This window comes from Paenibacillus sp. YIM B09110, from assembly GCF_037167145.1.
GTDB lineage: Bacteria > Bacillota > Bacilli > Paenibacillales > Paenibacillaceae > Pristimantibacillus.
This window is the reverse complement of the sequence record NZ_JBANSP010000011.1, coordinates 115,343-172,381: the sequence shown is the minus strand read 5'-3', so window position 1 is coordinate 172,381 and position 57,039 is coordinate 115,343. Positions and strand designations below refer to the sequence as shown.

The 57,039-nt window shown below is 49.5% G+C and carries 66 protein-coding genes (2 of these 66 only partly in view); 18 read left to right on the top strand and 48 right to left on the bottom strand.

All coding sequences use genetic code 11. The features are described from left to right. The 20 genes from dxs to V8F51_RS17795 all read right to left on the bottom strand — a co-directional run. On the bottom strand, positions 1-1,477 hold the 5' portion of the coding sequence (dxs, locus tag V8F51_RS17890) for a 1-deoxy-D-xylulose-5-phosphate synthase (RefSeq protein ID WP_337101692.1). It extends 422 nt beyond the left edge of the window; only the first 1,477 of its 1,899 coding nucleotides appear in the window; its start codon is at positions 1,475-1,477; the stop codon falls past the left edge of the window. 160 nt (positions 1,478-1,637) lie between these two features. Continuing rightward, the gene (locus V8F51_RS17885) at positions 1,638-2,552 is read right to left on the bottom strand and encodes a polyprenyl synthetase family protein (protein ID WP_337101691.1); all 915 of its coding nucleotides are present in this window, start codon (positions 2,550-2,552) and stop codon (positions 1,638-1,640) included. A gap of 2 nt (positions 2,553-2,554) precedes the next feature. Next, positions 2,555-2,809, bottom strand: a complete 255-nt coding sequence (xseB, locus tag V8F51_RS17880; protein ID WP_337101690.1) for an exodeoxyribonuclease VII small subunit — start codon at positions 2,807-2,809, stop codon at positions 2,555-2,557. After that, positions 2,781-4,163 (bottom strand): exodeoxyribonuclease VII large subunit, encoded by a 1,383-nt coding sequence (xseA, locus tag V8F51_RS17875; RefSeq protein ID WP_337101689.1) that lies wholly within the window; start codon positions 4,161-4,163, stop codon positions 2,781-2,783. The genes xseB and xseA overlap by 29 nt, the downstream gene beginning before the upstream one ends. An 8-nt stretch (positions 4,164-4,171) precedes the next feature. Continuing rightward, complete coding sequence (folD, locus tag V8F51_RS17870; RefSeq protein WP_337101688.1) at positions 4,172-5,032, bottom strand: bifunctional methylenetetrahydrofolate dehydrogenase/methenyltetrahydrofolate cyclohydrolase FolD; 861 nt, start codon at positions 5,030-5,032, stop codon at positions 4,172-4,174. A gap of 63 nt (positions 5,033-5,095) precedes the next feature. After that, the gene (nusB, locus tag V8F51_RS17865) at positions 5,096-5,539 is read right to left on the bottom strand and encodes a transcription antitermination factor NusB (protein WP_337101687.1); all 444 of its coding nucleotides are present in this window, start codon (positions 5,537-5,539) and stop codon (positions 5,096-5,098) included. Between the two features lie 377 nt (positions 5,540-5,916). Further along, the gene (locus tag V8F51_RS17860) at positions 5,917-6,150 is read right to left on the bottom strand and encodes a DUF2273 domain-containing protein (protein ID WP_337101686.1); all 234 of its coding nucleotides are present in this window, start codon (positions 6,148-6,150) and stop codon (positions 5,917-5,919) included. Between the two features lie 14 nt (positions 6,151-6,164). Further along, positions 6,165-6,722, bottom strand: a complete 558-nt coding sequence (gene amaP, locus V8F51_RS17855) for an alkaline shock response membrane anchor protein AmaP (RefSeq protein WP_337101685.1) — start codon at positions 6,720-6,722, stop codon at positions 6,165-6,167. Between the two features lie 99 nt (positions 6,723-6,821). Continuing rightward, positions 6,822-7,229 carry an Asp23/Gls24 family envelope stress response protein gene (locus V8F51_RS17850; protein ID WP_337101684.1) on the bottom strand — a complete coding sequence of 136 codons (408 nt, stop codon included), beginning with the start codon at positions 7,227-7,229 and terminating at the stop codon, positions 6,822-6,824. 232 nt (positions 7,230-7,461) lie between these two features. After that, positions 7,462-8,820, bottom strand: a complete 1,359-nt coding sequence (gene accC / locus V8F51_RS17845) for an acetyl-CoA carboxylase biotin carboxylase subunit (protein WP_337101683.1) — start codon at positions 8,818-8,820, stop codon at positions 7,462-7,464. A gap of 45 nt (positions 8,821-8,865) precedes the next feature. Then, a complete protein-coding gene (gene accB, locus V8F51_RS17840; RefSeq protein ID WP_337101682.1) occupies positions 8,866-9,369 on the bottom strand; it encodes an acetyl-CoA carboxylase biotin carboxyl carrier protein in 504 nt (167 codons plus the stop codon). A gap of 250 nt (positions 9,370-9,619) precedes the next feature. Further along, positions 9,620-10,243 (bottom strand): SpoIIIAH-like family protein, encoded by a 624-nt coding sequence (locus tag V8F51_RS17835; RefSeq protein ID WP_337101681.1) that lies wholly within the window; start codon positions 10,241-10,243, stop codon positions 9,620-9,622. Positions 10,244-10,272: 29 nt separating this feature from the next. Beyond that, entirely contained in the window at positions 10,273-10,905 is a 633-nt protein-coding gene (locus V8F51_RS17830; RefSeq protein WP_337101680.1) for a stage III sporulation protein AG, read from the bottom strand. 44 nt (positions 10,906-10,949) lie between these two features. Then, positions 10,950-11,690: a stage III sporulation protein AF gene (spoIIIAF, locus tag V8F51_RS17825; RefSeq protein ID WP_337101679.1), complete on the bottom strand. Its 741-nt coding sequence runs from the start codon at positions 11,688-11,690 to the stop codon at positions 10,950-10,952. A gap of 17 nt (positions 11,691-11,707) precedes the next feature. After that, positions 11,708-12,955, bottom strand: coding sequence for a stage III sporulation protein AE (gene spoIIIAE / locus V8F51_RS17820; RefSeq protein ID WP_337101678.1), 1,248 nt, complete (start codon positions 12,953-12,955; stop codon positions 11,708-11,710). A gap of 5 nt (positions 12,956-12,960) precedes the next feature. Continuing rightward, positions 12,961-13,356 (bottom strand): stage III sporulation protein AD, encoded by a 396-nt coding sequence (gene spoIIIAD, locus V8F51_RS17815; RefSeq protein WP_307467306.1) that lies wholly within the window; start codon positions 13,354-13,356, stop codon positions 12,961-12,963. 37 nt (positions 13,357-13,393) lie between these two features. After that, positions 13,394-13,597: a stage III sporulation protein AC gene (gene spoIIIAC, locus V8F51_RS17810; RefSeq protein ID WP_337101677.1), complete on the bottom strand. Its 204-nt coding sequence runs from the start codon at positions 13,595-13,597 to the stop codon at positions 13,394-13,396. A 15-nt stretch (positions 13,598-13,612) separates the two neighbouring features. Next, positions 13,613-14,131: a stage III sporulation protein SpoIIIAB gene (spoIIIAB, locus tag V8F51_RS17805; protein WP_337101676.1), complete on the bottom strand. Its 519-nt coding sequence runs from the start codon at positions 14,129-14,131 to the stop codon at positions 13,613-13,615. Then, positions 14,128-15,165, bottom strand: a complete 1,038-nt coding sequence (gene spoIIIAA, locus V8F51_RS17800) for a stage III sporulation protein AA (protein WP_337101675.1) — start codon at positions 15,163-15,165, stop codon at positions 14,128-14,130. Before spoIIIAA ends, spoIIIAB begins: the two co-directional genes overlap by 4 nt. 92 nt (positions 15,166-15,257) lie before the next feature. Then, positions 15,258-15,524, bottom strand: a complete 267-nt coding sequence (locus V8F51_RS17795) for a YqhV family protein (protein WP_337101674.1) — start codon at positions 15,522-15,524, stop codon at positions 15,258-15,260. A 157-nt stretch (positions 15,525-15,681) separates the two neighbouring features. On the opposite strand from V8F51_RS17795, the gene V8F51_RS17790 reads away from it, so the two are divergent. The 3 genes from V8F51_RS17790 to V8F51_RS17780 all read left to right on the top strand — a co-directional run bounded on the left by V8F51_RS17790 (position 15,682) and on the right by V8F51_RS17780 (position 17,832). Further along, the gene (locus V8F51_RS17790; RefSeq protein WP_337101673.1) at positions 15,682-16,506 is read left to right on the top strand and encodes a phosphosulfolactate synthase; all 825 of its coding nucleotides are present in this window, start codon (positions 15,682-15,684) and stop codon (positions 16,504-16,506) included. Between the two features lie 60 nt (positions 16,507-16,566). After that, complete coding sequence (locus tag V8F51_RS17785; RefSeq protein ID WP_337101672.1) at positions 16,567-17,277, top strand: 2-phosphosulfolactate phosphatase; 711 nt, start codon at positions 16,567-16,569, stop codon at positions 17,275-17,277. A 99-nt stretch (positions 17,278-17,376) separates the two neighbouring features. Beyond that, a complete protein-coding gene (locus V8F51_RS17780) occupies positions 17,377-17,832 on the top strand; it encodes a DUF441 domain-containing protein (RefSeq protein WP_337101671.1) in 456 nt (151 codons plus the stop codon). 79 nt (positions 17,833-17,911) lie between these two features. Here V8F51_RS17780 and V8F51_RS17775 read toward each other — a convergent pair whose 3' ends face one another. The 5 genes from V8F51_RS17775 to V8F51_RS17755 all read right to left on the bottom strand — a co-directional run bounded on the left by V8F51_RS17775 (position 17,912) and on the right by V8F51_RS17755 (position 22,120). Continuing rightward, the gene (locus V8F51_RS17775) at positions 17,912-19,165 is read right to left on the bottom strand and encodes an aspartate kinase (protein ID WP_337101670.1); all 1,254 of its coding nucleotides are present in this window, start codon (positions 19,163-19,165) and stop codon (positions 17,912-17,914) included. 144 nt (positions 19,166-19,309) lie between these two features. Further along, positions 19,310-19,867, bottom strand: coding sequence for an elongation factor P (gene efp, locus V8F51_RS17770; RefSeq protein WP_337101669.1), 558 nt, complete (start codon positions 19,865-19,867; stop codon positions 19,310-19,312). A 27-nt stretch (positions 19,868-19,894) separates the two neighbouring features. Continuing rightward, the gene (locus V8F51_RS17765; protein WP_337101668.1) at positions 19,895-20,968 is read right to left on the bottom strand and encodes a M24 family metallopeptidase; all 1,074 of its coding nucleotides are present in this window, start codon (positions 20,966-20,968) and stop codon (positions 19,895-19,897) included. Between the two features lie 19 nt (positions 20,969-20,987). Then, positions 20,988-21,428, bottom strand: a complete 441-nt coding sequence (aroQ, locus tag V8F51_RS17760) for a type II 3-dehydroquinate dehydratase (protein ID WP_337101667.1) — start codon at positions 21,426-21,428, stop codon at positions 20,988-20,990. Positions 21,429-21,601: 173 nt separating this feature from the next. Further along, complete coding sequence (locus V8F51_RS17755) at positions 21,602-22,120, bottom strand: YqhR family membrane protein (protein WP_337101666.1); 519 nt, start codon at positions 22,118-22,120, stop codon at positions 21,602-21,604. A 208-nt stretch (positions 22,121-22,328) separates the two neighbouring features. On the opposite strand from V8F51_RS17755, the gene V8F51_RS17750 reads away from it, so the two are divergent. Further along, on the top strand, positions 22,329-23,360 hold the full coding sequence (locus V8F51_RS17750; RefSeq protein WP_337101665.1) for a DUF1385 domain-containing protein: 1,032 nt from the start codon (positions 22,329-22,331) through the stop codon (positions 23,358-23,360). 26 nt (positions 23,361-23,386) lie between these two features. Then, complete coding sequence (locus V8F51_RS17745; RefSeq protein WP_337101664.1) at positions 23,387-23,710, top strand: hypothetical protein; 324 nt, start codon at positions 23,387-23,389, stop codon at positions 23,708-23,710. 68 nt (positions 23,711-23,778) lie between these two features. Here V8F51_RS17745 and mntR read toward each other — a convergent pair whose 3' ends face one another. Next, positions 23,779-24,201: a transcriptional regulator MntR gene (gene mntR, locus V8F51_RS17740; protein WP_337101663.1), complete on the bottom strand. Its 423-nt coding sequence runs from the start codon at positions 24,199-24,201 to the stop codon at positions 23,779-23,781. Positions 24,202-24,400: 199 nt separating this feature from the next. On the opposite strand from mntR, the gene splB reads away from it, so the two are divergent. After that, complete coding sequence (gene splB / locus V8F51_RS17735) at positions 24,401-25,468, top strand: spore photoproduct lyase (protein WP_337101662.1); 1,068 nt, start codon at positions 24,401-24,403, stop codon at positions 25,466-25,468. On the opposite strand, the gene V8F51_RS17730 is transcribed toward splB, so the two are convergent. The 11 genes from V8F51_RS17730 to V8F51_RS17680 all read right to left on the bottom strand — a co-directional run bounded on the left by V8F51_RS17730 (position 25,465) and on the right by V8F51_RS17680 (position 33,602). Then, positions 25,465-26,178 (bottom strand): cytochrome c biogenesis CcdA family protein, encoded by a 714-nt coding sequence (locus V8F51_RS17730; protein WP_337101661.1) that lies wholly within the window; start codon positions 26,176-26,178, stop codon positions 25,465-25,467. The two genes, splB and V8F51_RS17730, sit on opposite strands and share 4 nt — an antisense overlap. Positions 26,179-26,208: 30 nt before the next feature. Continuing rightward, a complete protein-coding gene (locus V8F51_RS17725; protein ID WP_337101660.1) occupies positions 26,209-27,018 on the bottom strand; it encodes a metal ABC transporter permease in 810 nt (269 codons plus the stop codon). After that, positions 27,002-27,826, bottom strand: a complete 825-nt coding sequence (locus tag V8F51_RS17720) for a metal ABC transporter ATP-binding protein (RefSeq protein ID WP_337101659.1) — start codon at positions 27,824-27,826, stop codon at positions 27,002-27,004. Before V8F51_RS17720 ends, V8F51_RS17725 begins: the two co-directional genes overlap by 17 nt. A 74-nt stretch (positions 27,827-27,900) precedes the next feature. Continuing rightward, the gene (locus V8F51_RS17715; RefSeq protein ID WP_337101658.1) at positions 27,901-28,887 is read right to left on the bottom strand and encodes a metal ABC transporter solute-binding protein, Zn/Mn family; all 987 of its coding nucleotides are present in this window, start codon (positions 28,885-28,887) and stop codon (positions 27,901-27,903) included. Between the two features lie 272 nt (positions 28,888-29,159). Beyond that, entirely contained in the window at positions 29,160-31,157 is a 1,998-nt protein-coding gene (gene metG, locus V8F51_RS17710) for a methionine--tRNA ligase (RefSeq protein ID WP_337101657.1), read from the bottom strand. Positions 31,158-31,570: 413 nt separating this feature from the next. Then, positions 31,571-31,828 (bottom strand): membrane protein insertion efficiency factor YidD, encoded by a 258-nt coding sequence (gene yidD / locus V8F51_RS17705; RefSeq protein ID WP_337101775.1) that lies wholly within the window; start codon positions 31,826-31,828, stop codon positions 31,571-31,573. Continuing rightward, on the bottom strand, positions 31,828-32,265 hold the full coding sequence (locus tag V8F51_RS17700; RefSeq protein ID WP_337101656.1) for a Fur family transcriptional regulator: 438 nt from the start codon (positions 32,263-32,265) through the stop codon (positions 31,828-31,830). The genes yidD and V8F51_RS17700 overlap by 1 nt, the downstream gene beginning before the upstream one ends. Positions 32,266-32,380: 115 nt before the next feature. Further along, on the bottom strand, positions 32,381-32,602 hold the full coding sequence (locus tag V8F51_RS17695) for a hypothetical protein (RefSeq protein ID WP_337101655.1): 222 nt from the start codon (positions 32,600-32,602) through the stop codon (positions 32,381-32,383). A gap of 33 nt (positions 32,603-32,635) precedes the next feature. Then, positions 32,636-32,836, bottom strand: a complete 201-nt coding sequence (locus tag V8F51_RS17690; protein WP_337101654.1) for a hypothetical protein — start codon at positions 32,834-32,836, stop codon at positions 32,636-32,638. A 164-nt stretch (positions 32,837-33,000) separates the two neighbouring features. Further along, entirely contained in the window at positions 33,001-33,426 is a 426-nt protein-coding gene (locus V8F51_RS17685; protein ID WP_337101653.1) for an Hsp20/alpha crystallin family protein, read from the bottom strand. 44 nt (positions 33,427-33,470) lie between these two features. Beyond that, on the bottom strand, positions 33,471-33,602 hold the full coding sequence (locus tag V8F51_RS17680; protein WP_337101652.1) for a hypothetical protein: 132 nt from the start codon (positions 33,600-33,602) through the stop codon (positions 33,471-33,473). On the opposite strand from V8F51_RS17680, the gene V8F51_RS17675 reads away from it, so the two are divergent. The 7 genes from V8F51_RS17675 to V8F51_RS17645 all read left to right on the top strand — a co-directional run bounded on the left by V8F51_RS17675 (position 33,601) and on the right by V8F51_RS17645 (position 37,751). Continuing rightward, positions 33,601-33,840, top strand: a complete 240-nt coding sequence (locus V8F51_RS17675) for a spore germination protein (protein ID WP_337101651.1) — start codon at positions 33,601-33,603, stop codon at positions 33,838-33,840. The genes V8F51_RS17680 and V8F51_RS17675 overlap by 2 nt on opposite strands. After that, positions 33,837-34,040 (top strand): spore germination protein GerPB, encoded by a 204-nt coding sequence (locus V8F51_RS17670; protein ID WP_337101650.1) that lies wholly within the window; start codon positions 33,837-33,839, stop codon positions 34,038-34,040. The genes V8F51_RS17675 and V8F51_RS17670 overlap by 4 nt, the downstream gene beginning before the upstream one ends. A 39-nt stretch (positions 34,041-34,079) precedes the next feature. After that, positions 34,080-34,757, top strand: a complete 678-nt coding sequence (gerPC, locus tag V8F51_RS17665; protein WP_337101649.1) for a spore germination protein GerPC — start codon at positions 34,080-34,082, stop codon at positions 34,755-34,757. Next, positions 34,758-34,973 (top strand): hypothetical protein, encoded by a 216-nt coding sequence (locus tag V8F51_RS17660; RefSeq protein ID WP_442956448.1) that lies wholly within the window; start codon positions 34,758-34,760, stop codon positions 34,971-34,973. Beyond that, positions 34,963-35,400, top strand: coding sequence for a spore germination protein GerPE (locus tag V8F51_RS17655; protein ID WP_337101648.1), 438 nt, complete (start codon positions 34,963-34,965; stop codon positions 35,398-35,400). The genes V8F51_RS17660 and V8F51_RS17655 overlap by 11 nt, the downstream gene beginning before the upstream one ends. A gap of 181 nt (positions 35,401-35,581) precedes the next feature. Next, a complete protein-coding gene (locus V8F51_RS17650; protein ID WP_337101647.1) occupies positions 35,582-35,701 on the top strand; it encodes a sporulation protein YjcZ in 120 nt (39 codons plus the stop codon). Positions 35,702-35,846: 145 nt separating this feature from the next. Beyond that, a complete protein-coding gene (locus V8F51_RS17645; protein WP_337101646.1) occupies positions 35,847-37,751 on the top strand; it encodes a prenyltransferase/squalene oxidase repeat-containing protein in 1,905 nt (634 codons plus the stop codon). 24 nt (positions 37,752-37,775) lie between these two features. On the opposite strand, the gene gntK is transcribed toward V8F51_RS17645, so the two are convergent. After that, on the bottom strand, positions 37,776-39,314 hold the full coding sequence (gene gntK, locus V8F51_RS17640; protein WP_337101645.1) for a gluconokinase: 1,539 nt from the start codon (positions 39,312-39,314) through the stop codon (positions 37,776-37,778). A 181-nt stretch (positions 39,315-39,495) separates the two neighbouring features. Here gntK and V8F51_RS17635 point away from each other — a divergent pair, with 181 nt between their 5' ends. Continuing rightward, positions 39,496-40,341, top strand: coding sequence for a MurR/RpiR family transcriptional regulator (locus V8F51_RS17635; RefSeq protein WP_337101644.1), 846 nt, complete (start codon positions 39,496-39,498; stop codon positions 40,339-40,341). 62 nt (positions 40,342-40,403) lie between these two features. On the opposite strand, the gene V8F51_RS17630 is transcribed toward V8F51_RS17635, so the two are convergent. Genes V8F51_RS17630 through glgB form a run of 5 tightly spaced genes read right to left on the bottom strand, consistent with a single transcriptional unit; the run spans position 40,404 to position 48,065 of the window. Next, positions 40,404-42,374 (bottom strand): glycoside hydrolase family 15 protein, encoded by a 1,971-nt coding sequence (locus tag V8F51_RS17630; protein WP_337101643.1) that lies wholly within the window; start codon positions 42,372-42,374, stop codon positions 40,404-40,406. Continuing rightward, positions 42,356-43,819: a glycogen synthase GlgA gene (glgA, locus tag V8F51_RS17625; protein WP_337101642.1), complete on the bottom strand. Its 1,464-nt coding sequence runs from the start codon at positions 43,817-43,819 to the stop codon at positions 42,356-42,358. Before glgA ends, V8F51_RS17630 begins: the two co-directional genes overlap by 19 nt. A 46-nt stretch (positions 43,820-43,865) precedes the next feature. Continuing rightward, entirely contained in the window at positions 43,866-44,978 is a 1,113-nt protein-coding gene (glgD, locus tag V8F51_RS17620; protein ID WP_337101641.1) for a glucose-1-phosphate adenylyltransferase subunit GlgD, read from the bottom strand. After that, a complete protein-coding gene (locus tag V8F51_RS17615; protein ID WP_337101640.1) occupies positions 44,975-46,141 on the bottom strand; it encodes a glucose-1-phosphate adenylyltransferase in 1,167 nt (388 codons plus the stop codon). Before V8F51_RS17615 ends, glgD begins: the two co-directional genes overlap by 4 nt. A gap of 16 nt (positions 46,142-46,157) precedes the next feature. Next, positions 46,158-48,065, bottom strand: coding sequence for a 1,4-alpha-glucan branching protein GlgB (gene glgB / locus V8F51_RS17610; protein ID WP_337101639.1), 1,908 nt, complete (start codon positions 48,063-48,065; stop codon positions 46,158-46,160). 769 nt (positions 48,066-48,834) lie between these two features. Between glgB and V8F51_RS17605 the strand changes: the two genes are divergently transcribed. Both V8F51_RS17605 and V8F51_RS17600 read left to right on the top strand, forming a co-directional pair. Then, positions 48,835-49,728: a helix-turn-helix domain-containing protein gene (locus V8F51_RS17605; RefSeq protein WP_337101638.1), complete on the top strand. Its 894-nt coding sequence runs from the start codon at positions 48,835-48,837 to the stop codon at positions 49,726-49,728. 178 nt (positions 49,729-49,906) lie between these two features. Then, the gene (locus V8F51_RS17600; RefSeq protein ID WP_337101637.1) at positions 49,907-50,605 is read left to right on the top strand and encodes a queuosine precursor transporter; all 699 of its coding nucleotides are present in this window, start codon (positions 49,907-49,909) and stop codon (positions 50,603-50,605) included. Between the two features lie 58 nt (positions 50,606-50,663). On the opposite strand, the gene V8F51_RS17595 is transcribed toward V8F51_RS17600, so the two are convergent. Further along, positions 50,664-53,009, bottom strand: a complete 2,346-nt coding sequence (locus V8F51_RS17595) for an alpha/beta hydrolase family protein (RefSeq protein ID WP_337101635.1) — start codon at positions 53,007-53,009, stop codon at positions 50,664-50,666. Beyond that, positions 53,000-53,788: an ABC transporter ATP-binding protein gene (locus V8F51_RS17590; RefSeq protein ID WP_337101634.1), complete on the bottom strand. Its 789-nt coding sequence runs from the start codon at positions 53,786-53,788 to the stop codon at positions 53,000-53,002. Before V8F51_RS17590 ends, V8F51_RS17595 begins: the two co-directional genes overlap by 10 nt. Positions 53,789-53,965: 177 nt before the next feature. Here V8F51_RS17590 and V8F51_RS17585 point away from each other — a divergent pair, with 177 nt between their 5' ends. Next, entirely contained in the window at positions 53,966-54,595 is a 630-nt protein-coding gene (locus V8F51_RS17585; RefSeq protein ID WP_337101633.1) for a GTP pyrophosphokinase, read from the top strand. A 59-nt stretch (positions 54,596-54,654) separates the two neighbouring features. Here the strand turns inward: V8F51_RS17585 and V8F51_RS17580 are convergent, their stop codons facing one another. The 3 genes from V8F51_RS17580 to V8F51_RS17570 are packed head-to-tail and all read right to left on the bottom strand — an operon-like array spanning position 54,655 to position 55,852. After that, entirely contained in the window at positions 54,655-55,077 is a 423-nt protein-coding gene (locus tag V8F51_RS17580) for a DUF4190 domain-containing protein (RefSeq protein ID WP_337101632.1), read from the bottom strand. Between the two features lie 6 nt (positions 55,078-55,083). Further along, positions 55,084-55,296: a DUF1540 domain-containing protein gene (locus V8F51_RS17575; protein WP_337101631.1), complete on the bottom strand. Its 213-nt coding sequence runs from the start codon at positions 55,294-55,296 to the stop codon at positions 55,084-55,086. A gap of 55 nt (positions 55,297-55,351) precedes the next feature. Beyond that, the gene (locus V8F51_RS17570) at positions 55,352-55,852 is read right to left on the bottom strand and encodes a YpuI family protein (RefSeq protein ID WP_337101629.1); all 501 of its coding nucleotides are present in this window, start codon (positions 55,850-55,852) and stop codon (positions 55,352-55,354) included. 182 nt (positions 55,853-56,034) lie between these two features. On the opposite strand from V8F51_RS17570, the gene V8F51_RS17565 reads away from it, so the two are divergent. Then, positions 56,035-57,039: the 5' portion of a S8 family peptidase gene (locus V8F51_RS17565; protein ID WP_337101628.1), read on the top strand. The gene runs 852 nt beyond the window's last position; 1,005 of the gene's 1,857 nt are visible here — the first part of the coding sequence; the start codon lies at positions 56,035-56,037; its stop codon lies beyond the right edge, outside the window.

The following is a 57,039-nucleotide window of genomic DNA, read 5'->3' as shown; positions in this document are numbered from 1 at the left end:
ACTTGCCGATCTCAAGCGGCTGCGGATTAGGATCAAGAGTTACGCCTACGCCATTAATGCGAGGATAGCGCACAGCTATCGGCCCATCATTATACTCAACTGCAGTGACAAGCATACGTCTGAGCTCATTCTCATCCTTAGGCATCATAAGCACCAAATTCGGCACATGCCTCAAGAACGCAATGTCGTATACGCCATGATGCGTTTCGCCATCCGGGCCTACGAAGCCGGCACGGTCAATCGCAAAGATAACGTTAAGGTTTTGGCGGCAAATATCATGAACAACCTGATCGTATGCCCGCTGTAAAAACGTCGAATAGACAGCATATACCGGCTTAAGACCTTCCATAGCTATTGCTGCGCACATCGTAGCGGCATGCTGCTCGGCAATACCGACGTCGATCATGCGTGTCGGGAATTGACTCGCAAAGCGCAACAGCCCCGAACCGCCTGGCATAGCCGGTGTAACGGCAACAATTCGCTCATCCTTCTCGGCAAGCTCAATAATCATATCGCTGAACACATCCGTATAGACCGGAGGTCCAACTGCCTTCATGACTTGACCCGATTCAATCTTATAAGGCGTAATGCCATGCCACTTGAACGAATCGGCTTCCGCAGGGGAGTAACCTTTGCCTTTCACAGTAAGAACATGAACAAGCACAGGGCCTTGGATATTATCTGCTTGACGCAGTATATCGAGCATCTGTTCCATGTCATGACCGTCGACAGGACCCAAATAGGTTAATCCGAATTGCTCGAACAAAATACCGCTAACGAGCAAATATTTCAAGCTGTCCTTGAATCGCTCCGCTGTCTTAGCCAGTTTTCCGCCGATTGCAGGAATTTTGTTAAGCAGTTGTTGAAGCTCATCCTTAGCTTTCTGGTAATGCCGATCCGTCCGGATTTTGCCCAAGTAGTGATGAAGCGCTCCGACATTCGGCGCAATAGACATCTCGTTATCATTCAAAATAACGATCATTTTTTTCTTCTCATGTCCGATATGGTTGATCGCCTCTAGCGCCATGCCGCCTGTTAACGCACCATCGCCGATAACAGCAACGACGCGGTTGTCCTCGCCCTTCAGATCGCGGGCAAGCGCCATACCCATTGCAGCTGACAATGACGTGCTGCTATGCCCGGCTTCCCATACGTCATGCTCGCTCTCCGCGCGCTTTACGAAGCCGCACAAGCCCTTGTACTTCCGCAACGTATCGAATTGATCTTTGCGTCCGGTCAATATTTTGTGGACATAGGATTGATGTCCGACATCATAAATAAACTTATCTTCTGGACTATTAAATAAATAATGCATGGCAAGGGTCAGTTCAACGACTCCCAAATTGGGAGCGAGATGACCACCCGTAACGGATAGCTTCTCAATTAGAAATTGCCGTATATCGCTCGCCAGCTCATTAAGCTGCGACACTGACAAAGCTTTCAAATCTTGAGGCCCGTTAATATGGTCAAGCAGCAATTTACTTTCCTCGCTTTCGCGGACAGCAGAGTTACTGTCCCATGAACGTCTACATCTGAATACTAGCAAGCTCGAATGGGAGCCCCGTTCGATGCGTATACTGTACAGTTTAACATACAGTAAAAGTATTTCCCAATACTAACAATACTTGAACCCGCGATTAGTGGTCGCGCTGCACAAGATAATCGGCTATTTCGAGCAATCGGTCTGGTGAAGCAAACTCCGCTTCAAGTATGGCTGACTTCGCTGCTTGCGTGAGTCGCTCGACTTGCGCCTTGCTCTCTTCCATTCCGATTAGAAACGGATAGGTTACCTTGTTCTGCGCAACATCGCTGTTCGTTTTCTTGCCAAGCTTCTTTTCGTCGCCAATCAAATCAAGAATATCATCTTGAATTTGGAAGGCCAATCCGATGTTCCGGCCATAAACCGATAGAAGCTCAAGCTGCTTCGGCGTTGCACCGCCGATACGCCCGCCTGCCGTGACACAGAATACGATCAAATCGCTCGTCTTATGAAGGTGGATATACTCAAGCTCACTAATTGACGTAATCCCTTGCTCACCGAGCATATCGGCTACTTGACCGCCGACCATGCCTGGCGCTCCGGCAAGTCTCGCCAAATCTCCAACGATGGCAAGCGCAATATCGGCAGATACTCCGCCTTCATTAGCCGCTTGCGTAACCAAATAGAAAGCATGGGTCAGAAGTGCATCGCCGGCAAGAATCGCCATCGCTTCTCCGAACACTTTGTGGTTCGTCGGCTTGCCGCGGCGGAAATCATCATTATCCATCGCTGGCAGATCATCATGAATGAGCGAATACGTATGAATAAATTCAATCGCGCTTGCAACAGGCATCGTCTGTTCACGCTTCGCGCCATCGCCGCCAGCGGCTTCCGCCGCAGCGAGTACGAGTGCCGGACGAAGACGTTTGCCGCCCGCTTCCAGCGAATATTGCATCGCATCGCGAAGCTTTTGCGGCACATCCCACTGAGCGGGAAGCGAATGCGTCAGCGCAGCTTCTGTCTCTGAAGCGCATTGTGCCAAATAGGCTTTAATTCCGTCTCTCTGACTCAAGCTTATTCTCCTTTATCGTCGTTTGAAGGCGCAAACGATTTTTTCTGAAAGCCCTGCTCCGACTCCATTAGCAGTTCGATCTTGCTTTCGACCTGTTCAAGCTTGCCACCGCAAAGCTGCGACAGCTTCATCCCTTCTTGGAACAACTCAATAGCCGCTTCTAACGGAACATCGCCATTCTCAAGCTTAGCTACGATTGATTCCAGCCGTTCCATCGCCTGTTCGAAGCTAATTTCCTCGTTTTTCGCTGCTTTCACTGCTTCGTTCTCCTTCCGTCGACCTAACTTCACAGTCCAACTGACCGTCAGCTAGCTTTACTTTAATCAGGGCTCCTGTCTCCACATCGCTTATCGATTTGATCAGCTTCCGTTCATTCTCGTCATACACGAGACTATAGCCTCTCGACATCACTTTAAGGGGACTTAAAGCGTCTAATTGCTTCATCATATTATATAGCTGCATCTTGTTGTCCTTAACATAAGCCGCCATCGCTTGTTCCAGCCCTTTGGAAACGCTCTGCAACTGCTTAGCTGCGAATGCAAACCGTTCACCAGGATGATATGCTGCAAGCGCTGTCTGTTGCCTCGCAAGTCGCGTATGACCTCGATCTGTTATGCGCTTCATACGAGCTTCAAGCCTTTCCCGCAGACGATCCAGCCGCTGTGCTTGATCCAGCATATATTTCTTAGGATGAACAAAAAAAGGAGAACGCCGCGCTCGCGCCAATCTCTCTCTTCGTTCCTGCAAAGCATAACGCATCGCCTGTTCCATACGTTGCTGCTTCCGAACGAGCTGCTGCTTGAGCTCTGCCACGTGAGGCACAGCCAGTTCAGCCGCAGCAGTAGGCGTCGCAGCTCGCAGATCGGCAACAAAGTCGGCTATCGTGAAATCCGTCTCATGTCCGACTGCACTTATGACGGGGATTCGAGAAGAGGCAATGCTGCGGGCAACGCTCTCTTCATTGAACGCCCACAGCTCCTCTAACGACCCGCCGCCACGGCCAATAATTAATACGTCCGTCTCGCCGAAACGATTCATTGCTTCTATCGCTTTCACAATTGAAGGCGCAGCCTGCGTACCTTGAACAAGAACTGGATATATGTATACCGGAATAGAAGGAAATCTTCGTTCCAGCGTTGTGATAATATCGCGTACAGCAGCACCGGTAGGCGAAGTAATGACTCCTATCGCACGCGGCAGGAGAGGAAGCGCCCGTTTGCGCGATTCCGCGAACAAGCCTTCCCCTTCCAGCTTCGCTTTCAACTGCTCGTAAGCGAGATATAGGCTGCCGATGCCATCTGGCTGCATCGCAGTGACATAAAATTGATAGTTGCCGTCCCGTTCATAGACGGATACATTGCCTCGTGCTAACACCTTCGAGCCTTCACGAGGGATGAACGGCAGACGCTGATTATGCGAAGCGAACATGACAGACTTAAGTCTGCTGTCGCTATCTTTAAGCGTGAAGTACATATGACCGCTTGAATGATGCGTGAAATTCGAAATTTCGCCTCTAAGCCATACATCGCTTAACAGCGTATCCGAATCCATTTTCATCCGGATATAACGATTTAATTCTTTAACGGAGTAGACACGAGGCTGATTCGCCACTGTTCTGTTCACTCCCCGATTCCATTAGCTCGCTTAGCTGAAGTAATCGTATTTTGCATGAGCATTGTAATCGTCATAGGGCCAACTCCGCCGGGAACCGGCGTTATGTATCCTGCAGTCTCCAGGCAATCATCATAATCAACATCGCCAGCCAGCTTGCCGTCAGCTAAGCGGTTAATGCCGACATCAATAACAATGGCGCCCGGTTTCACAAACTTGCTGTCGATTGCCTTTGCTTTGCCGATGGCCACTACCAAAATGTCCGCTTGCTTCGCCAGCTCTTCCATGTTCGCTGTTTTCGAATGGCATACCGTAACGGTTGCATTCTCGCGAAGAAGAAGCATCGCTACCGGCTTGCCTACAATATTGCTTCGACCGATGACAACGGCATGCTTGCCCGCAATATCGACGCCGCTGCGCTTAATAAGCTCGATAACGCCAGCAGGAGTACATGGAAGCAAGCTATCATCGCCAATTACGAGATTGCCTACGCTCTCGGGATGGAAGCCGTCAACGTCTTTTTCGACGCGAATCGAATCAATTACAGCTTTCTCATTAATATGCTTCGGCAGCGGAAGCTGCACGAGAATACCATTAATCGACTCCTGATTATTAAGCTTGTCGATCACCGCGAGCAGATCAGCTTCGCTCGTATCTGCCGGCAGTCGATGAACCTCGGAATAAAACCCGAGCTGCTGACAAGCCTTCTCCTTCGAACCGACATATACTTTCGAAGCCGGATCTTCTCCAACCAAAACAACGGCTAACCCAGGAACGATACCTTTTTCCTTAAGGGTAGCCGCTTCTACGACCATTTCCGAACGGATAAGATCCGATATTTTTTTGCCTTCAATAATATGTGCGCTCATTGCATTCGTCCCCTTCAAATGTCATTAGAGTACTCAATCATTCGTTAAACTGCTGTCAGGCAACTAAGACTTAAGCTCGTCCAGTTCGGATAGAAGCTTGCCAAGCACGCCATTGACGAACTTGCCCGATTCTTCCGTGCCGAAGTGCTTCGCCAGCTCAATCGCTTCGTTGATAGCCGCTTTAGGAGGCACATCGTCGCGGAATACCATTTCGTAGCACGCTACGCGCAGTACCTGACGGTCAACACGTGACAGCCTGTCCACTTGCCATCCCGTCAAAAATTGCTGGAGCATGCCGTCGATTGCCTGCTTCCGTTCAACAACGCCGAATACAAGCTCGCGGACGAATTCATCGGTGCTTCCCACTTCAGACGGATTTGCGCCGATCTCATTTTCTTGACGCAGCTCGTCCATCAGCATGTCAATGGCGTCTGAGGCTGTTACTTCATTCATTTCCAGTTGGTATAGGCTGGACACTGCTAACTCTCTTGCTAATCTTCGTTTCATATGACCTCCGCGGCAGCTTAAATGCCGATTTAATTTCTAACATGACTATCTAGAATCTAAGAAGAAACGACTTACGACGTCCTTTTTATAGACGCCAGCGTTTCGTCGAAACGTATAGAGAAAGTATGAGCAAACTCATATACTTTCCTATACGTCAAGCGCAAACGGCTGTCGCTACGCACGAACCGTTAGCTGCGACTTCTCGCAGCTCGGTTCTGTGCCTTCCTTTGGCGGCAAAAGCTAACGTTTCGCGATGAAATTTAGGCGTAAGTATAAGAATGAAACTTATACTCCTAAATTTGAAAAAACCTATGATCTCCTCCCTGCCCGTAAACGAGCATTGGTCCGGTTTGCGGAGTAAGGAGGAGACCACAGGATCATCTGTACGGCCGGAATCTGTCAAGTAGCGAATCCCAAAGCTTCTGCCAAGGCAATAAAGGTCCATCGCTTGATTCTTTGTGCTTGCCAATCCAATATCCGATCGATACGAGAAACCCGACAACGAGCATATCCCAGAAGCCGCTTATTAAATATATAATGCCCAATAACAATCCTGTTGCCGCACCGATTATCCGTTTCCAATAGGCTGCCCACAATTGTTTCCATACCACTTGGAAGCCCACCTCTATTCCACGCGACTCTTGAACGTGCCGGATTGAATGACATTAGCGACGTATACAGCCACATTCATAACCGGGATACCGGCTATTTCTTCAATATGCTCCTTAACGGAACGTTGTATGTCTTCTGTTAATGTCGGAATCGAGCTTTCCCCGTCAACGACTGCTCTTAGAACAATGTCAAGACCTGCATCCGTCGCACGTATGCGGGAGCGCAAATCCTTCACCCCGCGATGACGTGAAGCGGCCTTAAGCGACAGATTCTCAATCGTTTCGAGCGAGATGCGAATATCGCCAAACTCCGTACGTTGATCAATAGATGGAGGTAGCGCAGAGCCTCGTTTAACCGATACGACAAAAAATCGCAAGCTTAATACGAATAAAACGATCCCGAGTACTGCCGTTGTAATTTGAAGCGAATCGTAACGGTATAGATCGGAGATGAAATCGTTCATTGAATCTCTTGTTACAGCGCCGAATCCAACGCACAGCAGGATGACGGAAATTAATCCAACCACGATGCTGTACAGAAATAGAAGCAGCTTGTCCATGACTTTGACCATGCGCACCGACTCCTCCCGCCAAACCGAATGAAAACCCCCTTGCGCCGAGCGGCATGCCCATACACGAGGGGGTTGTACGGAATTCAATTAAAAAAATTACTATTTTACGCGTTGTTGCTGATCTTCTTCAACCGGTTTTTCCGCCTGTTTGAAATGTACATCGTGAATATGTACGTTCACTTCAACGACGTGCAGACCTGTCATCATCTCGATCGAACGTTTCACATTACGTTGAATTTCCGAAGCGATCTCCGGAATACGATTGCCGTATTCAACGATAATGGACACATCGACAGCTGCCTCGCGCTGGCCTACTTCAACCTTTACACCTTTGGACAAGTTTTTGCGGCCAAGCAATTCGGCGATACCGCCTGCAAGTCCACCGCTCATTCCCGCAACGCCTTCAACCTCAATCGTCGCAAGTCCTGCAACAACCTCAATAACCTCTGGTGCAATTTGAATCGTGCCAATATCCGTTTTCTCATATTCAGCAGCAATAATACTCATGATGGTTGTACACCTCCCTAAAGTTGCGCGTACCCGGTAAAGCCGAGCATTTGACCGCATCTTATTTCTATACTATAACATTCGCTTCGTTTTATGACAAACGTAACGACTTGTTCACAAGTAAGGTGAAACGGTTAGCACCGTCTTCTGGAGGCGGACGCGTTTCATTCCGGAAAAATATAAGCTTAGTATAAGTATAAAGCTTATAAAGTCTTATATTTTCAGAAAAAGTTTAGGCCTCTGGGGAATTAATATCATGCTCTTCAAGGAACTTGATATCAAAGTCGCCTTTGACAAACTTCGGATGATTCAGCAGCTTCAGATGGAAAGGAATCGTCGTGCGAATGCCGTCAATGGCAAACTCGGATAATGCCCGTTTCATTCTCGCAATTGCTTCTTCACGCGTCGATCCCCACACGATCAGCTTCGCAATCATAGAATCATAATGCGGCGAAATCGTGTAGCCAGGATATACGGCGCTGTCAATCCGAACGCCCGCTCCGCCTGGAGGCAGATAAAACGGAATGTTGCCCGGCGACGGCATGAAGTTCCGCTCGGAATCTTCCGCATTGATACGGCACTCGATCGACCAGCCGTTAATATGCAGATCCTCTTGACTGAAGCTGAGCGGGTTGCCCTCTGCAACCGAGATCATTTCCTTTATTAAATCAACGTTCGTGATCATTTCCGTAACGGGATGCTCAACCTGGATACGAGTGTTCATCTCCATGAAGTAGAAGTTGTCGTCTGTACCAAGCAGGAACTCGAGCGTGCCTGCGCCGGAATAATTAACGGCTAGCGCGGCGCGGACTGCGGCCATCCCCATTCTCTCGCGCAAGCCTTCCGAGAGCACCGAGCAAGGCGCTTCTTCTACAAGCTTCTGACGTCTGCGCTGCACGGAGCAATCACGTTCGAACAAGTGGACGGCATTGCCGTGCTTATCCGCCATAATCTGAATCTCAACGTGCTTCATGCCCGTCAAATATTTCTCTAGATATACGCCGGCATTGCCGAACGCTTTCTGTGCTTCTTGCTGGGCAGTCGTAATTTGCTGAATAAGCGATTCCTCATTCTCCGCAATACGAATGCCTTTGCCTCCGCCGCCGGCTGTCGCTTTGATGATAACCGGATAGCCGATTTCACGCGCAATCGTAATCGCTTCATCCATGTTCTCGATCAAGCCGTCCGAGCCAGGAATAATCGGCACGTCAGCTGTTTTCATTGTCAGCTTGGCAACCGCTTTGTCGCCCATCTTGCTAATGGCTTGCGGTGAAGGTCCAATGAACGTAATGTTGCATGATTCGCAGATTTCAGCGAAGTCGGCGTTTTCAGCCAAGAAGCCGTAACCCGGGTGAATCGCATCACATTCCGTAATGGTTGCCACGCTCATAATATTTGTTAGGTTCAAGTAGCTATCCTTCGACGCTGTCGGCCCGATGCAATAAGCTTCGTCAGCCAAACGAACGTGTAGCGAATCGCGATCCGCTTCTGAGTAGACGGCAACCGTGCTTATTCCGAGCTCTCTGCAAGCCCGGATGATTCGAACGGCGATTTCGCCGCGATTTGCGATTAATATTTTTTGGAATTTCACAAAGGAACCCCTTTCAACAACAGTTTCCCTATAAGGTATTACAGCTTATTCCGGTTTAACAAGGAACAGCGGTTGTCCATACTCGACTAGCTGACCGTTCGTTACGAGCACCTCTACGATCTCGCCTTTCACTTCTGCTTCAAGCTCATTCATCAGCTTCATCGCTTCGATAATGCAGACGATGCTCTTATCTTGCACGCGATCTCCTACGTTCACGAATACGGCTGCATCCGGTGACGGGGAGCTGTAGAAAGTACCGACCATAGGCGACACGATCTTGTGAAGGTTGTCAGTAATAGGTTTGCTTGGCGCTGCTTCCTGTGCTGGAACGGCTGCCGGGGCTGCGGCTTGAGCTGCAGGCTGCTGAATGCCTTGCGGCGGCAATTGCGCATATGTATACGTACTTGGAGCCGCTTGCACATTCACCACTTCTGTTTTGCCAGGCTTGCGGATTAGCAGGCGCGCCCCTTCGTTTTCAATTTCCAGCTCATGAACGGAAGTTTGATCAACCAGTTTGATCAATTCTTTAATCTCGCTCAATTTGAACATGAATAGATTCACTCCTTAAGTTTGCGGGTAGCAAGCAGCGATAATTCGCCAGCCTCTACGGCTTATTGTTGCCACACGTTCCCAATGTTCACATAACGTTAAACATTATATCATAAACCTTCCTGAACACGAATCATTTTTTCTGACAAGCCTTTATTTAGCGATCCTGCAAGACACAAATGCCCCGTTCTCCGACGGCAATTTGGCCGTTCGAAGCGCGGGGCTAACATCATTTCAAGCGCTTATTCAATTATGCCTGCGGCTCGTATTGTACCGAGATTTGATCGGCCTTCAACTCCAGCTTCGTCATCACGAGCTCCATGATGGCGGCCGCTTCGCTGCGCTCCAGCTTCTCGCTTGACACGACAACGTTATACTTGTCGTTCTCTTCATCGATAATAACCATTTCGTATTGCTTCTGCAGCTCTTCCTGCAATTCAGAAATCTTCGCGTATTTAAGTTCTACGCTATCCAGCTGACTTGCAGCCGCTACGCCTTCATCCGGGTTAGTGGCAACATTCCCAATAGCTGCATATGCCTTATCTGTCTCATCCAGCTTCTGTTGATCCTGCTTGGCAGCAAGCTCGCTGAAGATACCGCCGTCCGTGTAGCCTTGTTTTTCCACCTGCTCAAGAGCTGCCTTCTCCGCATCCGTTAACAGCGAGTCATCCGAAGGCTGTTGCACATCGTCAATGACCAGTGCGTTTCCGTCTGTCGATACCTCGGTTGCGTTTTTGCCGACTTGCTCCGTTTGCGTGTTGTCCGTTACGAGATCAGGCGATTCAACGTCTTGCGTGAATAAATAATACGCCGACAATACCACCATTAAACTTAACATCGAAACGAGCCACACCGTTTGTCTTTTTGTGTTCATGAGAACACCCTCCCCAACTGATCAATTTTTTAACGCTTGCTAGGCACTACGGATATGCGGTTAACGGACACGCTCACGCCTTTTTCTACGGCATGAATGATGAGCTTCCTCACCGTCTCGTTCTCCGCACCCTCAGCTACGATAAGAATGCCGCGAATGCGCGGGTTAATCGTCTTCGTAATAATTGGTTTCTGGTCGCCGGATACCTCGTAGAGAACGACTTGCCCGTCCTTATTGATGGAAGTAATATGTCTTCGTCCGCCGTTCTTATCGTTCTCATCTTGGATTTGCTGCGATTCCTGCTCGTTGCGACCAACAACAATCTCTTCAGTTGCATCAATCGTTACGAGAACATTGACCGTTCCCACCCCGACGATTTTCTCCAAGATATCTTTCAGCCGAATTTCAAGCGGCTGCTCGATAGCGCCAAACTTGGAATCGATCGAGGAGGCTCCGTTGCTCCAAGCTGCTTCTTCTTGGGGCGGCGGATTCGCATCCGGCGTCTGCGGATCGACCCTGTTAAACGTCAGAAATGAATTCAAGATCATCAGCGCCGCTCCAATTCCGCCGACGATCAGCAATATTCGCAGCGTCTTCACTCGCTTCGGGCCGCTTGGGCCGCCGCCGACCGCCGATTCTATGCCTTCCAGCCATTTGGCCACCGCGCTGTTCCTCCTCATTCGCTTCTATGTCCAGGGGGTCAATATTACTGCTCATTAACTCGCTGTCTTACGATAATAGCTCTAGCCGCTATTCCCCAACCTTCCGCCAGCAAGCCTCGTATCGCTTGCTCCTCAGCAGGAGCAGCCGATGTCCAGCCTTCTTCCTCCGAAATACGAGAGGCCGGTGCCGTGTGATCTTCCTTCTCCCCGTCAGCTCCAATGTCGTTCTCTATATGGATGTCTATCGCAATCGCCTGCACCTCCTTGACAGAGTTCGAATCCTCATCTCCTGCCTTCGCGGCGTCTTTCTCTTTTGTTGCAGCCTCTAAGGAAACCGTTACTTTGTCCAGACGAGGCGTTCGAACGCCTGCATCCGAAACCCAACTCAGTTCCGCATCAACTTCTGAAACAGGAGCATTCAACTGCTTTACCAGTTCACTCTTAATCGTGTTTTCCAACGTGATTTCGGTCAGCTTAGCCGCTTCTTGATCACGTTTCTCGGTAAGCTTCCGCGCATTCTGATTAATATCGTTCAACCCCTGCATGTTCAAGCTTTGTTCGGCTGCTGATTGCGTCCAAGCAGAGAGCCCTTCATCCAGCATCGAGTTCATATCCGTCTGCAGCACCTTCATAATCGGAGACATAATCGTCAGCAAAATAAAAAGTCCGACAACGAGCCGCACATACCGCAGCATCGCTTTGTTTGGCAACAGCAGTTCAACGAAAACGGCGATTAGGATGACCGCTATGATGTCTCTAAGCCAATCGCTAAGCCAAGCAACCATCGCCTGCTCGCTCCCTCCTATCTGACCATCATTGCGGCGTTGCCGGCTGTCAGGATAATCGTCACCGCCAGGAAAAACATCAGACTCACGGCCGCAAGCGCTGCGAACACATATATCATCGTTTTCCCAATCGTCTGCAAGCAGTTTACGATAGGCGAATCGCCAAGCGGCTGCATGATCGCTCCGGCCAAATTGTAGATGAGCGCAAGCGTCATTATTTTGATCGCTGGGAATGAGCTGATGAATAACAGAATAATAACCCCTGCTAATCCGATTGCATTCTTCGCCAGCATTGAAGCCGATATGACGGTATCTGCAGCTCCCGAGAACATCGGACCGACGACGGGAACGAAGTTGCCGGCTACGAATTTGGCGGTCCTGAGCGTAACGCCGTCCGTAACCGCCCCGGTTGCGCCCTGAACGGATATGACGCCAAGGAAGATGGTGAGCATCGCTCCAAGTACGCCAACGCTTAAGTTGCGAAGCAAGTTCGCAAGCTGCGTCACCTTGAACTTGTCGGTTAAGGCGCTCGTAATATGAAGCACGGCCGAGAAGAACAGCAGTGGAAATACGACCGTGTAGATCAGCGTGCCGACTGCGTGAATCATGAAAATAATAAGCGGATGAAGCACCGACACCGACACAACGTTGCCCATTGAAGCCAATAGCGTCAGGAGCAGCGGTACCATCGCTAGCATGAATTGAATCATGCTCTCGATCGCTTCCCTCGCATAGCCGATTGCGACGTGGAAGCTATTGACCGCAATAATAATCATGACCATGTACGTAATGGAGTAAGCGACCTTGCTGACGGCATTTCTTTCGAAAGCGTTCTGCAGCGTTTCCAGCACCATGCTGAACACCGTCAATAGCACAATCGTGACGAGCAGCCGCCCATTATAGAGCACTTCATGCAGGAAGTACTTCATGATGCCCTTCAGCACATCGGTTAGCTTTAGCCCTCCGCCGCCAGGCATAATCATTTCCATGAAGCTCGGCACGCGCTGTTCGGGAAAGTAACCGCCATATTCGCTGCGCAGCTTATTCCAATAGCTCTCTACCGCGTCCGTATCGAGCCCGCCGATCTGATCAGAGGCCAGTTCGTTCGTCAACTGCTCCGACTGGCTCGTCCCTACCGCAGCAGGCTCTTCGGCATAGATACCGGCTTCACCCGACACTGAAGGCACGAAGGAGAACAGCAGTACGGCCGCCATCACGGCGAGCAGCAGCTTGGCACGATCTAAGGTGTTTGATACAGTCAGCATAGGCATCAACTCCCTGCCGGCAGTAAGCCGATCACTGTCTCGACGATGACGCTTATGATCGGTACGGCCATGACAAGGATGAACACCTTGCCGGCGAATTCTATTTTTGACGCGATGCTTTCCTGCCCTGCATCTCTCACAATCTGCGCTCCGAACTCGGCGATATAGGCAATCCCGATAATTTTCAAAATCGTCTTCAGGTAAATGGACGGAATGCCCGACCGATTGGCCAGATCCTCAAGCACCGTGATGACGATGTCGATCTTGCCGATCAAATACAGGAAAATGAACAATCCCGTAAATGCCGCAAGCAGGAAGGCGAACATCGGCTTCTGCTCCCGTACGACAAGAATGAGGACGGTTGACATCAGGCCGAGGCCGACGACTTGAATGATTTCCACTTCGTTCACCTACTCGAATGCGTCTAGCTGCAGACGTCTACTGGAACAGAAATATCGTCTTAATCTCTTGAAAAAGGTCGTTCAACAGTCTTACAACCATCAGTAAGACGACAACAAACCCGATGAGCGTTACCCATTGCGCCATATCTTCCTTTCCCATTTGCTTCAGAACCGAATGGATCATTGCAATGACGATCCCGATGCCGGCAATTTGGAAAATCGCGCTCACATCCATGTTCATCCGTACGGCACCCCATTACACCATCAATATGACGATCAGCACTGCGATCAATACGCCAAGGCTTTTCCACATTTTCTCGTAGCGACCTTGATCGTCTCTGGCTGCATCCTCTTCCGATTTCAATTGCAATAAAGCTAGCCGCAAATGCTTCATCTGATCCTCTTTGTCGCTTATGCCCAGCGTTGAGCCAAGACGCAGCATAACGGCTTGCTCGCCTGAACGCATCGAGGTGTATGGCCATTGCTCGTTAACGGCTTGCTCCCAGCTTTCGCGGAATGATTTCTCATCGCCTTGCCACACCCCGCCCGCTGCACTGCGGAACAGATCGGACAACGGTGCTGGCGAGGCTTCCGCCGTTCGTTCGAGCGCCTCAGGAAGCGGCGTATGTCCGTAACCTATCTCCGTCTCCAACCGTTGCAGCGCATGAGCGAGCTGCCTAAGCTGCTTCGGCCGATCCGCAAATCTAGCGGCCTGCTGGAAGCCGATCATCGTGCCCGCGATCAGGATGAGAACTGCTCCAAGCAGCTTAATCACGGCTCACCAGCTCTTAACCGGCTGCTAACGCTCGCCTCGCGTCGTGATGAAGCTACGACTGGGTCAAAGGTGTCATATCGCTTGCCGCCCGAAGCAACGACACGATGCATAATTCCATCTGCCGTTCGCTTCAGTTCAACGACATTAGCGAAGGTCCCTTCGTCTAAGAGCTTCTGCAGCACCGGCCTTCCGCGCGCATCCTGCAAATCGTACGCGTGTGCGGTCGCTACGACACTGACACCCGCATGACTCGCCTCCCGAATCGCTTCGCCATCCTCTGGACGGCCAATCTCATCGGCGATGATAACCTCAGGAGACATCGACCGAAGCAGCATCATCATTCCCTCTGCCTTCGGGCAAGCATCCATGACGTCGGTGCGAGGCCCAATGTCGAATGTCGGGATGCCCCTCATGCATGCGGCAATCTCCGAACGTTCATCGACGATGCCAACCTTGCGACCTTGCCAGCCCTCCAGATCACCTTGCTGCCAATAACCGTAGCTTACCGATCTGGCGATATCGCGAATGAGCGTTGTCTTGCCTTGCTGCGGCGGTGCCAGAATGAGCGTCGACAGCAGCGTCTTGCGCGTCTTATCCAGCAGCTTAGGCAGCAAGTGTGTCGAGGCTCCGACTACTTCTCTTGCGATTCGGATGTTGAATGCCCCGATATCCCGAATTCCTCTCACCGTCCCGCCGTCCAATATCGTTCTGCCAGCAAGTCCAATTCGATGGCCGCCCGTAACGGTAATAAAACCTCTTCGCAGCTCTTCTTCCATTGCATACAAGGAATAGTTCGTAATTCTCTCAAGCAGCTTTCGGCATAGGTCACTGCTCGACTTATACGTATCGTCCGTAGTCGATTGCCGGAGCGATCCGTCGTTTGCAACAAAGCGGGATTGACCGCGAAAACCAACTTCGAGCGGGCGTCCCTCCCGGATTCGTATTTCCTCTAGCTGCTCTTTAACCTGAGCGGGAAGACGCTCTAGCAACGACTTTAATTCAAGCGGCAGCAAATGTATGACTCGCGACAGCATGCTCATCACTCCTGGATGTTTGTCCTCTCGTAGTTCCAATTGTATGCAGATAGGGCGAAAATATGACTCGTTAGCGCGATTGCTAGAATCTATTATTTTTTCAAAATACCGATCATTAAGCAGATGATTCCAATCGCAACCCAGGTGAACTTCGCTGGCGAGAGCTTGTCTGCCATACCGATTAGTCCGATTGTCGTCGTGGCGAGCAGGATGACAGGCCCGACAAAAGCGAGCGATGAATTGATAATTAGCGCCTTGTCGATTTGGTTCAGCTTCAGCATGAGCAGGGCGGCGCAAATCTCGATCGTACCGGACATTAACCGAAGCGATGCCATCGACAATACGATTTTGTTCAACACGTGAAATCAGCCTCCTTTCCAATAAGATGCTACTATCTATGCTTATGCTTGCTTGTCTCTATTTCATGCAGGGCACATGCCTAACAAATGACGCATATAGTAAACCATTGGATTACACTACTGTCCCAAGCACAGCGCGGGCGAGGAGACGATCGTCATGACTATTGCATCAGCCACGGGCTGGAATCGACTATTGCAAGATCCTAGCGGCAAACGGGCAGCTAGCCGAATGAACCGATTCGGACAAACGATGGTGATCGACAAAGGGATGGGTTTTCATCAGTTCGCTGATTTCGTGCAGCTAGCCGGTCCGCATGTCGACATCGTTAAGCTGGCATTCGGCACTTCCGTTCTCTATACGCCTGAGCTGCTTCAGCAGAAGCTTACGCTGGCTAGAGAGCAAGGACTTATTGTTATGCCTGGAGGTACGCTGCTTGAGGCCGCAGTTGCTCAGCAAGAAATCGGTTCTTTCATGGATACGGTTTGTCAGATGGGCTTCAACGGCATTGAAGTATCGGACGGTACGATCGAGCTTGACCGCAAACGAAGAACAGGCCTTATTAAAGAAGGCATTTCTAGAGGACTGCGCGTCATTACGGAATACGGCAAAAAAGCAGCAGGCTCATTAATCGATCCCGAGGAGCTAGCCTTCACCGCAGAATGCGACTGGGATGCAGGCGCTATGCTTGTAACCGTTGAAGCTCGAGAATCCGGCGTAGATGTCGGCTTATTCGACGAATCCGGCAAATGCAGGGACAACATGCTGGAGGAAGTGATCAGCCGGGTTGCGGAGCATAAGCGACTCATGTGGGAAGCGCCGCAGAAGCAGCAGCAGGTTCATTTGCTTCGCTATTTCGGCGCTGATGTGCATCTCGGGAATATTTCACCTTCAGACGTTTTGGCGCTGGAGGCTATGAGGCGGGGCTTGCGTTCCGACACCTTCGAATTCGGGCAGTCGGATACGTTTTTTTATATGATTTGATGCTTTGGCTATGACTGCGAGGTCTATAACGATAGCCGAAGGAGAGGCGGAGACGATACGATGCAAGTGCAAGTCATTTCAAGCGTTAATGAGGCCAGCTCGGCCAAGTTTCATCATAAAACGGCAATCATTATCGATGTTCTGCGCGCTACGAGCACGATAATTTCCGCGATAGAGGCGGGTGCTTCCTGTGTCCTGCCTGCGGAAACGGTTATGGAGGCGCGCGCGCTCCAGAAACCGGGCGACCTGCTTGGAGGTGAACGATTTTGCCGTAAAATAGCAGGATTTGATTTAGGCAACTCGCCTGATGAGTATTCCGAACAAAATGTAGCTGGCAAACGGGTCATCTTAACAACGACAAACGGAACGAGGGCCATTCACAAATCGATGAGAGCGGATTATGTGCTGACCGCCTCGTTGCTGAATGCCGAAGCAAGCGCCAAAGCAGCGCTTGACTTGCGCCGAGATGTCGTGCTGTTATGCGCGGGCAGCCATGATGAATTTGCTATCGAGGATGGTTTATGCGCCGGACTTGTACTGAACAAGCTGCAAGAGCTTGGCGGAACGCCGGTAGAGACGGACGACTTCGGAATCGCCATGCTCGCGCTTTATCGCAACCGGGCAAACTACATTGTGGAAACCTTGTTGAGCGGTATGTCGGGTAAACGTTTGTGCAAGCTTGGCTTCAAAAAAGATGTCGAAGCCTGTGCGGCTGTCGACGTCTATCAGACAGTTCCAAGGCTGAATGGGGATTTGTTGACGAGAAGCTAGAGTGACATATTGACGCCCGCTTGTCCATATAATGAACTGTTCTAAGGCCGCTTATCAGGTGGCTTGCTGGGCATATCATTATTCGAGGAGTCGTTGGGGATGGTCGGTGAAATTATATTAGTAGGCTTGATTATTATTGGTTTAGTTGGCCGATCCCCGATCATCGCCACCGCCGCTTGCCTGCTACTCGCTGTTAAGCTCGTTCATTTGGAGCGTTTTCTACCAGCAATCGAAAGGCGAGGTTTGGAGATTGGCTTGTTATTTCTAACCTTCAGTGTACTCGTCCCTTTCGCATCGGGACGGATCCAGTCGAAAGAATTGTTAGCGGCGCTAAGCTCCTGGCCAGGCTGGCTCGCCCTGCTTGGCGGTGCTGCCGCCACTTATATTAACGGCAAAGGGCTCGAACTGTTGAAGGTCGACCCTCAGATTATTGTCGGGCTTGTGCTAGGCTCCATAGTCGGCATCGTCTTCATGCGCGGCATCCCTGTTGGGCCGCTTATGGCCGCCGGTATTACAGCCATATTGTACAAGCTGTTTAAGCTTATGGGCGGGTAGCTGCTTGATTGCCGAATGAATAATGAAAAAAGCCCGCTCGGCTGATACCGACGCGGGCTTACTTAACATATGATTGCGATTAGCGACGGTCCTGCGGTCCGCCAACGAATACTTGCTCTGCCGTGTCGAGGTCGTATGCGGTATGAAGCGCACGTACAACTTCGTTCAGCGGTTCAGCTGAAATAACGCAGGAGCACTTGATTTCGGATGTGCTTACCATTTTGATGCTTACACCGAGGGAAGAGATCGCCGCGAACATTTTCGCAGCTACGCCTGGATTGCTGACCATGCCTGCGCCAACGATCGATACTTTGACTAAATCTTCCTCAGAGCTTGCTTCGCGATAAGGGAAAGAGGAGCGGATGCTCTCGATTACATTAATCGCTTTGTCCTTATCGTCACGCGATACGGTGAAGGAGAAGTCGGCTTTGCCGTCCTGCACGCCGCTTTGAACGATAATGTCAACGTCGATGCCGTTGCCCGCCAACGCTCCGAATACGCCAGCAAGCACGCCAGGAATATCCTCAACGCCGATAATGCTGATTCTAGCTACATTTTTGTCAAACGCGATGCCGCGAACGACCACGCCTTGCTCCATTACCGCTTCCTCCTTTACGCTCGTACCTTCATTTTGGGTAAAGCTGGATCGAACAACCAGCTTCACATTGTTATGCTTCGCATATTCCACTGCTCGTGGATGCAATACTGCCGCTCCAAGATGGGCAAGCTCCAGCATTTCGTCATAGGAAATTTCATTCAGCTTGCGGGCATTTTTAACGACGCGCGGATCAGTCGAATAGATCCCGTCAACGTCGGTATAAATCTCGCATACGTCCGCTTTGATTGCAGCTGCAAGCGCAACGGCTGTCGTATCCGAGCCGCCGCGGCCAAGCGTCGTTATTTCGCCTTCCTCGGTCATTCCTTGGAATCCGGCAACGATCGCAACATTGCCTTCCTCTAACGCCTTGAACAGCCGATCTGGCTGAATATTGGTCATCTTCGCTTTCCCATGAACGGCTTCAGTGCGGATGCCTGCCTGCCAGCCCGTGAACGATTGTGCTTTATGACCTTCCTGATGAATCGTCATCGATAGCAACGCGATCGATATTTGCTCACCTACGGTAAGCAGCATATCCATCTCGCGCGCCGGCGGATTCGGATTCAGCTCCTTCGACTGATCGATTAAATCGTCGGTCGTATCACCCATGGCAGAGACGACGACCACGATTTGGTTGCCCTCCTGCTGCCTTTCAATTATACGTTTTGCTACGCGCTGCATTCTCTCCGGTGTACCGACAGAGCTGCCGCCAAACTTCATCACTATCAACGACAAAGCTGTTCACTCCCAACCTTGACATATACATACAAGTCAATATTATAACACAAATCGCAAGCTAATGGGTATATAAACCCACAAAAAAAACCGTCCGAATGCAAGCACCGGACGGTTTTCCATCATTTTCACATCCCGCTGCAACTAAGCGCGGGAAATGTATTTGCCTTCGCGCGTGTCGATCAGAAGCACGTCGCCTTCGTTGATGAACAAAGGAACTTGAACCGTAAGACCAGTCTCAAGCGTCGCGTTTTTCGTTGCGCCTTGGGCTGTGTTGCCTTTCACGCCCGGCTCCGTTTCCGTTACTTTCAGATCAACGCTCGTTTGCATCTGAATACCGAGGATTTCGCCTTGGTAGCTGGAGATGTTAACGTTCATGTTCTCTTTCAAGAAGTTAATCTCCCATTCAAGCTGTTTCTTGTCGAGGTTGAATTGGTCGTAAGTCTCGTTGTCCATGAAAGTATATTCGGAACCGGAGTTGTACAGGTATTGCACTTCGCGGTTCTCGATGATTGCACGGCCGATTGTCTCGCCCGCACGGAACGTTTTCTCAACAACGTTGCCGTTGCGAAGGTTGCGCAATTTGGAACGAACGAAAGCCGCGCCTTTGCCCGGTTTCACGTGCTGAAAGTCAATTACGGAGAAGATGTCGGTGTCGACCTGTACGGTCAAGCCTGTTTTAAAATCATTTACTGAAATCACTGAATATACCTCCTGAATAAATTGTTCCTATCCCAAAATAATGAGCTCTTTCGGAGATGAGGTTAATATTTTAATACCGGTTTCCGTAATCACGATATCGTCCTCGATACGAACCCCGCCGAAGCCGGGAATGTATATGCCAGGCTCTACCGTTACAGTCATGCCGGGGGTTAAAATCGTTTCGCTGAACTTCGACAATCTAGGCGATTCATGAATTTCCATGCCAAGACCGTGACCAGTGCCATGTCCGAATAGATCGCCGTAGCCGTACTTCGCAATAACGTCGCGAGCAAGCGCATCCGCTTCACGTCCGCTAATGCCCGGCTTAATATGCTCAAGCGCATGCAACTGCGCTTCCAGCACGATAGAATATATTTCACGGTGCTTCTCGGTCGGCGTGCCGACCACTATCGTCCGTGTAAGATCGGAGCAATAGCCTTGATAATAAGCGCCGAAATCAAGCTTGACAAATTCATTTTGTCCTACAAGACGATCACTTGCAACACCATGCGGAAGCGCTGAACGCTCGCCTGAAGCAACAATAGTGTCGAAGGAGGATGAAGTTGCGCCATGACTGCGCATGAACACTTCCATCTCAAGGGCAATATCCGACTCTCTGATGCCCGGCTTAATGATATTCAGAATGTGACTGAACGTCTTGTCCGCCAGATCGGCAGCTTCTTGCATCACCTTGAGCTCTGCTGCGTCCTTAATCATCCGAAGCTTCTCTACGAGCGCGCCGGAAGGCTGCAGATCAATGCCTGGCAATGCCTCAGCCCAAGCTGAGTATTGGCTGTAGACGACATGATCCTGTTCGAAAGCTAACCGCTTAATGCCGTGCTTGGCAAGCAGCTCGCGCACATCGTTAATCGGATTCGCACCATGCTCCACGATCTGGAAGCCTGCCGCCTGCTGCGGCGCTTGTGTACGATACCGGAAATCAGTGAGCAAATAGCTTTCGTCCTGCGTAATAAGCACCATTCCTGAGGAGCCTGTGAATCCGCTGATATAGCGGCGATTAATATCGCTCCCGATAAGAATGGCTTCATAGCTTGATTCCACTAGCAGCTTGCGCAGACGGTTTACTCTTTCGTTTGACATAAGCTACACTTCCTTTCATTCACTTACTTTGCAAATGCTGTGCCAACGCATCCAAGCCCAATAAGTAGCTATGCGCGCCAAAGCCCGCAATCTGTCCGACGGCAATCGGAGCGATAACCGATACATGCCGGAACGCTTCTCTTTTATGAATGTTGGACAAATGCACTTCAACGATCGGCAAGCTTACCGCGCTAAGCGCATCTCGCATCGCGTAGCTGTAGTGCGTCCAAGCGCCAGGATTAATGACGATTCCGTTAGCAATGCCGAAAGCACAATGTATCCTGTCGATCATCAAGCCCTCATGGTTACTTTGGAAGAAATCGATCTCGAAGCCAAGCGCCTCGCCCTTCTCCCTCACAAGCGATTCAATATAGGCCAGCGTTTCCGTTCCATACACCCCAGGCTCTCGAATGCCCAGCATATTCAGGTTAGGACCGTTTAGAACGAGAACTTTGCTCATGAATTTACCTCCCCTACGAACGCAGCTTTGTGTGCCCAGCAGAAGAGCACATCTGTCGTCACGCTGGGAAGCTCGAGCGATGTATTAGAGTTTAAGCTGATACTGCTTTCATTCTCTAGCGTAAACGGCTTTCACATTTTACCACAAATGTCCGCCGCTTGAGAAGTGATAACTCATGTCGGTGCCGGAATCGGCTCCCGCGATGCTTCGTCCGTAAATTCGAAAGCGATGGAATAGCCGATAAACAGCCCCCAAAGAATGAATACACAGATCTCCGTGAACAGTGTATTCCAGCCGGATTTCGTAATCGATTCCGTCATACCGAACATAGGACCGAGCAATAAGAAGATAAGCGCCCACCAGAATACGCCGTAGCCTATTCCTGGCCATGCGCCGCGCAATTTCCCGAGAACGAGCTTATACAACAGTGCCGCGGCAACTGAAAATACGACATAGCATCCTACTCCGGCTAGTTCTCCCCATCCCGTCTTCAAAAAAGACTGCTTAAAAAAAGGATCGCCAATAAACCCCGGCAGCACGGTTGTAAACTTAATTTGATAGAACACCCACCTAAGTCCGCCCCATATGATTCCGGCATAAAGTCCTATCATCATCGGGTACGTCCATGGATTCGTATGATGATCCGAGTAAACTTGCTGGTCGCTGCGTTTGTTATTAGCCAACGTTGACATCTTAATTCCGCCTTTCTTTGCTATCTTGTATCTGACTCCTTTATTATGTGACAATCGCCTTCTTTGCAATTCATCAATGCACACTTATAACGGAATCAACATACACCTACCATAAGTGCTGCTGGATGATGATGACGTTGGCATTTCACGCATAGATCAAGTACAATAGACTTACAAAACGATAGACAGATTCGTCGCAATAGAATTGATGACGAAACCTTACTTTGGGGATGGTGACAAGCTCTTGCCGCAGGATATAAGACGCGCTTATGGCGGACAAGCTGTTATCGAAGGCGTAATGTTTGCAGGCAAACACGTTAACGTAACGGCCGTACGGCGCAAAAACGATGAAATCGTATTTTACGAGGTCCCTTCCGTCTCGAAGCCTTGGGTACAACGCTTAAAAAAAATCCCTTTAGTGCGCGGTGTAGTTGGCATTATTGAATCAAGCGCCAAAGGGTCGCAGCATCTTAACTTCTCCATGGAAGCTTATGCGGAGGATGAGACGAGCGAGACTAAGGATAACAAGGCCGATTCTAACGCGCAAGCAGCTACAATCGATGTTACGAAAGAAAGCAAGGAAGAGAAGAAATCCGGAGGCTGGAGCATCAGTATGGTTGTCGGCGTAGCCGTTGCCGGCGTCCTGTCCTTCATCTTCGGCAAGCTCATATTTACTGCAGTGCCTGCCGCGCTGGAAGAATTGCTATTCGCAGGGGTATTCAGCAACAAAATCGGTCATAATTTATTAGAAGGACTTATTAAAATCATCCTGTTGCTTACGTATCTGTACTTCATCTCGATGACACCGCTCATTAAGCGTCTTTTCCAGTATCACGGCGCAGAGCACAAGGTCATTAGCGCTTATGAAGCCGGTGAAGATCTGACGGTGCGCAATGTTCAGAAATACAGCCGTCTGCACTACCGTTGCGGTTCGAGCTTCATTGTATTTACCGTTATCGTCGGCGTCGTTATATACTCGCTGCCCATCTTCACATGGGATTCGATCTGGGAACGCGTCTATATCCGTATCCTCTTGCTGCCAGTCGTGCTTGGCATCTCCTACGAGGTGCTGAAGTGGACGAATGCGCTTAGAGACATTCCAGTACTTCGTTACCTTGGCTACCCAGGGCTATGGCTGCAGCTATTGACGACCAAAGAACCGCAAGACGAGCAAGTTGCTGTATCCATCGCTTCCTTCAACCGGATGCGCGAGCTGGAGCAACAAATGACGAAAGCTTAATTTCTAATAAGAAAAGAGGAATAGCGATGAGCAGAGTACAAGGAAAATGGAACGGATGGTCAATTACGATATTGATTCTGCTCGTAATCGGAGTGTTGTTCAGCATAACGACAAATCCGCTCGGCTTCATCCTTCCCATCGTCATACTCGGCGCGATCTTCCTCCTTTACAAATATCCGCCTTCGTTCTTGCAAGGGTATCGTCGCACGGGTCAAAGCCATACGCGCGTCAAACAAGGACGTTCATCCTCGGCCGCTAAGCCGAAGACTGGCCGTCCACGTTCCAAGACAGTGCCGTTCCGAGTCATTGAGGGCGGCAAGGACGACAACGATATGCCTAAGTATCACTAACAACGAAAAAGGGGATTGCAGCCCGCGCGGGCTGCAATCCCCTTTTTCATTATTCATTGCTATGTACTCTACTCGCTATCCAGTTCGGAGCGCAAGGAGCGAAGCTCCTCCAGCCGCTGGCTGTCACGGCGGAAATATTCAACCAACGTCTCAATACATGTAATGGAATCCCAGCTCAGATGATGCTCGATTCCTTCTACGTCGCGATAAATATTTTCATCCTGCACGCCAATCGTCGTCAGGAAATCTTCCAGCAATTGATGACGGTCAACCAACCGCTTGCCCATTTTTTTGCCTTTATTCGTAAGAACAAGACCTCGATACTTCTCATAGATCAAATAGTTGTCTTTGTCGAGCTTCTGTATCATCTTAGTGACCGAGGACGGATGTACCTCTAAGCCTTCCGCAATATCCGAAACACGCGCATACCCTTTTTCGTCGATGAGCTTATAAATTCTCTCTAAGTAGTCTTCCATGCTCGGAGTCGGCACCTGAAGAACCCCCTAACCCTGCATCTTCACCTTGTTTCCTCGGCGTTACTCTATGTATCATACACTGTCCGTGCCTGACACTGCAACCCGTCCGAAATGCCGCACTGCATCTTTCCAGTTTGTTTCGTCCTCGAATTCCATACACTATAAGCATTGATGCCAAGCATGAGTGCCATTATTCGAGGAGGACTTTGCTTATATGAGCGCTAACGTGATTGATCGTCCGAAAATAGACCGTTCAACGCTTTCCTTCGTCCCTGAGCTTGTTTATTTTGAGCCGTCCGCGCTCGATTATCCGAAAGGCAAACGCATTTTTGAATGGGTGAAGGAGCAGGGCATTCCTTATCGCATGACGACCTCGCATAACCGCATTACGAATCTGCCCGGCGATACGGAGCTCGAGCAATACAAAATTGCGAAACGCACACTCGTCGTCGGCATTCGCAAGACACTCAAATTCGATACGTCCAAGCCTTCAGCGGAATATGCGATACCGATCGCTACGGGCTGCATGGCCCATTGCCATTATTGCTATCTGCAAACAACGCTTGGCGCTAAACCTTATATTCGTGTCTACGTCAATATCGACGACATTATCGAAGCAGCCAAAGGTTACATTGAAGAACGCAAGCCGGAAATTACCCGTTTCGAGGCCGCTTGCACCTCGGACCCTGTCGGACTTGAGCCCATTACTGGCAGTTTGCGCGAGTTGATTGAATTCATTGGCGAAGAGCCGCTAGGAAGGCTTCGATTCGTCACGAAATTCCATCATGTTGATTCGTTGCTGGATGCGAAACATAACGGCCACACGAGAATAAGGTTCAGCGTTAACGCCAAATACGTTATTAAACATTTCGAACCAGCCACCTCCCGTTTCGAGCAGCGCATCGAAGCCGCGGTCAAGGTCGCGAAGGCAGGTTATCCGATGGGCTTCATTATTGCGCCGATCATCTGGCATGATGGCTGGGAGGAAGGGTATGGCGAACTGATAGCCGCTCTGGCTGCCGATTTGCCCCCTGAGACAAGGCGTGATCTCACGTTCGAGTTAATCCAGCACCGCTTCACGAAAACGGCTAAAACCGTCATTGAGAAGCGTTACCCTCGTACGAAGCTGGAAATGGACATCGAGAAACGCAAGTATAAATGGGGACGCTGGGGACAAGGCAAATACGTATATCCCGATGAACAGGCAAATGCGCTCCGCATGTTCATATCGGAGCGCATTTTCGAGCATTTTCCGGAAGCGAAGATCGAATACTTTACTTAGAACTTCAGCCATTCCGGCGTTATTGAATTCAGCCAAATCGTAATTTGCGTCATCTGATCCGTGAACAGCAGCACGCCCATAAGCAGCATAACGCCGCCGCCGATCTTCATGACAAGGGAAGAGTACTTCAGTATCCATCTTGCCGTGCCTAGGAAGAAGGCCAATACGAAGAATGGGATTGCGAACCCGAGTGCATAAGCTGTCGTTAATTGGAACCATGTATCCGGCGACGAGGCTGCCAAGCCAAGAATTGCCGTCAATACGGGACCAACACATGGCGACCAGCCTGCCGAGAAGCCGATACCGAACACAAACGAGCTGATATAGTTTGATTTCCGCGGAATCAGATTTTTCCTCGTGTCTTTGAGCAGCAGCTTCGGCTGGAATAGTCCGATTAAGAACAAGCCCATCAGAATAATAAGTATTGCCGATAATTGACGGATAAGCTGACGATATTCACTGAAGAATTCCGCGAACAGATTCGTCGAATATCCTAATGCATAATACACCGTACAGAAACCCAATATGAAGAAGAACGTGTGCGACATCATGCGCATGCGCTGCTTCTTCGTATGGTCGTTTTCTTTCAGATCGGATACCGAAATACCGGTTATGTACGATAAATAAGATGGATATAAGGGCAAGCAGCAAGGTGACACAAACGAAGCAATGCCGGCGGTGAACGCCAGCCAAATATTAACATCGGTCAAACCATTTCACCTCAATCTCGTATCAGTTGCTCAGTTGCCTAACTTCATGCCTCGCTTGAACACGAGCAACAGAAGCAAAATAACGATTAGCAGCAATACAATCGTTCCTCCTGGCGCAAGATTCCAAACTCCCGCAATCAGCAAGCCGGCAACGACAGCAATCTCACCGATAATAACAACCGAAATAACGCTTTGCTTGAAGCTTCTTGCGATAATCAGACTGCAAGCAGCTGGTATCGTTAATAGAGCCGATACGAGCAAAGCGCCTACAATCTTGATCGATACGCTAATAACAAGTGCTGTAAGCACGCTAATCATAACATTATAGAAACGGACGGGCAACCCGCTTACCGCAGCCGCATCTTCATCGAAAGTAATGAGAAACAGCTCCTTCACCTGTGTTCGGATCGCTATCAGAACGACAAGCGTTACCACGCCGATTAAATAAAGATCGCCGCTGCTAAGCGTGTAGATGCTTCCGAATAAGTAACTGTTCACGTTCATATTGAATCCTTTGCCAAGCGTGAACAGCAGCGAGGCCAGCGCCACGCCTCCCGACATCATTATGGCCAGTGACAACTCAGCGTACGTCTTATACGCTTTGCGAAGCTTCTCGATGCCGAATGAAGCAGCGATAGCGAACACAAGACCGACCGCGATCGGATAGACACCAATAAGGAATCCGAGTGCAACGCCGGCAATCGATACATGCGACAGCGTATCTCCGATCATCGATAGTCTGCGCAGCACAAGAAATATACCCATCAGCGGCGCAGTAACACCAATTAACAAGCCCCCGATAAGAGCTCTTTGAAAAAACTCGCTAGTAACGATCTCCAATCCGAACAACCTCTTTCCCGCTCTCCAATTGCTCCCTTAGCCCTTTCAAGCTATGTGCCAAATTGCTCTCTACGCAATCCTGCGTCTCATGCGAATGTCTGATATAGAACTTTAGCTTGCCGCTCTCGGAAGCCGGCTGCTGGCCGAGGTACGACCGAATCATATCCATGTCATGCGACACCATCAGGAACGTCATATTATGATGCTGATGCATATGCTTGATCATATGGAAAAAGCTTTCCTGCGTCTCGGTATCGATACCGACCGTCGGCTCATCCAGAATGAGCAATGACGGATTGTTGATCAGCGCCCTTGCGAGAAATACGCGCTGCTGCTGACCGCCCGAGAGCAGACCGATCCGCTTCTCGCTTAAGTCCTCGATCCCCATAGCATGAAGCGCATCATTGCATTTCTGATGATCTTCCTTCGTTACTTTCTTGAACAGCTTATTCCGCCCATATAGTCCGGATAGCACAACTTCCCTCACAACCGCTGGAAACAGCGGATTAAGCGAGTTCTTCTGCGGCACATAGCCGATCCGTTCCCATTGCTTGAACTTCTCAATCGGTTGTCCGAACAGACGAATCTGCCCCTGCGTCGGCTTCAATAAACCAACGATCATTCGCAGCAATGTCGTCTTGCCGGCGCCATTCGTTCCGATTAAGCCGATGAAATCACGTTCCTTCACACCGAAGCTTACGTTCGAAATGACCGACTGCTGTTGGTACGAGAACGATACGCCGTCGAGTGAGATAACCTCCTGATGGCAATTCGGCGTTTCGCTTATTAATGTTTTTGGTTGCAGCATGTTCTATCTCCTTACAGCAATAAGGGGCTATATCTCAGCGATATTAGCCCGTCTTGCCTGTCTATCGTTTCACTTTATTGTAATGCTTGCGTCAGATATTGCAAGTTTCGTTCCATAAGCGTCAAGTAGGAGTCGCCTGCCTTCTCCTGCTCCGATGTAAGTCCCTCCAGAGGATTAAGAACTTGCGTCTCTACATCCGCCTCATCGGCAAGCGTCTTAGCTAAGTTATCGGATACCAGCTCCTCGAAGAAAATAAAGCGAACATCGTTTTCCTTGACGAATTTTGCGATCTCCAACAAGTCTTGAGCTCGCGGCTCGGCGTCCGGGCTTAATCCCATAATGGCCACCTGATTCAAGCCATAATCTCTAGCCAAGTAACCGAACGCCTGATGGGACACAACGATATCCTTTTTGCTCGCTTTTGTGAGCTCCTCCGTATACTTAGCATCGATTGCAACGAGCTTTTCTTGAAGCGCTGCAAAGTTTTGCTCATAATCGGCTTTATGCGTACCGTCTGCCTCGATTAAGCTATCCTTTATATTTTCCGCCAAAATCAGCGCGGATTTCGGACTTACCCACGTATGAGGGTCCAAACCTTCATGGTCGTGGTCCTCTTCGCCTTCATGCTCATGTTCGTGTTCCTCTTCTTCTTCGCCATGAATCAAAGTAATACCTTCGCTCATTTCCTTCACTGCTACGCCGCTATCCTTGGACAACCCTTTCTGGAAATCCTCAACCCAGCTTTCAAGGCCAGCCCCGTGATACAGGAACAGATTCGCGTTGGAAGCCGTACTCAGATCCCTGCTTTTTGGCGTCCAGTCATGCGGTTCAACTCCTGCTGCGACGAGATTATCAACCTTCACATGCTCTCCGCCAATTTCCTTAGCCATAAAATATAAGGGATAAAAGCTTGTAACGACGCTTAGCTTGCCGTCTTGTTCCGTATTGCCCTCTTCTGTATTCGTATCATTAGATGAATTGCCGCAAGCCGCAGTCAATAGCACGATTGCAGCAACTAAGCTTATTCCTAAGTATCGTATTCCTCTTGTTCTTGTTCTCATCTTGTTACACTCCATTTCTTCTTTCCTAGTATGATAGCCGGCTGCCTAATCTTGCAATCTCTTAATCGTAATCGTTATGATTACGTTTTGTATTATACGACGCCAGCTTTAGGCTGTCAACGATAAATATAAGTTTCCTTCCAATTCGGAAGGCGTGTCCTATCTCCTGTATTGACCCGTTTGATCTTAAATATAAGGAGACAGCAAAGAGGCTGACCCCGTCCGCCAAAGCGTTTAGGATCAGCCTCTGCCTTATTTAGATTGCTGCCAACTTACTTAACGATTGCCCCGTTCGGCATCTCGTCAGGAACGGTAGCCAGCGTCAATTGGTCGCCATGCGAAGCAGCGAGTATCATGCCTTGCGACATTTCGCCGCGCAGCTTAACCGGCTTCAAGTTCGTCACGCAAATGACTTTGCGGCCAACCATCTGCTCTGGCGTGTAGAACTTCGCAATGCCCGAGACGACCTGGCGCTGCTCATAACCAAGATCAAGCTGCAGCTTCAACAGCTTATCGGCTTTCGCAACCGGTTCAGCCGCGATTACTTGCGCAACGCGAAGCTCTACCTTCGCGAAATCATCGATGCCGATTTCTTCTTTCGACTCCACAGCCGTCTCCGACTTGTCTGCCTTTGCAGACGAATTGGCAGCAGCAGGCTCTTCCGATGCAGCCTCTGCCTGCTTAACGCCTCCCCCCATCGTTCCCGCGATATACGCAGCTTCTTCTGCCATCTCGAGACGCGGGAAGATCGGTGTTCCTTTCGTTACGCGAGTGCCCTCGCCAATGATTCCAAAGCTTTTTGTGCTCTCCCATATCGTCGATTCGCCTTCCGTGATGCCAAGCTGACGCCACATTTCGCGAGGCGCATTCGTCAGGTACGGCTGCAACAGGATGGAGATAATGCGCAGCGATTCAGCAAGATGGTTCATAACCGATCCAAGCTCGCCGACTTTAGCAATGTCCTTGGCAAGCGCCCATGGCTGCGTCTCGTCGATATATTTGTTCGTACGGCTGACGAATTGCCAGATTGCCGCAAGCGCAACCGAGAATTCCATGCCTTCCATCGCCGCTTCCACTTGGGTTACCGTGTCGCTGCCAAGCTTCTTGAGCGATTCGTCGAAGTCTGTAGGCACAAGATTCGTTGTCGGAATAACGCCATCAAAATATTTGTCAATCATCGCGACTGTACGATTCAGCAGATTGCCAAGGTCGTTCGCGAGATCGAAGTTAATGCGATCCACGAAGTTTTCCGGCGTGAACGCTCCGTCTGCCCCGAAAGGCACTTCACGCAGCAAGTAATAACGAAGCGCATCCAAGCCGTAACGATCGATAAGAACGACAGGATCCACGACGTTGCCCTTCGACTTCGACATTTTGCCATCCTTCATAAGCAGCCAGCCATGCGCGAACACTTTCTTCGGCAGCGGCAGGTCAAGCGCCATGAGCATAATCGGCCAATAAATCGTATGGAAGCGGACGATTTCCTTGCTCATTAGATGAACGCTTGCCGGCCAATGCTTGCGGAATTTCTCGTCATTATCGGTGTTGTAGCCAAGCGCCGTAATATAGTTGGACAACGCATCGATCCACACATAGATGACATGCTTCGGATCTCCCGGCACTTTAATGCCCCAATCGAATGTCGTCCGCGATACAGCGAGGTCTTCAAGACCCGGCTTAATGAAGTTGTTGATCATCTCGTTTTTGCGCGATTCGGGTTGGATAAAGTCTGGGTGCTCTTCATAGTATTGCAGCAAGCGGTCTGCATATTTGCTCATCCGGAAGAAGTAGCTTTCCTCCGTTACCCACTCGACCTCTTTGCCGCAATCCGGACATCTTCCGTCTTCAAGCTGGCGCTCCAGGAAAAAAGATTCACAGGATGTGCAATACCAGCCCTCATAGGTGCTTTTGTAAATATCGTCCTGCTTCAAGAAACGGTCAAAGATTTGAGCAACAACCTGCTTATGGCGCTCCTCTGTCGTCCGAATGAAGTCATCGTTCGTAATATCGAGCTTCTTCCAAAGCTCTTTGATGCCGACCACAATATCATCTACGAATTGCTGCGGCGTCTTGCCCTTCTCTTGCGCTTTGCGCTCGATCTTCTGGCCGTGCTCGTCCGTTCCTGTCAAATACCATACATCATAGCCGCGAAGACGCTTATATCTAGCCATCGCGTCTCCCGCGACCGTAGAATAGGCGTGGCCGATATGGAGCTTATCGCTCGGATAATAGATCGGCGTTGTAATGTAAAAAGGTTCTTTCTTAGACATCGTTTATTCGACCTCCCGTATTGTTCCTATCGTACTGAGACTTGCCAGTGAACGCAAAAAACTCCCGTCCAACATGGGACGAGAGTATACACTCACGCGGTACCACCCAAATTCCGTCAAGTCATCGGAGGCTATTATGCCTGCCTAACTCGAACGCTTCGTGTGCCGTCTGCTAATGACGGCATGCCGTTAACGCCGGCGCTGCGCCGCAATCTTACCCAGCACCCGAATGCTGCTGCTGCTCGAAGGCGGATCCTCCAGGACCATCTTCCAATCGCTTCCTTCACCGGCTTGCACCATAATGACCGGCTCTCTGAGCAAGGAATGCTATTGTACTTATCCATTCATAGGACGTTACGATTCAGTTCAATAATTGTTATAATTTAAAATATACCGAAGTAAAGCCGTCCTTGTCAAGAAGACGCCTTATTCCCGTCATTCACCGGCGGAACGGGATCATATCCTCCTGGATGGAAAGGGTGGCAGCGGGCGATTCTTTTTGCTGCAAGCCATGCTCCCTTGGCCGGGCCGTGCAGCTCAATCGCTTGAAGCGCATACATGGAGCAGGTCGGATAGAAGCGGCATGTTGGCGGCTTCAAAGGCGATATCACTTTACGATAGAAATGAATCGGTGCTTGAAGCGTTATTCTTATTGCCCGTCCGCTGCCCATTATCGTTCGCTCGCGGCCGTATCTTCCTGCACGCATTCCTTGCAATAGCCGAATACTTCGAATTTATGCTTCACGACGCGGAAGTCATCGGGCACAGCCGTCTGCTCCATCGGACAATACGTGATTGGATAAGTGCGCCCGCATTGCAGGCAAATCATATGATGGTGATGGTCATGCTCTCTGCAATGAAGCTTGAACTTCACGCCCTCCTCGAACATAACCTGCTCAAGCACACCTAGCTCCTCCATCACCCTCAAATTGCGGTAGACCGTATCAAAGCTAAGTCCGGTATAAGATTTTCCCATATATTCATAGACTTCCTTAGGCGCCAAATAACCGGGGGACTGGGCGAACAGTTTAGCGAGCGTCTTCCTTTGGTCCGTAATTCGGAGACCTTGACTCGCCATGCTTTGTATAATTTCATCTATCGTATGCAATGTCAGTACCTCCGTTCATAGAAAGTTGCTATCTTCATAATGCCGAAAAAAAAAGCTCTCGTCAATGAGAGCTTCCATTTGCAGACGTACCTATAATAGCAATAAACGACGAATTTTAGCCGTTCATTCGCATATTTATTAAGAAGCTGGCCACCATAGCGATTAACATCGCAACGCTGATTACACCAAACAGCAGCCGTCTGCTCTTGCTCTTAGCCAGTCTTTCACGATCAGCCTGTAGAGCCGCTTCCTTGTATGCGCGGTGCATGAACAGGAAGACGATCACGGAAGTCACGAACAATATATTAACGATAAACCACATTAACGTCCAGAACAACGACGATTCCTCCAATAAGATGGCTACAGCGCGCTATAGAAACCATTCGTTTAATATGTACATGAATACGCCGAAGCTGACGACAGCACCGCCGAAGCAGAACCAGCCTGTCCTGAACTTCTGCTGGAACATTCGCAATATGCCGAAGCTGAGCAAACCAAAGATAAGCAATAAGAACACAATACCCAGTATAAATAACGATGCGGATACGTTACTAACATCAACTAATGACACAGGTTACCTCTCCTCTATAGACTAATATATACACGTCACTAGCCATTATAAGGGATAAGTCTGCCATTATCCAGCCGTAAACCCGGTCGATTTCGTGACAAGACAAGGAGTGCCGGCAACAAATGAAGCGGCCCCCTTGCCTGCAAAAGGAATGGATCTCCTTGCTACCAGACAATATACGATTCATGATAAGTGCGATTGACAGGGCGCTTGCGTAATTTCACATGCAAGATGTCATCCTTCACCTGCGCTTTGCATATACGCGGTTTCACGAGTGCAGGCAGCTTCACGATCTCTTTATTTCCTTTCGGCAGTCCTTCCACTCGGACTCGATCTTCGCGAATGAACAACCTTACCTGTTCACTTTCCGTATCCTTTGGCAAATTTATTTTTACGATGACAAAATGGTCCGTTTCGGAGACTGCCGCCGATTTCGAGCCGGTTATTACGCCGGCAGCCTCAGGCAGCGCTTTGGTCATCAGCTTCCTTACATATTGCTCTACCCAATCCGGCTCTTTGAGCACCTCGAACCCTTTTGGAAGCTGCTGCCCTTCCATCCATTTCTCGATATCATTCCATTTGGACGCCATCAGCACACCTGCCTCCCTGCACTACTGCCATTATATGCGCCAGCCTAGTCGAAGGATACTGTCGGCTGATTCAGCAGCAGCACGTACTTGGGCGGGTAACGTCTAGGCGAATGCCGCATAAGATGTAATATCAGATAGGCCAGCCAGACCGATTCATAGAAGAGGGTGAACGTCATGCCAGCAGTCGTAGGTTTTGTAAAAATAGTCAGTGTCGGATCGAGCTCGATCGTTCAGTTCGGCGATGCCGTGCAAGTATCGCCCAATAGCAGTTCCAAAACGTACGCAGGCTCGGGATCCTTCCTGACGGGCAGCTTAACGAATTCCAACAATGCCGTCAGCGCAACGAACACGCTTGATCCGGATTTGCAAGACAATACGCAAAATGAGGTAGCCTCGGGAGTTAACGTCATATGAGCTGGACCATTCATCAACAGATTACGATCAATTCGATGCGCATAGACAGCATCTCGAACAGCTCGGTGCTTCAGGTAGGCAGCGCAGGTTCGATCCGATCATTGTCCCAGCTCTTCAATACAGGCGGCTTCGCCGGGCCTGCTCCACAGCTCAGCTCGGAAAATCCGTTATCGTTCGTACCGCTTCCGAATCCTTCATAATCGCTAGTAAACATACCGTTACGTCAGGAGGTGGAACGTATGCAGCAAGGCCCGCTGTCACCTTGGCAAGCCTGGGCGCATGATGTGATGCATAAGCTAACCGTCCAGCAAACGATAATCGATAAGCTAGAGCAGCAGGTTGCCGAGTTATGTGAGCAGGTGAAGCTGTTGGAGGCTAAGCCTGCTTACAATATCGAGAGCATCGAATATCATTTTGACCAATTGAAGGTTGAGAAGCTGGATGGAACACTGAATATCGGCATGACCGCTCCCGGTAGCGGCGGCGATCACTTTCCAGGGTCTATCGAGCAAATATCTGTACCTTCACCCGCACCAGCACCTGAGGTGTTCCCGTCGGCAGCTCCAGCAGTGACGCCTCCATCCCCGTTGTACAACGAAATTTTTAATAATATGAATCGATATCTCGATACGGATGCGACCGAAAGACTTATCGCCATGGAAACCGATCTATGCATTCCGCTCGATCCATTTCACCGTAGAATCATTCTTAATGATATTAAGAAGCAGATGCCAACACGGATCAATTACTATATGCAACAATCAAACAACAGCCGCAACGATGATGAAACTCCGAATACAAACGAAAATACGGGCGAGGTTGTGCTTGTCAAAGCAATAAGAGATGCAGACGCAGCAATGCTCGCCTATATGCAGCAGTTACAAACAGGGAATCCACCATCAGGAGGCAATGTCTAGATGATTCAATTCAAAGTCGTTAATCATGCGCTCACCGTTGGACAGATCGAAATACTCGGCGTATCAAGCGCCTCAATGTTCCAGATCGGCGACTCCGACTACGTCACGTTGAATTCGATGTTCGATACGCCGCCGGAATCGGTCATCGTAGGTCCCGTAGCGCCGCTCCCACTCCCGGTAGGAGCGCAGGAGGAGGGCGCAGCGAGTGCCGAATAGCAGCTGTCCAGATGAAACGTTCCCGATTCGCACAGCGCGGATTGGAGCCGTTTACCTCATCGACGTTTCATTATCAGCCGCCGTGCAATTCGGCGATCGCGGCGAGACGAATGCCAGACTTCGCGCATTAGCTGTCCAGCGCAAGGAGGATCATAAGACGGCCGGCGACGTCTTTTTCGAATCCTACCGGATCTTCGACCGCCAATTGCCCGAACTGGTTGATCCGCAATACGAGCCTGGGCATGGCGTCCAGATTGAAAGGATTAACTGCAACCCGTATATTACGGTCGGCTGTATTCAAGTTACGGCTACAGGCGCGGCATCCAGTTTCCTTGCCGGAAACTGCATGAACGTTAACTTGGAATCCCGAATTAAGCACATCCGGCAATATCCGCGGCCTAAGCCCGTCCCCGGCGCTTTCTGCTGACAAAGGCAAATGACAGGAAAGGCAGCAGCCTACGTAAGATTTAAGGATCAATTGGTAGGCAAACGTGTAATTGCAACGATACAGGTACAAACGTCTAGTTCTCTTCCCGACCTGCTGCATACATTATCTTGTGATTAGGTACATTCATCACACTAAACTTACTTTTCAGGAGGAATGAACTATGGGATACCCTGTAGCAGGTGTCGGTGCTGGTTGCGGTAACGGCCTATGGTCGAATACGGGTACTATTCTTGTTCTCTTCATCTTACTAGTCATTATATTGCGCGCAGTTGTATTTTAACTTCTGCCTATAGATGAATCGAGCAGCCGAAGGGCTAATCCAATATGGGAACGAGAAGGCAAGGCATCTCCTAATGGCGATGCCTTGTTTGCTTTAATGAGTCGGCCACCGCTCGCATATACATATGGAATAACCTATGCAAAGGATGAAGCGAACGATGGATGTGAACCCGCTTCGAGAGAAAATAGAACAGTTGTCCGAAGAGCTGCTGAGATTGCAATCGCCAGACGGCGCATGGCGGCTGTGCTTTGACGACGGCTTGACGACGGACAGCAACATGATTATGTTACTGCGGATATTGAACATCGCCGATGAGCCTTTTATCCGTTCTTTAGCGATTCGTATTGCTTCCCAGCAGCAGCCTGACGGCTCTTGGAAACTGTATCACGATGAGCGCGAAGGCAATTTGGACGCAACGGCCGAGGCAGCCTATGCGCTGCTCTACGCCGGATTATACACCCCGTACGATGCGCCGATAGTCAATGCCAAGAAATATATTCGCAGCCGCGGCGGCTTGACTGAGGTGAAATCTTTGCTTACGCAAGTATGGTTGTCCGCTTCGGGACAGGCGGAATGGCCGAATGCCCTGCGGGTGCCTCTGCCCTTCCTGTTCGGCGATCCCCCTCTGTTCGATCTGTTCACATTGTCAGGCCATGCTAGAGCTCATATTGTCCCGACCGTCATTATGGCGAACCGTCTTTTTGCGAGACGTGCGCCAAGCGCTCCCGACCTGTCCGATTGGTTCATCGACGGCCAGCTGGAATTCAAAAACGATCCTCCGATCTTCGCGGCATTTTCCGCTTTATTCGATACGATTGCCCATACCGGCTTGTTCGCTGATACGTCTCACGAGGCATGGAAAAGGGCTGAGCAATACATGCTGGATCGACTCGAACCGAACAGTACGCTGCTCACCTTCTCAACAGCATCGATGTTGATGATTATGGCACTGCTCGCATTAGGCTACGATGACCATTCGCCATTAATAAGCCGTATGGTTGCGGGTATTCGCTCGCTAATTTGCCGTGATCGGCCCCATATTCAAGTCGCTTCCGCGGAAGTATGGGATACGGCGATGCTCAGCTACGCGCTCCGAGAAGCCGGACTTCCGCCCTCGAGCTTCGCTCTGCGCAATGCAGCAGCTTATTTGAAAGTTAGACAACAGACAAAGCTGGCCGATTGGGCTATTCACAATCCGGATACGCCGCCGGGCGGCTGGGGCTTCTCTGATGTAAATACTCTATATCCCGATGTGGACGACAGCACGGCTGCGCTGCGGTCACTGCTTCCTTACGTAGCGGAATCAGACTCAGCGGGAGCAACGAATATCGAGGATGATTATGCCGCATGGCAAAGAGGCCTCAACTGGGTGATGTCCATGCGCAATGATGATGGCGGATGGCCTGCTTTTGAGCGCCAAGGGAGTACGACCCCGCCAAGCTTTCTAACTTTTGAAGGCGCTGCAGACATCGCCGTCGATCCGTCAACGGTGGACCTGACGGCACGTACGCTTTATTTTCTAGGCAAAGAGCTTCATCTTACGTCATCGTCAAGCTGGTTGGAGGAATCGGTTCGGTATGTGCTGTCACAGCAGCAGAAGGACGGCAGTTGGTACGGTCGTTGGGGAATTGCCTATATTCACGGCACAGGGGCTGCTCTGCAAGGGCTCACGGCTATCGGCGTCGCAAGCGATCATCCCGCTGTGCGCAAGGCGGCTGCTTGGCTGCTCAGCATTCAGAATGCAGATGGCGGATGGGGAGAATCCTGTCTAAGCGACAAAGTGAAGCATTACGTTCCGCTGCATGCAAGCACGCCTTCCCAGACGGCATGGGCTCTCGATGGATTAATTGCAGTCTCTCCGAAATCTACGCCGGCCATAGAGCGCGGCATAACGGCATTACTGCAAGCACTTGATCGAAACGACTGGACATACACATACCCGACAGGAGCAGGCCTGCCAGGCAGTATATACGTTCATTATGTGAGCAACAATTATATTTGGCCGCTCTTAACGCTAACGTCCTATATTCATAAGTACGGAAGCAATTAAGATATCGCCGTTATTGGTCATCGTTTACATCCATTTTTTTTGAAAAGCAGCAATTTCCGCATATTCTTCTGTCAGCAATCGCGACAATCGAACATAGATCGGCATGATCTCAGCATAAATAGCGGCATTGCGCTTATCGGGCTGATGCTTGTGGGAACCGCCGACCATTTCGGAGACGACTTGCAGCGAGGACACCTCGCCTAAGCTGTACAATCCGAGAATGGCTGCGCCTAGACATGAGCTCTCGATGCTCTCGGGCACTTGCAGCTCTTGGTTGAAAATATCAGACATCATCTGACGCCATAGCTCAGAGCGGGCGAAACCTCCTGTCGCTTGGATGCTTGTCGGCTTGCCGATTAATTCCTCCAGCGCCATAAGTACGGTATACAAGTTATAAATAACGCCTTCTAGAGCAGCGCGAACGAGATGCTCCGTTCGGTGATGCAAGCCCAGGCCGAAGTACGACCCTCTTGCATTAGCGTTCCACAGCGGCGCTCTTTCGCCGGATAAATACGGATGGAAGATCAAGCCGTCAGAGCCAGCGCCCACTTTGGCGGCCAGCTCCGTAAGCAGCTCGTAGGCGTCGACGCCGCGCCGCTTCGCTTCTTCCGCTATCTGAGCTCCGATCTGATCCCGAACCCAACGGAAGATCATCCCCCCATTGTTGACCGGGCCCCCAATGACCCACAGGTCATCCGCCAGCGCGTAACAGAACGTACGGCCAAGCGGATCGGTGATCGGCTTATTCGTAACGGCTCTGATAGCGCCGCTCGTCCCAATCGTAACCGCAACAGCTCCGGGCTCTATCGCATTGACGCCCAGATTCGACAGGACGCCATCACTGGCTCCGACGATGAACGGCGTCGAAGGCAGCAGGTTCATCCGCTTCGCATAACCGCCATTCATTCCTTCAAGCTTGAAAGTCGTCGGAACCGGCGCAGACAACTGATCAGCCGTAACGCCTGCAACTCGCAGCGCCTCCTCGTCCCAATACAGCTGCTCAAGGTTGAACAGTCCCGTAGCCGAAGCAATCGAATAGTCAATAAAGTATTGGCCGAACAGCTTGAAAAACACGTACTCTTTAATCGAAATAAATTTATAAGCGCGCTCGAACAGTTCCTTCTCATCATGACTGAGCCATGCCAACTTGGAAAGCGGCGACATCGGATGAATCGGCGTGCCGGTCCGCAAATAAATGTCATGTCCGTTCAGCTCATTCTTAATTTTCTCCGTCCACTCCGCGCTGCGATTGTCTGCCCATGTGATACATTGCGTAATCGGTGTTCCTGCTTCATCAACCGCAATAACACTATGCATAGCGGAACTGAATGATACGCATACCACTTCGTTAGCCTGTACGCCAGCTTGTGCTACGGCTTGTCCGATCGTCTCGATGACCGCCTCGAATATTTGCTCAGGATCTTGCTCCGCGATCGCTGGCGACGGCGAATGCAGCGGGTATTCAATGCCATGACTGGCTACGATAGCCCCTTTCGTCGTGAACAATACGGACTTTGTGCTTGTTGTTCCTATATCAACGCCAATCATATATTTTGTTTCCATTGCTAGTATTCATCTCCCTATGTAAACTCGCTGCGCAACACAATAATTCCCTCTATAACCTTACAAGGGATTAGGCGCTTGCGCAACTTTTCTATACGAGTCGGATAGATAAATGGTTTACCAATTAACGGTTTATGGTATACTTCTCAACAATACACCGCAACGAGAAGGGAAATCCGCCATGGTGCAAAATATGCTCGGAAAAATCCGCTCCTATCAAACAAGGTTCAGCGAGAAAGAAAAGAAAATCGCCAATTACATATTAGAAAATCCCGAAAAAATTATCCATAGCACCATCAGTGAAGTAGCTGATGATCTCCACGTTGCCGAGGCAACCGTCTTCCGCTTCTGCAAACATATCGGCTATAAAGGCTATCAAGCAATGAAGATCGCGCTTGCTTCGGAGATTATGTCGCCAGCACAACAGATTTACGAAGAAATCAATGAATCCGACGACGCGAAGACGATAGCCGAGAAAATATTTAAATCGAATATACGCACGCTCGAGAATACATTCCAATTGCTGGACGGCGATGCCTTCCATAAAGCTGTAGAATTGCTTTCTCGAGCGAAAAACATTTATTTCTACGGTATAGGCGGCTCATCTGTTATCGCCATGGATGCCGTCCATAAGTTCTATCGCTGCGGCAAGCAAGCATTCGCCTTTACGGATGCCCACTTCCAGCTGATGTCGGCATCCCAGTTGGATCAGAACGACGTTGCAGTCGTCCTCTCCCATTCCGGAACGAATAAGGACACGCTGCGCATACTGAAGACGGCAAGCGACAATGGTGCGAGAACGATCGGAATTACAGGTTTCCCGAAGTCCCCGATCAGTCAGAACGTCGATGTTGCGCTCCATACAAGCTCTGAGGAGACTGAATACCGCTCCGAAGCGTTGGCCTCCCGAATCGGACAATTAAGCCTGATCGATGCGCTATATGTGAACGTCTTGATTGCGAACAAGGACAACGCTAAGTTATCGCTTGAAAAGATTCGCCAGGCCATATCCGAAACCCGTATCTAAATGCAAACAAGCTGCACGTCGCATATATGCGCGGGCAGCTTGTTTGCTTTCACATTAATTAACTAGTTGTCTTTATCGCGCAGCGCCTTATACTTCGCTGCATATTTGCTGACGCTTTGCACAAAGGTCGCATGCGACCACGTAAGCGGTGCAACAGACAACGGTGTTCCATCGTACGGATTCAACTGCTCCGGCAGCAGACCGCTCTGCAACGCATGATCGGATACCCATTGCAGCGTATTTTTGGCGCCTTCGAGCTCCTCGATCGACTTAGCTGAATCGATCTCGAAGTTAGCAACCCATAGCGTACAGATGATCCAAGGATTGCCTGGCACTTTGTCGATCTCGCCGGATTGCTGGAAGTAATAATCATTCGTATAACGGGCAATACCGCCAATTTCCGTCTTGACCTGCAGCCCTTCCTTGATGGACATCATCGTCTTCACGACCCGCTCGTCCTCGACAGGCAGTACGCCGAATTCAAGAATGCCGAACAAACTGCTCTCCAGTGTCATATCCTTCACCCAGCGGTTGTCCTTCTGAATAAGACCGCGAGCGAATCTCCCGCTCTCCTCATCCCACAAATGAGTAATCATTCCGTGCTTGATCGATTGTGCCGTATTCTTATAGTGATCGCTGCGCTCGTAATCTCCGAACAGCTCCGTGAAGAACGCAGCTGCCATCAGACCGCCGTACACGGAAGCTGCCGTATACGTCCATATGCCATAACGTTCTTCCCACAAATCATAGCTCGGCTTCGGAAGCGACAAAGAATGCTCCATATATTGGCTCAAGAATGAAGCCGCTTTGCGAATTAAATTGCTATAAAGCGATTGCGGCAATTCAATAACCTGATTCCTTGTGTAATCCTGCCACAAGGCGAACAGGACAAGCGCTGTCTCATCCTCTTGAATCGGCAACCGCTTGCTTCCTTGAACGATATAAGGATGCCAGCTTGAACCTACTGTTCCGTCCGGATTGTATTTATGGTATAAGTAGCCCTCAGGCGACAACGCTTGCGCGCAGAAGTGGAAGAATGGCGCGATGACGCTTTGATAGCCGGCCATCGACATTGCATCGGCAATGAGTGCGCCATCCCGAGGCCACATATAGCTATAGTGGTCACGATTGTATTGCAGGATATCGGTGTCGTTCGCTGCCAGGATGGCGCCGCGCTCATCAACCTGCGTCCTTACGAGCAGCAGGCTGTGCTTGAACATCTTCACGACATCATGCGGCAGATCGCCAAGATCGGTCTCAGCACGACGCAGCCAATGCTTCCAGTAAATGACCATCCGGCTTAACAGCTTCTCGGGATGGTTCTCGTGAACGTATTGGTTAAGCTCCTTGACCTCCTCGAGGTTTTTGCCAATGGACATCCAGTAATAGATCGTCTTGTCGCTGCCCCCGGGTACAACGGTTCGGAAGCTGATCGTACTGTCGACCGATCCTTGAGCAATCGAGTTGCCCATTAGAACGCCGTCCTCCGCGTCCCTCCAAGTGCCTTCGGCCGATTGGAATCGCTTGATGCCCGTTGAATATTGGGTCATTCCGCCTTCATCGGAGAAGCCGTTGAACATGAAATAATTAGACCGCTTGTAATGATACAACGTATGATTTTCTGGATAGTAGACCGCTGTATCGCCGACCTCTGAACCGTCGATCATTAGATCCTGATGGAAAAACAATCGCACTTCTTTTGTCTCATTCGTTTTGTTGCGAATGACGACGCGCTTGATATAGATACATTCCCGTTGGTGGATGCCGTCGTTTATTTGCAGCTCGATGCCGAGACCTTCATGCCCCGCAATAATGTTCGTTACGAGCGAATCCTCGATATAATCGAGCTCGAACTTCCATTCCGGCTCGTCGAGCCAGCTGAACTTGCCCTCCACCCAGATACCGAAACGACAATATTGACCACCTACATGGTTGAGTTGTCCTACGAACGGATAATAAATATCTCTAATGTAGCAATGCTGGTCGAGGTTCAGCAGCATCTTTCCGTTGCCGATTACAAGATGACGGGCCATTGTTCTTGCTCCTTTCGATGCGGAATAAGGTCGGTATACAACGATAAATACGCTTTGGCGGAGCCATTCCAGCTATAATCTTCTTTAGCGCCATTCGCTACAATCCGCTTCCACTGCTCCTCGTCGCGATACATCGCAAGCGCTCTGCGAACGGTATGCAAATAGTCATGCGCATTGTAATTCGTGAAGCTGAAGCCATTGCCTTCGCCTGAATATTCATTGTAGGCGTGAACGGTATCCTTCAGACCGCCTGTCTCGCGAACGATCGGAACAGTCCGATAACGAAGCGCTATGAGTTGGCTTAAGCCGCAAGGCTCGAATTGTGAAGGCATCGCGAACAGATCGGCGCCCGCATATATAAGCCGAGCTAGGCTATCGTCATAACCAATCCACACGGCAGCCTTGTTCGGATACCGAGCCACGGTATCATTAAAGAATCGCTCATAACGTTCATCGCCGGCTCCAAGCACGACGAATTGGATATCGTCCTGCAGCAGCTCGTCCAGCGTTGCCATTATGAGCTCGAAGCCCTTCTGCTCCACAAGCCTCGATACGACGCCTATGACCGGTACGCTCTCGGACTGCGGGAGGCCCAGCCTTCGCTGCAGCTCCAGCTTGTTCTTATGCTTACGGCTGAGCGAGCTGCGATAAGGCGTATGCAACGCCGCATCGTTCATCGGATCGAATGCCTCTTCATCAATGCCGTTGACGATACCGACGAGATCGCCAGAGCGATAACGCAGCAAAGCATCAAGCCTTTCGCCGAAATATTCCGTTTGAATTTCCTGCGCGTACGTACCGCTTACCGTTGTCAGCTTATCCGCATAGACAAGCCCGCCTTTCATACAGCTTGCCGCTCCATGGAATTCAAGACCGTCCCTACTAAAAACATCATCGCCCGCACCAAGCAAATCTTTGAGCAGATCGATATCGAACAAGCCTTGATACTTTAAGTTATGAATCGTGAACACTGACTTCGTATACGCCCAAGCAGGGTCGAAAGCATAGCGCGTTCGAAGCAAGAAAGGAATGAGTCCCGTCTGCCAATCATGGCAATGAACGATATCCGCCCGGAAGTCCATGTAGCGAACGGCTTCCATGATCGCGAAGCAGAAGAATACGAATCGCTCCGCGTCGTCCCCATAACCGTATAGTCCTCTGCGCTTAAAGTAGAACTCATTATCAATCAAATAATAGGTTACGCCATCCAGTACGCCTCGGAACAGTCCGCAATGCTGATTGCGCCAGCCGAAGGATACGGTAAAATGATCAATGAACTGAAATTGCTCTAGCATCGACAGCGGAATCTGCTCATACTTTGGCAGCACGACGCGCACGTCTGCGCCTCTGGCATTTAACGCCTTAGGCAGCGCTCCCGCAACATCAGCTAAGCCGCCAGTCTTAGCCAGCGGCACTGCCTCAGAGGTTGCGAACAATATATTCACGGGCCTCTCTCCTCCTATGCGGCTATCTTCCGCTTATGCGGCAGCCTTATATAATTTTCCTCTTGCCGGCAAGAAACGGAGAACTTTCTACCCCGCGTATATCGCGTGCAGACTCTACCTCTACATCCTTATCCAGGATGCTGTGAGAGATAAAGCTATTTTCGCCAATGATCCCGTTCTGCATAATAATGCTATTCGTAACGACTGCGCCTTTGCGAACATGAACGCCGCGGAACAGAATGCTGCCCGTAACCGTTCCTTCGATCCGGCAGCCGTTCGCAACTAGCGAATTGCTGACTTTAGAACTTTCCAGATATCGGGCAGGAGGCTCATCCTTCACCTTCGTATAGATCGATCCCGGTTGGAAGAAGAGCTCCTTCCATACCTCAGGCTTCAGCAGGTTCATATTATTGTGATAATAGCTCGACAACGTGTTAACGACGCCCAAATAGCCCTCATACATATAGGCCTGCACATTGAGCTTATCCAGCCTCGAAAAAATCGCATGTCGCACAAGATGATCTTGTCCTTGCGCCAGCGACGTCTCCACAAGCTCCATGAGCAGCTCCTTGCGCATAATATACATTTCCATCGAATGAATATCGCTTACCATACGTCCAAAATGATCTTGGATCGCAGTAATTCTTCCATCTTCGTCCATCTTCACCTTGCGAGCCTTGCCTAATATCGGTTCGGATTGCTGCTTGCAAACGACAGTAATATCGGCAGCGCGATCGAGATGCGCTTGGATGACAGGCTCGAAGTCGATATTGCACACCATGTGGCTGCGTGTAATAACGACATAATCTAGCGACGAACGATTGAAATAATCGCGATGCTGATAGAAATGATAGAGATCGCCGCGGCTAATCTCTTGAATATCATCAGTTGCAGGCGGCAGCACGAACAATCCGCTTTGACGATGATTCAAATCCCAAGGCTTCCCTGAGCCAACGTGGTCCATCAGCGAACGGTACTTCGTATGAGCAAATATGGCTACCTTCGATATGCCCGAATTAACCATGCTGGATAAAGCAAAGTCGATCATGCGGTAACGGCCGCCGAAAGGAACAGTCGCGAGGCAGCGGCCTTGCGTCAGACGGTCGAGCTCATCCGTCTCGTGGATTAAGTTAATGACACCCATCACTTTATGCTTCATGAATGCTCCACCTCCTGCAGCAGATGATCGTTCGTGACATATTGGTCTACGGCAACAACCGTAATGGCATCATCATCCGGCGACCCGATCGTTACGCCGGCTTGGATGACCGCGCCTTCGCCGATAATCGCCCGGTGAATCTTGGCTCCTTCTCCGATACGGACGTTAGGCATAATGACCGATTCGGTAATCGAACTGTCCTTGGCGGCATTAACCCCATAGAACAACACCGATCGATGAACTTTCCCTTCCAGCATGCAGCCTTCCGTAATAAGCGATGCCGAGATTTCGGCAGATACGCCTACATGGTGGCCAGGCTGATGCGGACTAACGGAATAAACCCGCCATGAAGAATCATTCAAAGTAAGCGGCGGATCGTCAGCGAGAAGATCCATATTCGCTTCCCATAAGCTGTCGATCGTTCCGACATCCTTCCAATATCCTTTGAACGGATAAGTGAACAGCTTCTTCCCGTCCTTCATCATCGAAGGGATAAGATCTTTGCCGAAGTCATGGCTCGAAGAGCGATTGGCTTCATCATAAATCAAATATTTTTGCAGCTCGGACCAGGTGAATATATAGACACCCATCGATGCAATATTGCTCGTTGGTGTTTTTGGCTTCTCTTCAAATGCGGTAATACGGTCTTCATCGTCCACATGCATAAGTCCGAATCGGCTGGCTTCGCTCCAATCGACTTCTATGCCGGCGATCGTCACGTCTGCGCCGCAGCGCTTATGATGGTCTAGCATAAGCTCATAGTCCATTTTATAAATATGGTCCCCCGATATAATGAGCACGTACTCGGGATTATAACGTTCAATGAAGGACATGTTCTGATAGATTGCGTTGGCCGTGCCTGTATACCATACGCCGCCCTTCTGCTTCACATAGGGAGGCAGAATTGCCATACCGCCGTCTCGACGGTCCAGCCCCCATGGACTGCCTATGCCAAGATATCGGTTAAGTTCAAGAGGCTGATATTGAGTCAATACGCCGACCGTATCAATACCCGAATGAGCGCAATTGCTCAAGGTGAAATCGATAATGCGGTATTTCCCGCCGAAGTAAACAGCTGGCTTAGCCAAATCCTTTGTCAATACGCCAAGCCTCTTGCCTTCGCCTCCCGCGAGTAGCATTGCGATCATTTCTTTTCGGCCCATGGACACCAACTCCTTCTCAATGTGTGTTCCCCGGATCTAAGGTGAGCAGCATAAAGGTGAATGGGGGTAATTGAAGCGAAATGCTTTGATTATGCCCGTGCCAAGCGATAGGCTGACTGCTGTAGCTAGGCGAACTCTGTGAAGCTGTTCCTTCTTCGTGCGTATTATTGCTATGCATTAAAGAGCGGTAATTTCCTCGCTCTGGAACACCGATGCGATAGGGGTTATATTCATTGGCTGAGAAATTAGCGATGATGATGGAGAAGCTGGATTTACCGCGGCGTATGTAGGAGATAACAGATTGATTGGCATTATTCGCGTCAATCCACTCGAAACATTCCGGCTCGCGATCCCTCTCCCACAGAGAAGGCTCATTGACGTAAACATGGTTGAGAGACTTGACATAGCGGTGCATGCTTCGGTGGGAATCGTACTCCAGCACCATCCAGTCCAGCATATCGCTGTCTTTCCATTCGTCGAATTGTCCCCATTCACTGCCCATGAAGAGCAGCTTCTTGCCTGGATGGGTCATCCAGAAACCGTAGAACAACCGTAGTTGGGCGAATTTTTGCTCATAGGAGCCGGGCATTTTGTTCAATAAGGAGCGTTTGCCGTGTACAACTTCATCATGTGATAGCGGAAGAACGAAATTTTCTGAGAATGCATATAGGAGTGAGAAAGTAATAAGATGGTGGTGGTGCGAGCGATCGGCCGGATCAAGCGCCATATAGCGCAGCATGTCATTCATCCAGCCCATATTCCATTTAAAATTGAATCCGAGGCCGCCTTTGTAGGTAGGCGAGGTGACGGCAGGCCATGCGGAAGAATCTTCTGCTAGCATAAGCGTGTCGGGGTAATAATGAAACACCGTTTCATTAAGCTTCTTCAAGAAGCGAAGGGCATCTAGGTTGTCGGCGCCGCCAAGCCAGTTATAGGTGTGCATCTCGGGCGGTTTGTCCATATGCAGGTTGATCATGCTTGCAACGGCATCTACGCGCAATCCGTCGATATGGAACATTTCCATCCAGAAGACAGCGTTAGAAATTAAGAAGCTTACAACCTCATTGCGGCTAAAGTCAAAAGCTAATGTGCCCCAGAGCGGCTTCTCTGCTCGGTTCGAATCCGCGCCTTCGAAGATCGGCGAACCGTCGAATTGACGTAAGCCGTGGTCGTCCTTGCAGAAGTGGCCGGGCACCCAATCTAATATAACGCCTAAGCCGTGAGCATGGCAGGTGTCAACGAAATACATAAGTCCTTTGGGTGTACCGTAACGACTCGTCGCACTGTAGAATCCGGTAATTTGGTAGCCCCATGATTGATCGAGCGGATGCTCCGACAAGGGCATGAGTTCAATATGAGTATACCCCATATCAGCGGCATACGGAACTAAGGACCCGGCTAATTCCTCGTATGTATAGAAGTGTTCTTTTCCTTTGATTTTCCAGGAACCGGCATGCGCCTCGTAGATGAGCAGCGCATTCGTATAAGGGGATTTGTTCGGTTTGGCTGCTTGCCATGACTCATCTTGCCATGCATAGCCTTCCAAACTCGTGACGATGGATGCTGTGTTCGGGCGTCTCTCTGAATAAAAGGCATATGGATCGGCTTTCCTAATACATGCGCCGGATTGCGTAACCAGCTCATATTTGTAAATCTCACCTTCACCGATATACGCAACAAACAAGACGAATATGCCTGTCGTTCCGATTCGTTCCATGTTGTGTCGGCTTCCATCCCAGTCGTTGAAGCTTCCAACTACGCGAACCTCCAGGGCATTAGGTGCCCATACGACAAATCGGACGCCTTGGATTCCATCATGGCGGATGGGATGCGCGCCCATGAAACGGTAGCTGTGAAACGAATTGCCTTCATTAAACAAATACAATTGCTCATGGGATAAACCGTTTGGAACCGTTTGAACCATCCGCTCCTCCACCCTTCTGGATGTCATTTGCGAGTCAAATAGGTTTAGATACCCATATTATACATCGTTTTATGAAAAAATCACAGCATGTTTTCATAGTTTGCGACAATATGTCAGATTTATTTACGTGCATGTTACACAAAGCGTTATTTTATTCAATTAGAAGACATCACGCGCTGGATATAATAATGTTTGGAGCAATAACCTTTGGTTACCGCTTCCTTCGTGCAATTCACCCACTTGCAATCTGCGGTTGCCTTAACCCGACGCGGCCTGACAATAGACGGATCTCCATGTCTCATGAGTCTCTGATGATGCATTGCGCACAATCCTCTTGCCTTGATCGACTTTGTACAATCTTCCATGTTGCAATTATCCATTGGTAGTCTCCCCTTTGTACGAGTCAAGCGCGCAAACGGCTTACGCCGTAGGTGAAATATGAGCTCGTTTTGAGCATAAAGCTTATAAACAGATTGATTTCACGGCGAAAAAAGTATAAAATCACTCATTCATTCATATTATCGAGATTTCCGTATAGAATAAAGGCTGTAAATCGGTAGATTACGCCTTTAAACGCGGTTCTAGGCTCTATTTGCACGTTATACATGGCGCAGAAGTTTTGGAGTTTAATTAATTAAACCGATTTCTAATAGATATAGTTGATCTTGAAACAATTTGGAAGTCTCTTGTGTGCGTTCGGCAGTTATTCTATACTTTTAGTTGAATATTACAAATGCTTATGCTTGTGCAAAAAAGAGGAGCAAACTTCATGTCACCCTACTATCGCTTATTCCAGATCTTTGACAAGCCCATCATTATTCTAGGAATGGAACATGGGAAGGTAAGAATTATTGATGCCAACGAAAGCTTTTCGCGATTGCTCGGTTACACGTTGGAGGAGCTTAAATCGAAGGAAAGCGCTGGACATTTACTTAAGTATAACATTGATACAACAAAGCAGACGGTTAAGAGCGAGTTCGGCATTTTCATGAAAAATAAAAAGCAAATTCCAGTGCGCATCGACCAGCAGCCGATACCGAAGGAACCAGGCGAATCCGAGCTGATCAGTTTTGTCACATTCGAGGATCTAACAGCCTACAAGTGGATCGAGCAAAAATGTGAACAGAATAAAGTCATCATTAGCGGGATCGTTGACGCACATTCCCATATCCGCTTTCTGCGCGACAGCGTCGCTCCGTTATTGTTCGAGCCTGATCAAAAAATGGAAGATGAAACGGTCCTGAGCTTTATCGCGGATAACGAGCATGCCCGAGTAATGGAGGCGCTTGCCGAGGCCGGAAAGATGAAAAAAGAAAAAAGTCTGACGCTGCAGACGAGTCGTTTAAGCGGCATCGAGCTGGAGCTATCGATTACGTTCACGCCGATCTTCGACGGTTTTGGCGACACTAAAGAATACGCATTCGTCATCTGGGATTTAAAGCCTGTCGACGATACAATAGATTCTGCGATGAAGCTTAAGATATGGATGGCGAAACGGGATATAACCGCTGGCATGTTATCTGAAGCCACGGGCATATCGATCCAGACGATATCGAAACTCCGCAATGGCAAGATTGTTAAGCCGCAGCGGCTCACGGCCGAGCTGATTGCTTCCGAGCTGCGTGTGGATATTCACGATATATGGACGAGAGTCGGCAAATAGCTCGGCTTATCCAGCACTATACATTGCCTGTAAAGGGACTACCGTTTATAATAGCTAAGGCTGAATAGCAAGGTGAACCGGCTGTCGCCCTCCTTTGGCGGTGCAGCGAATGCCGGTCATTTTTGCATGTCGGCGCGCGGTTCGCAAACTCCCGCGTTATCAAAACTAGGAGGAAAATATGTTTAACTTATGGTTTGGCGCTCTTTTTATGATTATCCATTTCACATTATTTCTTATTTCGTATCGAATGTTCGGCAAAATCGGTATTTACGCTTGGATCGGCATGGCAACCGTGCTTGCTAATATTCAAGTCGTAAAGACCGTCGAATTGCCGCTTGGCATCATTATTACGCTCGGCAACACGATGTACGGCACCATCTATCTCGCATCCGATTTGCTTAACGAGAAGTATGGGGAGAAGGCAGCCAAGAAAGCGGTATGGTTCGGCTTCTTCACGCTAGTTGCAACTACGGTCATTATGCAAATGGCGTTATTGTTCGAACCCGTTCAGGAGCCGTTCCCGCTTGAGGTGCAAGGGTCTCTTGAGACGTTATTCGGCCTCCTGCCGCGAATCGCGCTTGGCAGCTTATGCGCCTATTTCGTCAGCCAGTTTCTAGATGTCAAAATTTATACGGTACTTAAGCGGATGTTTCCAGCGCAGAATAAGCTTTGGATTCGCAATAACGGCAGTACGCTCGTCAGTCAGCTTGTAGATACGCTGATCTTCTGCACGATCGCGTTCGCCGGTGAATACGAAAGCGACGTCTGGCTGTCGATCTTCCTTTCGACATACATTATCAAATTTATCGTTTCGCTTGTCTCGACCCCTTTCCTATACGCGGCCAGAAGCTTTACGTTTAAGGAAGAGAGACTTTAATGAAACGAACAATAAAGAAGCGATCCCGTTAGATACGGAATCGCTTCTTTGTTGTTCGTTAAGATTGTGTCGGCATGATTCCGATATCGTCGAGCATCACTTTGCCTGGTCCGTCTACGAATGCAAAAGATATTTTCGTAATCTCAAGCTCTTCTATTGATTCATTCGGCGTCTCGAACGCGTCCAGAGGAACAATAAAAGTTTGGAACACCGGCTCGTTCGATTGTTTGTACTTCTCGTCTTTCATTCGTTTCTCCAGCCATGGAAGCGTCATGAAAGCTGTATACGTCGGAGGACTGACAGGCATAATCTCGGATAATGGCAATTCAAATATCTGGCCGTCACTCGACGTTAGAACGATCTCCAGTTCCGGAAGCGGAGGCAGCTCGGATAATTCTTCAACTTCAGCTTCAGCTTCTATTTCTGTATCTATTTCGTCATTTGCTTCATCGTCGGCTTCCGTTTCCTCTTCTTCCACAGCCTCGTCGGCTAATAAATCCCGTTCTAAATTTGCCAATGAGAATATTAGGCTCGAAGATGTCGTTTCGGAAGCCATTTGTTCGGTTACGCGCTTCGGCAGCTCAAGCTCGTATATAGCGCCTGGCTCCTCCCATTCGAGCGAGACTGCTTTCGTTCCTTTATTTTTGCCATCACGATCCTTGGCATTTGTCACTTCCCACTCCGTCATACCTTCAGCCGAAGCTTTGCCCCCGCCGCTTATCGTTGTTTTGACAGAGCTGCCCTCATATCTTGTTATTTCCGTGAAATTAGACGATTCATAACGATTCACGTACGTGCTGTCAGGCAGCCAATCCAGAGCCGTGCGGTAATCACGGAACATTTCGGTATATTGGTTCTCGCCATGCAAAGTAGCTTCGAGAAATGCGGAAATGTACAGCTTCGCAATATCTCGCTGTTCATCCCCCTCCAGCATGCCTTGTCGGTTCAAGAACATGCCGCCTGGCAGTCGCTCATCCATGATTCCCCAAGCGGTGTTGAATTGGCTATGATTCGCATCGGCTATATAGAGCGAAGCCTTAAATCCATCGAAATCGCCCGTGAATGACGTTCTGCTGTACTGGCGATCACCGTAGAAGGAATTCACATCACCGTCACGCGCGCCTTGGAGCGTTAAATAGTTGACATCCTTCAACCGGGCGGACTTGTCATCCACCTGTTTGTCGGTCGGCGCAATGGCTACTACCGAACGAATCTGAATGTCTTCCAAATCCGTTAACGATTTATCCTCTTTGAACCATCGATCGGCGTCGGCGGCCATCGCTACCGCTTGTCCCCCTCTGGAGTGACCGATGAGCGAAATCTTGTCCATATCGACTTTATGCGTAAATGGATTGTCCATGCTTTCATTAAAAGTCTTAATCTGCTGAAGATGCTTAAGAAGCATCCACGCACGCACCTTCATATCGTTGTTCGGTATACCCGACCAGACCGAATAATTCAAGAAATTCTCGTCTACGGAAATGGCGATCATGCCTCTGCTTGCAAGCAACTCTCCCAAATAAGCATAACCACCATCCGAAAACTGCTCCATCAGATGATTCCCGTGTACAATTAGAACAAGCGGAAACGGACCTTCTCCCTCCGGCATCCATACTCTGCCGTTAATCGGGAGCTTATGTTCATCAAAGCCCCAGAAGCGCGTCTTCAGGTTTGACCATTTCGTAACATATCCCGAAGCGTCCACAGATTTCGTCATCCAATCCACATCTTCACCGAATAGATCCCGATGCTTGTCAGCCCCGCTTCCGTAACTGAACGAAGAGAAACCATAAGTTCCTGGAAGAGCGGGATTATCCGCGTGGACCGGAGACACAGCTTCTATCGCCGTTTCTTCTCTTTGCGGCATCGACGCTGGATTCGGCCAGCCCGCCAAAGTAACGATCAGAGCGATGATGATCGGCAAGCTTATGCCGGTCATCCATTTGTAGCGCGGCTTGGTCCGCCACCTGAGCAGCAATCCAAGCATTACACCGAGCAAAGCTCCTATGATCGCATACAAGGCGGCTAATGCAATAGACATAAGAATGCCAAGTTCAGCAAAGTATAAAATCATATACGTTTCGATACCCACGTAGAGCAGCACTGCCGTAAAGCGTCTAGGAACGGGAACGTAAACAATCGACAACAGGATCGATACGATGAATGCGGATACCCCGATTGCCAGCACATTCGCGAGCAGGAAGAGAATGGTGTCTATAACCGCTCCGAGACCGGTAGGCATCCCCATTACGGCCGTATACATCGAAAGCGATCCGAAGACGATAAGACTGCCTGTAGCAATTCGCCATACGAAGCTGTCGCGGTCAGCACGCAAGTCATATCTTAATCTCAACCATGCTGCGAACTTGAACAGCTTACGTTGCTCTTGTATCGCTAATTCCATAAGTTCTCCTTAACGGTGAGCCAATTACGGCCGTCATGCTGCTCAATTCTAACGGGAACGCCAAAAAACTCGCTCATCGTCTCCGTCTTAAGCACTTCATCCGTGGAGCTGGCGGCAAATACCGTCCCATCCTTAATGAGCAGCGTCTTCGTGAAACAAGGCAATATTTCTTCTACATGGTGCGTTACATAAATAATGGTAGGCGCATGCTCTTGCTCCGCAACGGACGAAATCATATACAGCAGTTGCTCGCGCGCGAACACGTCCAGCCCTGTACAAGGCTCGTCCAATATTAACAGCTTGGGCGAAGCCATCAGTGCTCTGGCAATGAGTACGCGCTGTCGCTCGCCTTGTGACAGCGTATCATAGGTTCGCTGCATAAGCGCCGCGCAGCCCAACGATTGCATAAGCTCTTCAGCTCTATCGGAATCGGCATCGTCCGTACGATCATACAAACCGATCGTTGCGAATTTGCCGCTGAGCACGATATTGAACGCCGTTTCGCTGCCATATAGTTTCTGTTGCAGCGACGTGCTAACCCAACCAATGCTTTTGCGCAGCTCGCGAAGATCAAATTCACCGAATTTTTTGCCTAGCACTTCCATTTGACCGTCAGTCGGCCATATATACCCATTAATCATATTGAGCAGTGTCGTCTTGCCTGATCCGTTCAAGCCGAGCAAGCACCAATGCTCGCCCTCCCGCACTTTCCAATCGATCTGCTGCAAAATCGTTTTATCACCGCGATCCCACGATACGCCTTTTATGTCTATAACCACTGGATAGTCCTCCCGGTCAATGTATGCTTATACATGTTGTACGAAATGATAATTTGACGATAATTTGACTTCACACTTCATATCCACCATTATTATCATACAACGATTCTTGCTGTACGGGTACCGTTGACTTTTGTGAATTTCATATATTTTTACAAACTCAGGAGTGATTATCCTATGAAACCCGATCAAATCAAAGAATGGTCGCATTTTTTTCTAACGTATAAATTTGCATTGGATGAAGTTGAAACGAAGCTCAATATTTTGAACGAGGAATTCCAATTCATTCACGACTATAATCCAATTGAGCATATGAAGACGCGCATTAAGACGCCAGAGAGCTTAATGACGAAGCTGCGGCGCAAAGGGCTCGATATATCGCTCGAGGCAGCCAGAGAGCATATAAGAGACATTGCAGGCGTCAGAGTCATCTGCTCCTTCTCAACGGACATTTACCACATTGTCGACATGATAAGCATGCAGAGCGACGTCAAAATCATCGAGATTAAGGATTATGTGAAAAATCCAAAGCCTAACGGCTACCAAAGCGTCCATCTCATCATCGAAATCCCCGTATTTTTAACGAATCGCACGGAGTATGTAGGTGTTGAAATTCAAATTAGGACGATAGCGATGGATTTCTGGGCAAGCCTCGAGCATAAAATTTACTACAAGTTTGATGAGCGGATACCCGAGCATATCCAGCAGCAACTAAAGGGCTCAGCCGCGATGATCGATTCGCTTGATCGTCAAATGCTTGCTCTCAATGAAGAAGTCCAGCGCCATCGCACACAGACGCTCGAATAGACATAACGCAAAACAGCTCCCCGCCGTAATGGCAGGGAGCTGTTTGCTTATTATCCGCTTTAGGTTATCGCGTAATAAAAGGGAACGATGACTAAATACATAACAACTGCCAATAATCCGATCGCCATAGACCAACCGCCTAGCCCTCTCGCACTTTGCCTGTAAGCAATGAAGCCAAGAACGGCTGATGTTGCGCCAAGCAGCACAGGCCATACAAACCATGACGCAATTGCAAATACGAGCGCCACCCAGCCTAATGCATATCCCCCGCTGCGCACATCATTGCCTTCATCCTCATACGCGGCATACCCATTTTCCTTCCGATCCCGCTCTACATAAGCGCCAGGAGCGCCAACTGCGAAATCGGCTGCCATCTCTTCATTTACATTGTTTAGCGAAGCGTTCGTTAACGGATCGATGACCGCCGGCGTTTGGCCGGTTTTTCGAAGCTCATCATCATGTTCATGCTCGAATTTCTCCATCGCCAATCACTCCTTTGGGTTAAAGGTGAGGCAGCATGTAGCCGACGATTGCTCCGCCTGATCCTCATGGAACAGCCCAAGTTCGTCTCCAGCAAATTCTTCATGATAAGAATGACTCGAATGCTGATCAATTTCAATCGTGATCTCTTTTGCATTGCATCCATTGCCTTCTTTCCAGAAGGAACAATTGGACACCGTGCAGGATACGCCATTCGGCATAAAAAAATCACCTCCGTTATCAAGTTTCCCTGACCGAAGGTGATTCATTCTTGCCTTATTTTTGTCCTTGCATGCGGCGCTGCGTCATGTAGTCATTCTCGTAATACGCCAATTCGTCGCGCAGCTCCTCAAAAATCTTCGATACGCTAAGCACGATGTCGCGAGCTTCGCGGATAGGCTTGTAACGGAAGCGAATCGCGTCTTGTCCCGTATAAGCGTAACGTCCGTCCTCGGAATAACATTCGTTCTTCGGATAGAAAAATGCGCTAACGCATTGGTGGTACACTTCATAAAGCGCGCGTTCTGCGAAATCGGTATCGAAATTGGGGCGTCTAAGAAGAACTCCCAGCTTTTCAACCGAGACTTCAGAGAACACCAACAAATGTCTCAAATCGGATAAAAGTCCTTTGTAGAACAGTTGTGCTTCCTCGCTGCTGTCCTTCTCGGACAACTGCGACAGCGCATAGTTGTTCAGAAACGGTTCAAGTTGATTAACCGCGTCTTTCAATTTGTTGCGAGTGGATTCGCTGATCGAATTTACGTTAGCAGATGGCATTATAGGTAGATCCCCTTTCATTTCACTCAGAAAAAAACTGTAGGCATCAACATCGTACCACAAATTGCATGGAAGTGGTACTGGCGATTGACTCTTTTTGCTTCGCATATTTTGCCGCCATTAGCCGAACTCTAACTTTTAGGCATCTCTTCAACTGAACGATTTATTTGGAGGTTTCGAACATGCGAAAATATTGGATTGGCGCGTTTACCATTGTTGCTCTTGCCGCCCTGCTTATTCCGTCGTCCCGGCTCTTCACGCCGAGAAGCGTTAAGGAAACCCCGCGAAAGTCAGAAAGCTTCGCCGTAAAACGCGAACATGCGCTTAAGCTCAATACGCTGCAAAACGACATGAATGCTACCGCTTTGTTATGTACAACGGAATGCTCGCGTGATTTTCATAAGCTGATGAGCGCTGGCAGCTCGTCACGCAAAGATTCCGAAAACTCTGTTGAGCACCTTATGCATGAGCATCATCATATGCGTTACATTAGCTGGATCAACGGTAAACGCTCGGTTGAACGCGGCGAAGTACCGGATTCGGCTGATTCGCACGTTGCGCAGCAATATGTGAAGACAGCGAAGCTGCAAGTGATGAAAGGCGCAAAGTTCGAATCGCCAACGTTCAACGACAAGGACGGCAACCGATATATGGTGTTAGGCGTTCCGGATACGAGGCATCCAGGAATTGGCGTTGTCGGCGTCATTAATCAAAATATTATCAAATCCGTCGAGGCACATCAAAAGCGGAACCTGCGTCTCATTCCATATCCTGCAGAGGGCAATTACAAAATCGAATCGGTGAAACCAAATTCAACGATCGATACGACTGTTCGCACCGGCGAGGACAATGGCAATGCCAGCCATTATCATGTTCGCGATGCGGTCATTCACTTTGCGAGCAGACCTAATAATCGTGAGCTGGAGCAGATCAAGCGCGATATTGACGCCGTATCCGTACAGCAAATCGGCGATACGTACGTCTTCAGGTCGAAGAAGCTTGAAACCGAGAAAATGCTGCAGTATTTCCGTCAAAAATGGAATCCGGAATACGCCGAGCCCCATTATTTGTACATGACGAACGAGACGGTGACAGATAACGATATCATTCCAAACGATGCGCTTTATTCCGAGTATCAATGGAATTTACCATCCATTGAAGCGGAGAAGGGCTGGAAAGTGTCCAAG

Coding starts and splice junctions, on each gene's coding strand:
- folD (WP_337101688.1), bottom strand. CDS start 5,032: ATGAGCGCACATATTATTGAAGGCAAAAAAATATCGGATCTTATCCGT.
- nusB (WP_337101687.1), bottom strand. CDS start 5,539: ATGAAACGAAGATTAGCAAGAGAGTTAGCAGTGTCCAGCCTATACCAA.
- amaP (WP_337101685.1), bottom strand. CDS start 6,722: ATGGTCAAAGTCATGGACAAGCTGCTTCTATTTCTGTACAGCATCGTG.
- V8F51_RS17850 (WP_337101684.1), bottom strand. CDS start 7,229: ATGAGTATTATTGCTGCTGAATATGAGAAAACGGATATTGGCACGATT.
- accB (WP_337101682.1), bottom strand. CDS start 9,369: ATGTTCAAATTGAGCGAGATTAAAGAATTGATCAAACTGGTTGATCAA.
- V8F51_RS17835 (WP_337101681.1), bottom strand. CDS start 10,243: ATGAACACAAAAAGACAAACGGTGTGGCTCGTTTCGATGTTAAGTTTA.
- spoIIIAF (WP_337101679.1), bottom strand. CDS start 11,690: ATGGTTGCTTGGCTTAGCGATTGGCTTAGAGACATCATAGCGGTCATC.
- spoIIIAE (WP_337101678.1), bottom strand. CDS start 12,955: ATGCTGACTGTATCAAACACCTTAGATCGTGCCAAGCTGCTGCTCGCC.
- spoIIIAC (WP_337101677.1), bottom strand. CDS start 13,597: ATGAACATGGATGTGAGCGCGATTTTCCAAATTGCCGGCATCGGGATC.
- spoIIIAA (WP_337101675.1), bottom strand. CDS start 15,165: ATGCTGTCGCGAGTCATACATTTGCTGCCGCTTGAATTAAAGTCGTTG.
- V8F51_RS17790 (WP_337101673.1), top strand. CDS start 15,682: ATGACTATTGCATCAGCCACGGGCTGGAATCGACTATTGCAAGATCCT.
- V8F51_RS17785 (WP_337101672.1), top strand. CDS start 16,567: ATGCAAGTGCAAGTCATTTCAAGCGTTAATGAGGCCAGCTCGGCCAAG.
- V8F51_RS17780 (WP_337101671.1), top strand. CDS start 17,377: ATGGTCGGTGAAATTATATTAGTAGGCTTGATTATTATTGGTTTAGTT.
- V8F51_RS17765 (WP_337101668.1), bottom strand. CDS start 20,968: ATGTCAAACGAAAGAGTAAACCGTCTGCGCAAGCTGCTAGTGGAATCA.
- aroQ (WP_337101667.1), bottom strand. CDS start 21,428: ATGAGCAAAGTTCTCGTTCTAAACGGTCCTAACCTGAATATGCTGGGC.
- V8F51_RS17755 (WP_337101666.1), bottom strand. CDS start 22,120: ATGTCAACGTTGGCTAATAACAAACGCAGCGACCAGCAAGTTTACTCG.
- V8F51_RS17750 (WP_337101665.1), top strand. CDS start 22,329: ATGACGAAACCTTACTTTGGGGATGGTGACAAGCTCTTGCCGCAGGAT.
- V8F51_RS17745 (WP_337101664.1), top strand. CDS start 23,387: ATGAGCAGAGTACAAGGAAAATGGAACGGATGGTCAATTACGATATTG.
- splB (WP_337101662.1), top strand. CDS start 24,401: ATGAGCGCTAACGTGATTGATCGTCCGAAAATAGACCGTTCAACGCTT.
- V8F51_RS17720 (WP_337101659.1), bottom strand. CDS start 27,826: ATGCTGCAACCAAAAACATTAATAAGCGAAACGCCGAATTGCCATCAG.
- V8F51_RS17715 (WP_337101658.1), bottom strand. CDS start 28,887: ATGAGAACAAGAACAAGAGGAATACGATACTTAGGAATAAGCTTAGTT.
- metG (WP_337101657.1), bottom strand. CDS start 31,157: ATGTCTAAGAAAGAACCTTTTTACATTACAACGCCGATCTATTATCCG.
- yidD (WP_337101775.1), bottom strand. CDS start 31,828: ATGGGCAGCGGACGGGCAATAAGAATAACGCTTCAAGCACCGATTCAT.
- V8F51_RS17685 (WP_337101653.1), bottom strand. CDS start 33,426: ATGGCGTCCAAATGGAATGATATCGAGAAATGGATGGAAGGGCAGCAG.
- V8F51_RS17675 (WP_337101651.1), top strand. CDS start 33,601: ATGCCAGCAGTCGTAGGTTTTGTAAAAATAGTCAGTGTCGGATCGAGC.
- V8F51_RS17680 (WP_337101652.1), bottom strand. CDS start 33,602: ATGACGTTCACCCTCTTCTATGAATCGGTCTGGCTGGCCTATCTGATA.
- V8F51_RS17670 (WP_337101650.1), top strand. CDS start 33,837: ATGAGCTGGACCATTCATCAACAGATTACGATCAATTCGATGCGCATA.
- gerPC (WP_337101649.1), top strand. CDS start 34,080: ATGCAGCAAGGCCCGCTGTCACCTTGGCAAGCCTGGGCGCATGATGTG.
- V8F51_RS17660 (WP_442956448.1), top strand. CDS start 34,758: ATGATTCAATTCAAAGTCGTTAATCATGCGCTCACCGTTGGACAGATC.
- V8F51_RS17650 (WP_337101647.1), top strand. CDS start 35,582: ATGGGATACCCTGTAGCAGGTGTCGGTGCTGGTTGCGGTAACGGCCTA.
- V8F51_RS17645 (WP_337101646.1), top strand. CDS start 35,847: ATGAAGCGAACGATGGATGTGAACCCGCTTCGAGAGAAAATAGAACAG.
- gntK (WP_337101645.1), bottom strand. CDS start 39,314: ATGGAAACAAAATATATGATTGGCGTTGATATAGGAACAACAAGCACA.
- V8F51_RS17635 (WP_337101644.1), top strand. CDS start 39,496: ATGGTGCAAAATATGCTCGGAAAAATCCGCTCCTATCAAACAAGGTTC.
- V8F51_RS17630 (WP_337101643.1), bottom strand. CDS start 42,374: ATGGCCCGTCATCTTGTAATCGGCAACGGAAAGATGCTGCTGAACCTC.
- glgD (WP_337101641.1), bottom strand. CDS start 44,978: ATGAAGCATAAAGTGATGGGTGTCATTAACTTAATCCACGAGACGGAT.
- V8F51_RS17615 (WP_337101640.1), bottom strand. CDS start 46,141: ATGGGCCGAAAAGAAATGATCGCAATGCTACTCGCGGGAGGCGAAGGC.
- glgB (WP_337101639.1), bottom strand. CDS start 48,065: ATGGTTCAAACGGTTCCAAACGGTTTATCCCATGAGCAATTGTATTTG.
- V8F51_RS17605 (WP_337101638.1), top strand. CDS start 48,835: ATGTCACCCTACTATCGCTTATTCCAGATCTTTGACAAGCCCATCATT.
- V8F51_RS17600 (WP_337101637.1), top strand. CDS start 49,907: ATGTTTAACTTATGGTTTGGCGCTCTTTTTATGATTATCCATTTCACA.
- V8F51_RS17595 (WP_337101635.1), bottom strand. CDS start 53,009: ATGGAATTAGCGATACAAGAGCAACGTAAGCTGTTCAAGTTCGCAGCA.
- V8F51_RS17585 (WP_337101633.1), top strand. CDS start 53,966: ATGAAACCCGATCAAATCAAAGAATGGTCGCATTTTTTTCTAACGTAT.
- V8F51_RS17580 (WP_337101632.1), bottom strand. CDS start 55,077: ATGGAGAAATTCGAGCATGAACATGATGATGAGCTTCGAAAAACCGGC.
- V8F51_RS17575 (WP_337101631.1), bottom strand. CDS start 55,296: ATGCCGAATGGCGTATCCTGCACGGTGTCCAATTGTTCCTTCTGGAAA.
- V8F51_RS17570 (WP_337101629.1), bottom strand. CDS start 55,852: ATGCCATCTGCTAACGTAAATTCGATCAGCGAATCCACTCGCAACAAA.